Source organism: Rhodovulum marinum, assembly GCF_004343075.1.
GTDB lineage: Bacteria > Pseudomonadota > Alphaproteobacteria > Rhodobacterales > Rhodobacteraceae > Rhodovulum > Rhodovulum marinum.
Window position 1 is genome coordinate 109,058 of the sequence record NZ_SLXP01000007.1, and the last position, 53,976, is coordinate 163,033.

Genomic DNA, 53,976 nt, shown 5'->3' on the forward strand with positions numbered 1-53,976 from the left:
ACGCTGCGGCTGGAAATGCGCGACACGCCGATCAAGGTGATCCTGATCGAACCTGGCCCCGTCACCTCGCAAATCCGGGCCAATTCCATTCCCCATTTCGAACGCTGGGTGAACTGGCAGGCCAGCCCGCGCGCACGGCAATACCGCGACAGCCTGCTGAAACGCCTGTACGAAAAACGCGGCCCCGACCGGTTCGAACTGCCGCCCGCGGCGGTCAGCCGGAAACTGGCCCACGCCCTGGAACACCCGCGCCCGAAACCGCGCTATTTCGTCACCACGCCGACCTACCTGATGAACGCGCTGCGCCGGGCGTTGCCCACGGGGGCGCTGGACTGGATCATCGAGAAAGGCTGACCTTCCGGGTTCGCTTTCGGGACCGGACCCGCTATGTCGCCACGAAACCCAACCGACAACCGCCGCAGGGGAGAAACCATGGTCGTTCTGAACAAGATCTACACCAAGACCGGGGATGACGGGGAAACCGCCCTGGGCGATGGCAGCCGGGTGGCCAAGCACGGGATGCGGGTTACCGCCTATGGCACCGTGGACGAGGCGAACGCCACCGTGGGCATGGCGCGCCTGCACGCCTCGGGCGAGATGGACGCCCGTCTTGCCGCGATCCAGAACGACCTGTTCGACCTCGGCGCCGACCTGTGCCGGCCCGACCTGCACAAGGATGCCGATGCGGAATACCCCCCGCTCAGGATGATCGAAAGCCAGATCAAGCGGCTTGAATCCGAGATCGACGCGATGAATTCCGGGCTGGAGCCGCTGCGCAGCTTCATCCTGCCCGGCGGCTCGGCCCTGTCGGCGCATCTGCACCTGTGCCGCACCGTGACCCGCCGCGCCGAACGCGAGACGGTGGAACTGGCCACGATGGAATCGGTCAATCCCTGGGCGGTGAAATATCTCAACCGGCTGTCCGACTGGTTCTTCGTCGCCGCCCGCGCCGCGAATGACAGCGGCAAGGCCGACGTGTTGTGGGTTCCCGGAGCGAACCGCTGAGCCGATGGCGAAGCGGCAAAGGCGCAGCCTTTGGCGACGGGAAGCGCCGAACGCCACCCCGCCAGCGCGCCCGCAACAATCGAAAAGATGGGCAGCGTGACGTCGAAATTTCCTGTCGCGTCGATTTTGACCTGTTTTCCCGGTTTCAGACTCGCTAACAAACGCCGGAATGACTGACCTGCCCCGGTTGCGGGGCGCGCCAAGCCAAGGAGACACACGCCGATGAAGGTACTCGTGCCTGTCAAACGCGTGATCGACTACAACGTGAAGGTCCGCGTCAAGGCGGACGGCACGGGGGTCGATCTCGCCAACGTCAAGATGTCGATGAACCCCTTCGACGAGATCGCCGTGGAAGAGGCGATCCGCCTGAAAGAGGCCGGCAAGGCCGACGAGATCGTGGCCGTGTCGATCGGCGTGAAGCAGGCGCAGGAAACCCTGCGCACCGCGCTGGCCATGGGCGCCGACCGGGCGATCCTGGTGGTCGCGGCCGACGACATCCACACCGATATCGAACCCCTGGCGGTGGCCAAGATCCTCAAGGCCGTGATCGACGAGGAACAGCCGGGCCTCGTGCTGGCCGGCAAGCAGGCGATCGACAACGACATGAACGCCACCGGCCAGATGCTGGCGGCGCTGCTGGGCTGGTCGCAGGGCACCTTCGCGTCCAAGCTGGACATCGAGGGCGACCACGCGCTGGTCACCCGCGAGGTCGACGGCGGCCTGCAGACCATCAAGGTGAAGATGCCCGCCATCGTCACCGTCGACCTGCGCCTGAACGAGCCGCGCTATGCCTCGCTGCCCAACATCATGAAGGCGAAGAAAAAGCCGCTGGATGAAAAGACGCCCGCCGATTACGGCGTCGATGTCACGCCGCGGCTGAGCGTTCTGAAGACCGCCGAGCCGCGCGAACGCCAGGCCGGCGTCAAGGTCGGCTCGGTCGACGAGCTGATCGCGAAACTGAAAGACGAAGCGGGGGTGCTCTGACATGGCCGTTCTTCTTCTTGCCGAAGTCACCGGCGGCGAGCTGCAGCTTGACGCCACCGCCAAGGCCGTGACGGCCGTCAAGGGCCTGGGCGACGTGACCGCCCTGTGCGTGGGCGCCCATGCGCGCGCCGCGGGCGAAGCCGCCGCGAAAATCGACGGCGTGGCCCGCGTGCTGGTCGCCGAGGACGCGATCTACGGCCACCGCCTGGCCGAACCCACCGCGGACCTGATCGTCTCGCTGGCGGGCGACTATGACCACATCGCCGCACCGGCGACGACGGACGCCAAGAACATCATGCCGCGGGTCGCCGCGCTGCTGGATGTCATGGTGATTTCCGACATCGTGGGCGTGGTCGATGCCGACACGTTCGACCGGCCGATCTATGCCGGCAACGCGATCCAGACCGTGAAATCGTCCGACGCGAAAAAGGTGCTGACGATCCGCACCTCGACCTTCGACGCCGCCGGCGAAGGCGGCGCGGCCCCGGTCGAGAACGTGGCCGCCGCCGCCAATCCGGGCCTGTCGGAATGGGTCGAGGACACCGCCGCCGAAAGCGACCGGCCGGAACTGACCTCGGCCGACGTGATCGTGTCGGGCGGCCGCGGCGTCGGGTCCGAGGACGATTTCAAGCTGATCGAGACGCTGGCCGACAAGCTGGGCGCCGCGGTCGGCGCTTCGCGCGCGGCGGTCGATTCGGGCTATGCGCCGAACGACTGGCAGGTGGGCCAGACCGGCAAGGTCGTCGCGCCCGACCTGTATATCGCGGTGGGCATTTCCGGCGCGATCCAGCACCTTGCGGGGATGAAGGATTCGAAGGTCATCGTCGCGATCAACAAGGACGAAGAGGCGCCGATCTTCCAGGTCGCCGATTACGGCCTGGTGGCCGACCTGTTCGACGCGGTGCCCGAGCTGATCGAAAAGCTCTAGGCGAACGCGACCGATCCAAATGGAACGGGCCCGCTTCGGCGGGCCTTTTTCATGGCGGCACGCAGCGCCGGACCGGCCCGGTCCCGTGTCAGGCGGCGGTCAACTCGCGCAGGACCAGTTCCAGTTCCGCGGCGATCTCGGCATGCACGGCCGGCCCCGGCAATTGCGCCGCCGCTGGTTCTTCCATCTCGGGCACGATCATGCCCTCGGTGCCGTTGGCCATGGCTTCGGGCGCGACCGACACCTCGACCACGCGCGAGAAATAGGGGCGCACCGTGTCCAGCATGTGCCGCGTGACGAACAGCGGGTCATCGCCCAGCCCGTCGGCATGCTGCTCGCTTTCAGGCGAGCGGGTCGACAGCCACAAAAGGACCTTGTGGCCGGGCAGCCGCGTCGCCAGCAACCGCATCCGCGCCTGCCAGGCCATCTGCAACTCGGCCACGACGATTTCGAAGGCGGCCTCGGATTTCTCCTTCAGCGCGCTCAGCATGTGGCGGGTGAAATGGAACTCGGTGAAGTCGATCCCCGGATACAGCGCCTTCAGCATCGCCGAGGCGCGCAGGAAACGGTCGTTGCGCCGCGGATGCACCACGTAGAACCGATTCGACATGTTCTGCGCGCCCAGCGCCTGGATCACCGTCACCTTGGCCCCGCTGGCCACCTCCATCACGGTGGAATCGTTGACGAAGACGTCGATCCCCGCGTTGACGCAGCCAAGGTTGACGAAGGGCATCCCCAACGCGTCCTCGACCAGTTCGGTAAACGGCCTGGGGATGAACTTGCCATAGGTCTCGGTGCCGCCGATCGCGGTGCAGTAATCCCCCCCCAGCTCTCGCTTGGGCCCCCGGAACAGCAATCGTGAACTTCCATAGCGGCACGGAAAGTAGGACATCGCCCCGGTGCCAACCTTGTCAAAACTCATGTTCTTCCCGCTCGGCTTTGCGACTCACCGTCCCGAGACTGACCGCCACCGGTTTCGAAGTCGCTAATTCTCGCATTTTAGACATATCCCGACCTTGCGCGGGGGGCCGGGCGCACCTTAAGGTCGCGCCAGAAGCGCAAGGGTACTCTCATGGACATCAGGACGGTCGGGGTGGTCGGCGCGGGCCAGATGGGCAACGGCATCGCCCATGTCTTCGCGCTCGCCGGCTTCGAGGTGACGATGCACGACATCTCGGAGGACGCGCTGGGCAGCGCGCTTTCCACCATCGGGAAAAACCTCGACCGGCAGGTGTCGCGCGGCAAGATCACCGAGGACGACAAGGCCGCCGCGCTGTCCCGGATCAAGACCACGAAGACCCTGACCGATCTCGGCGCCTCGGACCTCATCATCGAGGCCGCGACCGAACGCGAAACCGTCAAGACCGCGATCTTCGAGGATCTTCAGCCGCACCTGAAACCCGACACGATCCTGACCTCGAACACCTCGTCGATCTCGATCACCCGGCTGGCCAGCCGCACCGACCGGCCGGAAAAGTTCATGGGCTTCCATTTCATGAACCCGGTGCCGGTGATGCAGCTGGTGGAACTGATCCGCGGCATCGCCACCGACGAAGCCACCTACAAGACGCTGCTCGGCGTGGTGGAAAAACTGGGCAAGACCGCCGCCTCGGCCGAGGATTTCCCCGCTTTCATCGTCAACCGCATCCTGATGCCGATGATCAACGAGGCGGTCTATACGCTGTACGAAGGCGTCGGATCGGTCAAATCGATCGACGAATCGATGAAGCTGGGCGCGAACCACCCGATGGGGCCGCTGGAGCTGGCCGATTTCATCGGGCTCGACACCTGCCTTGCGATCATGAACGTGCTGCATGACGGACTGGCCGACACGAAATACCGCCCCTGCCCGCTGCTGACCAAGTATGTCGAGGCCGGCTGGCTGGGCCGAAAGACAAGTCGCGGCTTCTACGATTACCGCGGCGAAACGCCCGTCCCCACCCGGTAGGACGCCCCACCGCACGCAGTGCCAGAAGGCGTGCGCCGAAGGCGCTCCTTTCGGCGACCGGCTAGACCAGCGCCAGCGTCCGGTCCCGCAGCCAGCCCACAAGACCGCGCGGGTTGTCCCGCCACCGCTCGATCTCGTCGCGCCCGATCGCCGGGCCCACCACCGGGGCCTGCGGCCGGTTCAGCGCGTGACAGACCTCGTACAGCAACAGTCCCTGCCGCAGCGTCGGCGACACCTGGTTGGCCATCTGGTACCAGCGCGAATTCGCCCCGGGAAACCGGATTGGCACCAACTGCGCGCCCGATCGCAGGATCATCTTGGCGGTGAACGGGTTCCAGTCGGCCTCGATGGCCGGGCCGAACATCGTGTGCGACGCGGCCACCACCCCCGACGGAAACAGCGCGATGGCCCCGCCTTCGGCGAGATGCGCCATGGCGCGGCGGCGCATCTCCAGGTTCTGTTCCAGCGCGTCCGCCTCGTGCGGGAACGGCACCGGGATCATGAAACGCTCGATCTCGCCCACCCCGGTCAAAAGCGACCGGGTCAGGATCTTGTAATCCGTGCGCACCCGCCCGATCAGCTCGGCCAGGACCATCCCGTCGACCAACCCGTGCGGGTGGTTCGCCACGACCACCAGCGGGCCGGTTTTCGGAATCCGGGCGATCTGTTCGGCCGGGGTTTCCAGCGTGATCCCCATCACGTCCAGCGCCTGGCGCCAGAACCCCTGGCCGTCGGGCACGCCCATCGCCTCGAACCGGCGGATCAGCCGCAACAGCCGCAGCTTGCCGGTCGCGTATTCCATCGCCTGGATGGTGCGCCGCTGAACCGGGTCGGAAAAGGTACCGGCATAGGACAGCCGGCGCGATTCATAGGGCTGCTCGGCCAACCGGCTGCCGTCGCCCTGGCCCGCGGCACGTGGCGCGGCCACGCGCAGGCGGGCGGATTTCATTCCGGTCGTGTCAACCACCTGTGGGCTGTCCCCGCACTGGTTCGGCTACATGTCCTCGCCAAAGCGCGCGGCCACCAGGCGCTCCAGCGCATCGGCCAGCGCGTCGGCCTCGGGGCCGCTGGTGCGAACCTCGATCGTGGTTCCCTTGGACGCTGCCAACATCAAAAGCCCCATGATCGAATCGCCCGAGGCGCTCATCCCGTCGCGACTGACCTCGGCCTGCGCGTCGTGTTCCTCGACGCATTCCACGAACTTCGCCGAGGCACGCGCATGCAGCCCCTTCTCGTTCACGATCTCCAACCGCCGGCTGACGCCGGTTCCGCCCATCCGCACGCCCTAGAATCCCCCTGCATCGAAACTGTCGATATACTTGCGCCCCGCCGCCAGCGCCGAAGCCGTCGCCTCGCCCACGCTCAACCGCCGCGACTTGGCCAGCTTGATCAGCATCGGCAGGTTGGCCCCGTACAGGATGCGCCGGTCCGACGGCACGCAGGCCCGGATCGACAGGTTCGAGGGCGAGCCGCCGAACATGTCGGTCACCACCACCACCCCGTCGCCGGTATCGACCTCGTCGGCGGCGCGGCAGATCTCGTCCTGCTTGGCGGCACGGTCGTCATCGGGCGCGATCGCGATCGCGCGAATGCCGGGCTGGTGACCGACCACGTGCTCGACGGCGGCCAGGTATTCCCGGGCCAGCCCGCCATGCGCGACGATGACGATTCCGATCACGCACCCTTTCCCGTCGCCTGCGCGGGCGCACCCTGCGTCCGCCTCTCCATCTCTCTATGTCTTATAGACACTTGCCATTCCGTTGCCGCAAGCCTCTTTGCCACGGCTTCCGCCACGGCGACCGACCGGTGCTGGCCCCCGGTGCAGCCGAACCCGATCGAGATATGGCTTCGGCCCTCGTCACGATGGGCCGGCAACACGAACCCGGCCAGCCCGCTCACGCGCTCGATGAACTCGGCGAAACGCGGGTCGGCGGCGATATAGTCCAGAACCGCCCGGTCGCGCCCATCCAGCGCGCGCAACGCGCTTTCCCAGTATGGGTTCCTCAGGAACCGGCAGTCGAACGCCATGTCCAGCCCGTGCGGCATGCCCCGCTTGTAGGAAAAGGAATGCAGCGACACCGCCAGCGGTGCGGCGCCGCCCGCGGCGAAACACGCGGCCATCTCGGCGCGGAACTCGTGAATGGTCAGGTCGGATGTGTCGACCAGGATCGTCGCCAGGTCCCGGATCGGCACCAGCAGGTCCAGTTCGCGCGCCACCCCGTCGGCGGGGCTTTCGGCCGGCGCCATCGGGTGGCGCCGCCGGGTTTCCGAGAACCGGCGCAGCAGGACCTCGGGCCGGCACTCCAGGTACAGGACATCCGCCTCGATATCGGGCGCGGCGGCCAGCTGGCCGATCAGGTCGGCCAGCGCCCGGGCGGAAAAGTCACGCGTGCGCGTATCGACGCCCAGCGCCAGCGACGGGCGCAGCGGCGGGCCGTCCAGAAGCCGCGGGATCAGCGACAGGGGCAGGTTGTCGATCGCCTCGAACCCCAGATCCTCCAGCACGTTCAGCGCCGTCGACCGCCCCGCGCCCGAGGCGCCCGTCACCAGCACGACACGCTGGACGGGGGGGGCTTGGTCGGTCTGGGGGGCATCGGGCATCAGTCGGTGCGGCCATGGGTCAGGTGCAGCAGGATCGCTGCGGGGAAATATGGCTGATCGACCCGGTGAAGCAAGGGCACGGCGCGTTCAAGAAATCGCGCCTCGCGGCGCGGCGGCAGGCGCTCGGTCTCGGGGCGGTCCAGGTCGACGGCCAGCGCGACCGGCGCCTCGGCCTGCACCGGGGCGGCCAGCAGCCCGACGAAGCGCGCCTCGATCCGGCCGCGGATCGCGTCGGGGGCCCGCGCCATCAACCCGCCCGCGCCCGCGCTCAGGATCGTTCGGTCATCCGCCACCAACCGGGCGCCCAGCGCGATCAACTGCAGCGCCAAGGCCGACTTGCCCGCGCCCGACCCGCCCAGGATCAGAACGGCCCGGCCATCGGCGGCGACACAGCTGGCATGAACCGTAACGGGGTCGCCGGGCCCGGCCACGCGCCCGCCGCTCAGAGCGGCAGGCCCACGACAAAGCGCGCGCCCAGCGGTTCAGAGGTGATGTCGGCCGTGGTCGGGCGAATGTTCTCGGCCCAGATCACGCCGCCATGGGCCTCGACGATCTGTTTCGAGATCGCCAGGCCAAGGCCCGAGTGGTTGCCGAACTGCCCGGCGGGGCGTTCGGAATAGAACCGGTTGAAGATCTTGGCCAACGCCTGGTCCGGGATGCCCGGCCCGGTATCCTCGACCACGACCAGAACCCGGTTGTCGCGGGTCCGCGCCCAGATGCGCACCGCGTCGCCCGCCTCGCAGAACGACACCGCATTGGTGATCAGGTTCACGAAGACCTGCGCCAGCCGCGGCTCCAGCCCGTTCAGGTTGATCGGGTCGGGCGGCAGGTCGGCGATGAAGTCGACGCCCTTTTCCCGGGCCTCCTTGCCCAGGTGGTCGGTCAGGCTTGTCAACAGCTTGACCAGGTCGAACGTTTCCTCCTCCTCGCGGACCAGTTCGCTGTCCAGGCGCGAGGCGTTCGAGATGTCGCTGACCAGCCGGTCCAGCCGGCGCACGTCATGTTCGATCACGTCCAGCAACTTGGCGCGCTGGTCGTCGCGCTTGGCCACGCGCAGCGTGCCGGTGGCCGACCGCAGGCTGGCCAGCGGGTTCTTGATCTCGTGCGCGACATCGGCGGCGAACTGTTCGTTCGCGTCGATCCGGTCGTACAGCGCCGCGACCATGCCGCGCAGCGCGCCCGACAGCCGGCCGATCTCGTCGGGGCGGGCGCCCAGGTCGGGGATGCGCACGCGCACCGGGTTCATCTTGCGCGCGTTGCGGTCGCGGCCCATCTCGGCCGCGGCGGCCAGGTCTGCCAGGGGGTTGGCGATGGTCGAGGCCAGCACCAGCGAAAGCCCGATCGACACCAGGATCGCGATCACGAAGACCTGCAGCACCTGTTCGCGCTCGATCCGGACCAGCCAGTCGATCTCGCCGCTGGCCGAGGTCAGCGCGACCACGCCCACGGTCTGGCCGTCCTGCACGATCGGCGTGGTGACGGTAAAGGCGGTGCGGCCGCGGTCGTCAACGCCGGTCTCGACCTGGGCACCGATCTCGAGGGTGCGCTCGACCTGCTTGCGCAGCCGCTCCTGCGGGTCGGCACCACCGGGGCCCGACCGGTCCGACCCGGTGACCCGCGCCAGCCCCTCCCAGACCATGTTCAGGAAATCGGTGATGATGGTGATCCGGCGCTCATCCTCGTAAGGGGTCACCGGCCAGTCGGGGCTGGCGATGCCACGGGCGCGGCCCACCAGCCCGATCGCATCGTCGAACACGAAGACATCGGCGCCCGGCGCCAGGTCCAGCGCCGAAAGCGTGCCGCCCACGTCCAGCCCGTCGCCCGAGGCGAAATCGACCGGCACGCCGGGCGCCATCTGCGCCTCGAACACGTCGGCGACCAGTTCGGCCTCGGCGACCATGCCGCTTTCGCGCTGGCTCAGCAGGCTGTCGCGCGCGGGGTTGAGGTACAGCACCCCCGAGATCAGGACGATCTGGGCGATCAGGTTGAAGGTGATGATCTTGCGCGCCAGCGGCGACCGGTTCAGCGAGACGAAGCTGCGGCCCTCGCGCTGCATGCGGATCTCGCCGTCGAGCCCCGAATTCGGTGCGACCCAGTCCTCGCCGAGGACGACGTCTCCGTCCGATGTCCGCTTCGTGTCCCGCACGGCCGCCCCCGGCTCCGCGTGTCGATCGTCACTCCTCGTTGTAACGATACCCGATCCCGTAAAGCGTTTCGATGGCCGAGAAATCCGGGTCCACCTGGCGCATCTTCTTGCGCAGCCGCTTGATATGGCTGTCGATCGTCCGGTCGTCGACATAGACCTGGTCGTCATAGGCCACGTCCATCAGCTGGTCGCGGCTCTTGACGAAACCGGGGCGTTGCGCCAGCGCCTGCAGCAGCAGGAACTCGGTCACGGTCAGCGACACGTTCATGCCCTTCCAGGTGACCGCGTGGCGCAACGGGTCCATCGTCAGCTGGCCCCGCACCATCACCTTGGTTTCCTCGGGCGCGGGCCCGGAATCAGAGGCGATCACCTCCTGCCGGCGCAGCAGCGCGCGGATGCGTTCGACCAGCAGGCGCTGCGAGAAGGGTTTCTTGACGTAATCGTCCGCGCCCATGCGCAGGCCCAGCACCTCGTCGATCTCGTCATCCTTCGAGGTCAGGAAGATGACCGGCATGTTGGTCTTCTGCCGCACGCGCTGCAGCAGGTCCATGCCGTCCATCCGGGGCATCTTTATGTCGAAAACGGCCATGTCGGGCAGGCGCTTGTTGAACGCGTCCAGCGCCGCCTGGCCGTCATTGTAAGTTTCCACCTCGAAGCCTTCGGCCTCCAGCGTCATGGAAACGGAGGTCAGGATGTTCCTGTCGTCGTCAACCAGCGCAATCCTGGACATGGGAAATTCCTTGTACTGCTCAGCGTCGCATGTGCCTGATTTTTGGCGCCATTCTTTCCAGATCGGCCCCGCGAATCAATCTTTAACTCCGAATCACGGCTTTCTCGTGGCAACAATCAACGCCGAAATCCCTGATACATTGCTAATCCGCACCAGTTCACCGAATTTCCGGTCGCCAAGGGGGCAACAATCGCCCGGGCGCGACCGATGATTGCGCTAACGACGCGCGCGAAGTCATATGATTGCGCTAACGCCCTTCCCCGACCTGTTGTTTCATGAAACCGACATGTTATAGCCGCGCCACCAACCAACGCGGCGTCATGGAGGGTGCGACATGGAAATCGGACGGGTTAATCCCGCGCAACGCCTTGAAGATCAAGGCATCACCGGCCTCGGCAAGGTATATTACAACCTGCTGGAACCGGCCTTGATCGAAGAGGCGCTGAAGCGCGGCGAAGGCACGCTGGGCCAGGGCGGCGCGTTCCTGGTGACCACCGGCGAACACACCGGCCGGTCGCCCAAGGACAAGCATGTCGTGCGCACCCCCGATGTCGAAGACACGATCTGGTGGGAAAACAACCGCCCGATGACGCCCGAGGCCTTCGACACGCTGCATGCCGACATGCTGGCGCACCTGAAGGGCCGCGAGGTCTTCGTCGAGGACCTGTATGCCGGGGCCGATCCGTCCAACCGGCTGGACGTGCGCGTGGTCACCGAAATGGCCTGGCACGGCCTGTTCTCGCGCCACCTGCTGCGCCGGCCCGCGCTGGACGAACTCGACAGCTTCGCGCCCGAGTTCACGGTCATCAACTGCCCCAGCTTCAAGGCCGATCCCGAACGGCACGGCTGCCGCACCCGCACCGTGGTCGCGATGAACTTCGCGAAAAAGCTGATCCTGATCGGCGACACCGAATATGCGGGCGAGATCAAGAAATCGGTCTTCACGCTGCTGAACTACATCCTGCCCGGCAAGGGCATCATGCCGATGCACTGCTCGGCCAACCACGCGCCGGGCAACCCGGTCGACACGGCCGTGTTCTTCGGCCTGTCGGGCACCGGCAAGACCACGCTGTCGGCCGACCCGGCGCGCACGCTGATCGGCGATGACGAACACGGCTGGTCGGACAAGGGCACCTTCAACTTCGAGGGCGGCTGCTACGCCAAGACCATCAACCTCAGCGCCGAGGCCGAACCCGAGATCTACGCCACCACCACCAAGTTCGCGACCGTGATCGAGAACATGGTGTTCGACCCGCATTCGCTGGATCTCGATTTCGAGGACGACTCGCTGACCGCGAACACGCGCTGCGCCTACCCGCTGCACTATATCTCGAACGCGTCCGACACGGCGCTGGGCGGGCATCCGAAAAACATCATCATGCTGACCTGCGATGCCTTCGGGGTGCTGCCCCCGATCGCGCGGCTGACCCCGGCGCAGGCGATGTATCACTTCCTGTCGGGCTTCACCTCCAAGGTGGCGGGCACCGAAAAGGGCGTGACCGAGCCCGAGCCCACCTTCTCGACCTGCTTCGGCGCGCCCTTCATGCCGCGCCGCCCCGAGGTCTACGGCCAGCTGCTGCGCGAAAAGATCGCCACCCATGGCGCGACCTGCTGGCTGGTGAACACCGGCTGGACCGGCGGCGCCTATGGCACCGGCTCGCGCATGCCGATCAAGGCCACCCGCGCCCTGCTGGCCGCCGCGCTCGACGGGTCTCTGAACGAGGCCGAGTTCCGCAAGGATCCGCATTTCGGCTTCGAGGTGCCGCTGGCGGTCGAGGGCGTGGCCGAGGTCCTGCTGGATCCGCGCCGCACTTGGGCGGACCCGGCCGCCTATGACGCGCAGGCGCAGAAACTGGTCGGGATGTTCTCCGAGAACTTCGCGCAGTACCTGCCCTTCATCGACGACGATGTGCGCGAGGCCGCCATCGGCTGAACGCCGGTTCCGCATCGCGACTGACGATCAAGGCCCGGTCCCCCGACCGGGCCTTTTTCCATGGCCCGGCACCGCCCCCCTTGCTGCCGGCCTCAGCCCATCAGCCCCTTGCGCACCAGGTTCGCCGCCGCCACCGTCAGCACCACCAGCGTCGCCTTGCGGAACCGTCCCGCGTCCAGCCGATCCTGAACCCGAAACCCCAGCCACATACCCAGCGCCGCCGGCACCACCAGCGCCGCCGAAAACGGCAACGTCGCGGCGTTCAGCACGCCCGACCCCAGATGCGCGACCAACAGCATGACCGCGCCCAGCAGGAACACCACGCCCTGCACCCGCACCATCTCGACCTTCTCGGTGTTGACGCTGAGAAGATAGGCGATCACCGGCGGCCCCCAGACCCCCGAGATGCCGCCAAAAACCCCGCTCAGCAGGCCCAGCCCCACCTCGGCCCGCAACCGGTGGCGCACCGGCAGGATCAGTTGCCGTCCCATCAGTTGCGACACGGTGAACAGCGCGATGGGCACGCCCAGGATCAGGTACATCGCCCGGTCCGGCAGGATCGTCACCAGCGGCGCGCTCAGCGCGATGGCCGCGACCACGCACAGGATCAGCACGCGGTATTTCACGATCGACCCCCAGGCCGCCGCCGCCCCCTGCCGAAAGGCCTGCGCCACGTTGGTCAGCAGCGTCGCCAGGATCAGCCCGGCCAGCGCGGTTTCGGCCGGCAGGAAACTCGACAACCCCGAGATCAGGATCATCGGCAGCGCAAAGCCGACCGCGCCCTTCACGAATCCGGCGCAAAGCGCGACCGCGACCGCGGCGGCGAAAAGATGCGGCTCGATGCCAAGGATCATGGGGCGACACCCTCCTGACTGCCGCTATATCCTTCCTTGACCGGCGCTGCAGCGGCAAAATAGACCCGACATTATCCTTCAAAAAGCCATGGATGATTGAATTTTTGTTGCGCTGCACCTGCGAAAGACCTATGTCACCCCAAGCCCGCAAGAAGGAGACGATTCATGCCCCATGACGGCCAGGACATGCCCCAAGCCCAGACCCTTCTGCTGCCCGATCTTCTGGCGCTGACAAAGGCCGCGCTCGCCCCGGTCGAAACCGTGCTGGCCGCCGCCCGGGACGCGCTTGCCGCGCAGGTGACCGAAGACGACCGCGTCTCGGGCCGCCTGATCGAGGCGCACCAGACCGCCGCCCACGGGCTGGCGTGGCTGGCGACCTATACGCAGGCCCTGCAACAGATGCAGGCCTGGGCCGAACGGTTGCAATCCGATGGCAAGTTCGGCGAGGTCGAACAGTTGCTGCACCAGATCGCCTTCGGCGAATACCTCTCGCAGATCGCCGGCGGCATCCCGATGAGCCAGACCGAGATCGTGCGCCTGCCCGATATCGGCGTGACCCAGGACCAGCAATGCGCGCTGATGACAGACGCGGTGATGACGCTGACCCGCGCGGGCAACACGCCCGCCGCCCGCGCCCGCCTCGTCCAGCTGATGCAGGAGCAATCCGCCAACGTCACCGTCGGCGCCACCGGCCTGGATGACGAACTGGAAATGATCCGCGAACAGTTCCGCCGCTTCTCCGTGGACCGCGTGGAACCCAACGCCCATGAATGGCACCTCAAGGACGAGCTGATCCCGATGGAGATCATCGAGGAGATGGCCGAACTGGGCGTGTTCGGGCTGACCATCCCCGAGGAATACGGCGGGTTCGGCCTGTCCAAGGCGTCGATGTGCGTCGTGTCCGAGGAACTGTCGCGCGGGTACATCGGCGTGGGCTCGCTGGGCACGCGCAGCGAAATCGCCGCCGAACTGATCCTCTGCGGCGGCACCGAGGACCAGAAACAGCACTGGCTGCCGAAACTCGCCAGCGCGGAAATCCTGCCCACCGCCGTCTTCACCGAGCCGAACACCGGCTCCGACCTCGGTTCCTTGCGCACCCGCGCGGTCAAGGTGGGCGACGATTACGAGGTGACCGGCAACAAGACCTGGATCACCCACGCCGCGCGTACCCACGTGATGACCCTTCTGGCCCGCACCGACCCCGAAACGTCGGATTACAAGGGCCTGTCGATGTTCCTGGCCGAAAAGACGCCGGGCACCGACGAGAACCCGTTCCCGACCCCCGGCATGACCGGCGGCGAGATCGAGGTGCTGGGCTATCGCGGCATGAAGGAATACGAACTCGGCTTCGACAAGTTCAAGGTCAAGGGCGAGAACCTGCTCGGCGGGGTCGAGGGCCAGGGCTTCAAGCAGCTGATGCAGACCTTCGAATCGGCCCGCATCCAGACCGCCGCGCGCGCGATCGGCGTGGCGCAATCCGCGCTCGACGTGGCGATGCGCTATGCCCAGGACCGCAAGCAGTTCGGCAAGCCGCTCATCGCCTTCCCGCGCGTCGCGGACAAGCTGGCGATGATGGCGGTGGAAATCATGGTGGCGCGTCAGCTGACCTATTTCTCGGCCTGGGAAAAGGACAACGATCGCCGCTGCGACCTCGAGGCCGGGATGGCGAAACTTCTGGGCGCCCGCGTCGCCTGGGCCTGCGCCGATAACGGGCTGCAAATCCACGGCGGCAACGGCTTCGCGCTGGAATACTCGATCAGCCGCATCCTGTGCGACGCGCGCATCCTGAACATCTTCGAGGGGGCCGCCGAGATCCAGGCGCAGGTCATCGCCCGCCGCCTGCTGGGCTGATCCCGTCCACAAGGAACAACAGGCCCCGGCCCGCGCGCCGGGGCCTTTTCCTTGTCAGCCCATCCGCCCCAAAAGCGTCACCAGCCGCGCCCGCGCCCCCGGCAGCGGCTTGTCGCCCAGCGCGGGCGCCAGCCATTTCTCCAGGAAATGCCCCGTCGTGCGCAGCCCCTCGGCGATTTCCTCGCCCCGCACCGGCCCCTGCCCCAGCAGGCAGGGCGGCAGCGGCAGCAGACGGTCGGCCCACTCCCCCGCCCCTTCGGCGCTGACCGCGCGGCCCGTTTTCGGCGACACGTAAACCAGATCGTCCCGGTCCCCCGTCACCGCGCAGCGGCTCAGGTCCAGCCCGAACCCCATCTCGTCCAGCAACGCCAGTTCCCAGCGCAGATAGGCCAGGGGCCAGGCCTCGGCATGGCCCAGCAGGTCCAGCAACGTCACCGACCGGGCATACAGAGCGGGATGCGGCGCGCGTTCGGGCAGGGAAAAGGACAACAGCGCCGTGATCGCGTTCAGCCCCGCCAGCGCCCGCCCGTCGCCCATCACATGCGCGCTGCGGCTGCGCACCGGCTCCACCGTATAGCTGCCGATATGATCCTCCAGCCGCGCCTTCCACACCACCGCAAGCTGCGCGCCGGGCTGCAGCACCGGGGCCATCCGCCGCCCCGCCCCGCCGCGCACCACGCCCATGTGCCGGCCATGGCCGGCGGTGAACAGCTCGACGATGGCCGCGCTTTCGCCATGCGGCCGCACGGACAGAACCGCCCCTTCGTCGCGCCACTCGATCATGGCTCCCCGCGCATCTTTTTCTTGGTGGAAATACTCAATCCCGACCCTGGCCGTCACGCAAGGCCGGGTTCGTCGAGCAGGTGGCGCCCATACCGATCCTCGACCTCGATCACCCACAGATCGGGGTCGAACCCGCGCTGGCGCGCGATGGCCGCGTCCACGCCCGCCTCGTCGCCCTCGGCCAGCACCACCCAAACCCGGTCACCGCTCATCAGGTCGAACGACCGCTGGAACGCCCGCGCCTGCCCGTCCAGCGTGTTCAGCTTGACCAGGACGGCGCCCGCCGTGTCGTCGCCATGGGCCACGACAAATCCCGGGATCCCGGCCAGCCGCAGCCGCGCCAGATAGGCCTTGACCCAGAACTCGGCGCTCAGGCGGGGGGACATGTTGCCCTCTGGCCCTTGCCGCGGGATGCGCTAGGTTGCCCGAAACCAGACCAAGGACACGACCCGCCCATGCCCGCGCTTCCGCCGTATTCGAAACCGATCATCGCCGCCGCCATCGTGCTCGACATCCTGGTGTTCGGGCTGGGGGCCCGCGCCTTCATCCTGCAATTGCTGATGATGATCGCCAACCTCGCGGTTTGCCTCGTCCTTTACTGGGCGCTTCTCGGCCATTTCACCACGCCGCCGGGCGATGCCGAGGATCAATCCCCCTCGCGGAAATCCAGCCCCATCTCGGAATAACGCTCGGCCTCGTCCAGCCAGCCGGGCCGCACCTTGACCGTCAGGAACAGGTGAACGGGCCGGTCCAGGAACTCGGCGATCTCGGCGCGGGCGGCCTGGTTCACCGCCTTGATCGTCTCGCCCTTGTGGCCCAGCACGATGCCCTTGTGGCCGTCGCGCGCGACATAGACCACCTGGTCGATCCGCGTCGACCCGTCCTTGCGGTCCTCCCAGTTCTCGGTCTCGACCGTCAGCTGGTAGGGCAGTTCCTGGTGCAGCCGCAGCGTCAGCTTTTCGCGGGTCATCTCGGCGGCGATCATCCGCATCGGCAGATCGGCGATCTGGTCCTCGGGATACAGCCACGGCCCCTCGGGCAGGGTCTCGGCCAGCCAGCGGCGCAGATCGTCCACGCCATGGCCCCGTTCGGCCGAGATCATGAAGGTTTTCGCGAACGGATAGGCCTCGTTCAGGTCCGCCGACAGCGCCAACAGCGCCTCGGCCTTGACCCGGTCGATCTTGTTGATCGCCAGCGCGACGGTCTGGCCCTCGGGCACCCGCTCGCGCAGCGCCTCCAGGATCGCGTTGACCCCGGCCGTGCGGCCGCGATGCGCCTCGACCAGCAGCACCACGATATCGGCATCCGCGGCCCCGCCCCAGGCCGCCGCCACCATCGCCCGGTCCAGCCGCCGGCGCGGCCGGAACAGCCCCGGCGTATCGACGAAGACGATCTGCGCGTCGCCCTCCATCGCCACGCCGCGGATGCGGGCGCGGGTGGTCTGTACCTTGTGGGTGACGATCGACACCTTGGCGCCCACCATGCGGTTCAGCAGGGTGGACTTGCCCGCATTGGGCTCTCCGATCAGGGCAACGAACCCGCAGCGTGTATTCATGCGCTTTTTTCTCCGGCTCAGGGCCGGGGTTTACGCCATCTTGGCCGCGTGCGCCAGCGGGTTACGCCACCCCTCGCCTGGCTCAGGCGTCTGCGTCGCCGGTCGCGCCCGCAAACGAAACATGCTTGGCGCTGTAGGCCTGTTCGCCAAGACGCTTGATCAGGCTGATCTGCAGCTCCAGCCAGCTCTTGTGGCCCTCTTCATCCAGCACGATCTTTTCGAACAGGGTGCGGCTGCCGATATCGCCCAGTTCGGCGGCCTGTTGCGCTGCCTTGGAATAGACCTCGATGGCCTCTTCCTCGTCGGCCAGGTCCATCTCGAACATCTCGACAAGGCTGTCCGCCTTCTTCGGCTGCTTCTGAAAGCGCAGCTCGGGCACGCCGCCCAGGAAGATGATCCGCTCCATGAACAGGTCGGAATGGCCGATCTCTTCTTCCATTTCCTCGCGCATCTTGGCGGCCAGGATATCCAGCCCCCAATCCTCCAGCACATGGGCATGCAGCTGGTACTGGTGACCGGCGGTCATTTCCATTTCCAGCGCTTTCTGAAGGTTCTCGATCGTTTGCACGTTGGACATCTGGCGTTCCTTTCCTCTGTCACGAGCCGCTCGGACAATAACCCAAGAATTTCTGTCAGGTCTAACCTGCATCCGCAACACATCTTTGACGGATCACAGGTCGATGGGAACGCCGCGCCCGTTCAGCCCTGCAACCGGTCCAGAAGCATGGTCGCCGCCGCCTGCTCGGCCTGCCGCTTGGCCCCGGCGGTGGCCTGCGCCTCGGCGCCGTTCTCCAGCCGCGCGGCGATGGTAAAGCGGGGGGCGTGGTCGGGGCCTTCGCGGGCGATCTCGACATATTGCGGCGGTTTCAGCCCGCGCGCCTGCGCCCATTCCTGCAGCGCGGTCTTGGCGTCGCGCGCATCCGTTTCCACCGCGCCGATCCGCGCCCCCCACAGCCGCAGCACCAGGTCGCGCGCCGCCTCGAACCCCGCATCGCGATAGACCGCGGCGATCACCGCCTCCATCGCGTCGGCCAGCAGCGCCTCCTTGCGCCGGCCGCCCGACATCATCTCGGACCGGCCCAGCTTCAGCACATCGCCCAGCCCGATCTCGCGCGCGACATCGGCGCAGGTCTCGCGGCGCACCAGCGCGTTGAACCGCGGCGCCAGCTGGCCCTCGGTGGCCTTGCCATCCGCGCCCAGCAAGGCCTCGGCCATCACCAGCCCCAGCACCCGGTCGCCCAGGAATTCCAGCCGCTGGTTGTCGGGCCGGGTCGGGCTGGACAGCGAGGAATGGGTCAGCGCCCGCAGCAGCAATTCGGGCCGGCGGAACCGGTGCCCAAGCCGCGCGGCAAATGCCTCAAGTTCGGCCGAAAGCTTCACGCCGCCTCACTCGATCGCCTTGAAGAACCGGTCGGCCCGCCAGGTCCAGACAAAGAACAGCGACCGCCCCGCGGACGAGAACATGATGCGGTCGGCCCGCCCGATCAGGTTTTCCGCCGGCACGAAACCGACGCCCCCGTTGGCGCGCGCATAGCGGCTGTCCTGGCTGTTGTCGCGGTTGTCGCCCATGAAGAAATACTGCCCCTCGGGCACGGTAAACAGCGGCGTGTTGTCGGAAAAGAACCCGTCGCGGATGTTCAGGATGTCATGGCTGGCCCCGCCCGGCAGGGTTTCGCGGCTGCGCGACTTGGTGCAGGTGCCGCCCTCGCCCACCGGCGCGTTCTCGCATTGCGGGTAATAGCCCATCGGCCCCTGGCGTGCGTAAACCTCTTCGAACTGCCCGGCCGGTTCCACCTGGACCGGCGCGCCGTTGATATGCAGCACCCCCTGCTTCATCTGCACCGTATCGCCCGGCAGGCCGACCAGCCGCTTGATGAAATCCGACCCGTTCACCGGGTGGCGGAACACCACCACGTCGCCGCGTTCGGGGTCCGAGGCCAGGATGCGGCCCTCGAACGGGCACATCGAGAACGGGCAGGAATGGCGCGAATAGCCATAGGCCATCTTGTTGACGAACAGGAAATCGCCGATCAGCAGCGTGTCCTTCATCGACCCCGAGGGGATCCAGAACGGCTGAAAGAACAGCGTGCGAAAGATGCCCGCGATCAGCAGCGCCCAGAAGATGGTCTTGATCGTCTCGACGATGCCGCCCGACTGCTTCTCGCCCGCTTTCGCCATCTGCCCGGTCCTGCCTGCCTGTTGTGCCGTCGTCGCTTCATGCGGGGGCGGGCGCGGCCTGTCAAGGCGACCGCCCGGCACGGGCCCGTTACCCGATGGGCCGCGCCTCGATCAGCACGAAGGCCTGCGCCCAGGGGTGGTCGTCGGTCAGCGACACGTGCACGACCGCCTCGTGGCCCGGCGGGGTCATCTCGGCCAGCCGCTCGGCCGCCCAGCCGGTCAGGTGCATCACCGGCTGCCCGGTCTCCAGGTTGGCCACCGCCATGTCCTTCCAGGCGATGCCCATGCGCAGCCCGGTGCCCAGCGCCTTGGAACAGGCCTCTTTCGCGGCCCAGCGCTTGGCATAGGTGCCCGCCACGTCGGCGCGGCGCTCGGCCTTGCGCTGTTCGACATCGGTGAAAACACGGTTGCGGAACCGGTCGCCGAATTTCTCCAGCGTGGCGGCGATGCGCTCGATATTGGCCAGGTCGGTGCCGACGCCCAGGATCATCGCCCGGCCCTCCTGCGCCGCCGTTCCCCCTCGCCCGCCGCGCCAACGTCCTTGAACCTGACCGCCTGCATCGGACCCTTTCCTTCCCGCCGTCGGCCTGCCCTTACGCCACAATCCGGCCCAGGGCAAACCCCGCGCCGCCGCAACCCGTTGGACCCCCCGCATGTTTCCTGCTTTGCTGGGGCAAACGCAGACAAGGGACGGGCACATGGCATTCGAAGACATGGCCGAGGCCGCGCTGGACATGCTGGCCAACGCGCCCGGCGCGCGCAGCGACCCCGACGGCACCGCCCGCGCGGTCAAGGCCGCGCTGGCCACCGCGCCGCATGACCTCGACGTGCGGCTGGGCGCCTATCGCTTCTATTTCTACACCCACCGCTTCGCCCAGGCCGTCCCCCAGGCCGAGGCGATCCTGGCGCTGGCCGCGCAACGGCTGAACGTGCCCGCCGACTGGCGCGACGTGCGCCCCGCCGACGCCGCGTTCAGCGCCGCGGACCTCGCCCCGGGGCTCTATCTTCAGGCGCTGATCGCGCTGGCCTATTGCCACATGCGGCTGGGCGATTTCGAAACCGGCCAGCCCTACCTGGACAAGGCGTTCGAACTCGACCCGACCGACCGCTTCGCCGCGATCCGCCTGGTCCGCGCCGCCGCCGCGCGGGACGACGACGAGGCGTAGCCCGCCACGGGGGCGGCGGCCCCGTGCGCCCCAACCCTTGGTTCGGGCTCAATCCCGGGGCGCGTCCATGACCGGCGGCGCGTCGTCCAAGAACCAGCGCCGCACCCATCCCGACCAGTCGATGTCAGACAGGGCAATCCCCGCGTTCCGGGCCTGCTCATACGCCTGTCCGGGGGCCGCGCGTGCCTTCTCCCACAGGTCTTCCCGTGTCGGAATATCCTCGTATCCCGGCAGTTCCTCGCGGATCATCGCCGTGCAGTCGAAGGCGTCCTCGGCCGCGCGCCGCGCCGCTTCGGGATCGTCCCCCGCCCCCAGCGCGGCCTCCAGACCGGCCATGTCACGTGCGGTCGCGCAGGCGTCGTTGACCTCCAGCACCAGCGCACCGGCAACGACGCCCGCGCCGACAAAGGGTATCGCTTCACCGGCCGCGGACGCGATGCTGCGTGCCGCACCGCGCTGGACCCGACGCGTCACATTCCGCGACGTGGTCCGCACGATTCGCCGCTGCGCCTTTTGCCGGGCCGCTTTCCGCGTGGCCTCGCGCACCGCCGGTGTGGCAATCCCCGCGGCCGAAAGCGCGCTCGACGCCGCGGCGTAGAACCCGTTCACCGTGAACAAGGCGACGTTGAAGACCAGCAAGGCCGCCAGAAACAGCGGCACGATCACCCGCCAGGCGGCACGGGCGATCCAAATCGGGAAATGCAGGACCGCGCCGGCGGCGCGCAGGGCAACGCGACCAAGGCCGCTCAAGGCCGCGCCGCGTCCATCAGCCGGCGCATTTCCCGGATCGACCCGTCCAGCCCGCGAAAGATCGCCTCGCCGATCAGGAAATGCCCGATGTTCAGCTCGCGCACCTCGGGGAACGCCGCGATGGGCGCCACCGTGTCGTAGGTCAGCCCGTGGCCCGCATGCACCTCCAGGCCAAGCGCATGGGCATGGGCCGCCATCGCCCGCAACCGCTCCAGTTCCGCGTCGCGTTCCTCGGGCCGCCCCTCGGCATGCAGGTCGCAATAGGCCCCGGTATGCAGTTCGACCACCGCCGCGCCGATCCGGGCCGAGGCCTCGACCTGCGCGGGATCGGCCCCGATGAACAGCGACACCCGGCAACCCGCCTCGCGCAAGGGCGCGATGAACCGGGCCAGCCGGTCCTCGTCGCCGGCCACGTCCAGGCCGCCCTCGGTCGTGCGCTCCTCGCGCTTTTCGGGCACGATGCAGACCGCGTGGGGTTTGTGGCGCAGGGCGATCGCCTGCATCTCGTCGGTGGCCGCCATCTCCAGGTTCAGCGGCACCGACAGCGCCGCCATCAACCCGTCGATGTCGGCATCCGAAATATGCCGCCGGTCCTCGCGCAGATGGGCGGTGATGCCGTCCGCGCCCGCCGCCTCGGCCAGTTTCGCCGCGCGCACCGGATCGGGATAGGCCGAGCCCCGCGCGTTGCGCACGGTCGCCACGTGGTCGATGTTCACGCCCAGCCGCAGATGCGTTTCGTCCGCCATGTCTTCCCCCTTGCCGGTCTCAGGTCCGGTCCTCGGCCTTGGCCGCCTTGCGCCGCAACTCGGCCAGTTTCTGTTTCAGCCGCCCGCGGCGGCGGTTCTGGTAGGCGGTGATCACGGGCACCGTCAGGTAATAGGCCACCAGCCCCGCGACGATGCCGGGCACCAGCCCGCCGACCAGATAGGGCAGGAACACCTCGTGGTAAAACTGCGCCAGCTTGGCCCAGTTCGCGTCGGCCGCGCTGAACACCGCGAACAGGTTGTCCTTCAGGTCGGCCGCCGCGCCCCCGAACTTGGCCATCAGGGTGGTTTCGGTCGCCCCGTCGAAACGGCTGCCCAGCAGGAAATGCCCGGTCTGCAGCGACACCACCGCGATCGGCAGATAGGTCAGCGGGTTGCCGAACAGCGTGGACAGAAGCGCGGCGATAAGGTTGCCGCGCATCGCCCAGGCCAGCAGCGCGGCCAGCACGAAATGCAGCCCGAAAAACGGCGTGAAGGACACGAAGACCCCGGCAAAGACACCCCGCGCGATCCGGTGCGGCGGGTCCGGCAGCCGGCGCAGCCGGTGGGTGATGTAATAGACCGCCCGCCCCCACCCGCCGCGCGGATAGACGCTGTCCAGCATCACCTGCCCGAACTTTCGCTTGTCGCGGCGCTTGAACACCAAGCCGGTCGTCCTTGTCTGTCGGCCGCACCCTACTCGGCGCGTTCGGGGTCTCGGTACCGTTCGATCTCGGCCACGTCGCTCTCTGCTTCAAGCGCGGTCATCACGGTATGCAGATGTTCGACGTCGCGCAGGTCCACCTGAATCAGCAAACGGTAAAAATCCGGCTTCTTGTCGACGAATTCCATGTCGGAAATATTGGCCTTCTGCTCGCCGATCAGCGTGCAGATGCGCCCCAGAACGCCCGCGTCGTTGCGGATGGTGATATACAGGCCGACACTGTGTACCGCCGGGTGCTTGCCCGAATGCCAGTGCAGGTCGACCCAGCGGTCGGGCTGGTCCTCGAACTTTTCCAGCCGCGGGCAGTCGATGGCATGCACCACAACGCCGCGCCCGCGCCAGGTGATGCCCACGATCCGCTCGCCCGGGACCGGCTGGCAGCAGGGCGCGCGGGCAAAGGTTTCATCGGGCGACAGGCCCACCACCGCGCGGGACGCGTCGATCTCGTCCCCGCCCGAGATCGCCAGGTCGGGATACAGCGCCTCGACCACGTCCTGCGCGCGCAGCTCGGCCGAGCCCAGCCGCGCCAGCAACTCGGCCGCGCTGTGCAGCCCGAAACTGCGCGCCGCGGTCCGCAACGCCTTGTCCGTCGATTTCTTGCCGACATGCTCGAACGCGACGCGCGCCAGTTCCCGGCCCAGCTTGATATAGCGTTCCCGGTCTTCCTCGCGCAGCGACTTGCGGATCGCGGCCTTGGCCCGGCCGGTCACCACGATATCGATCCAGGTGGCCTGCGGGCGCTGGCCTTCGGCGGTGATGATCTCGACCGACTGCCCGTTCTTCAGCCGGGTCCACAGCGGCACACGGATGCCGTCGACCTTGGCCCCCACGCAGCTGTCGCCGATCCGGGTGTGGATCGCATAGGCGTAATCAAGGGGCGTCGCGCCGCGGGGCAACTTGACCACGTCGCCCTTGGGCGAAAAGCAGAACACCTGGTCGGTGTACATCTCCAGCTTGACGTGTTCGAGGAACTCGTCGTGGTCCTCGGCATTCTCGAACCGTTCCGTCAGCGAGGCCAGCCACTTCGCCGGGTCAACGGCGAACGGGTTCTCGGCCCGCACCCCGTCGCGATAGGACCAGTGCGCGGCCACGCCGCTTTCGGCCACCTCGTGCATCTCGCGGGTGCGGATCTGCACCTCGACCCGCTTGCCGTCGCGCCCCGACACCGTGGTCTGGATCGACCGGTAGCCGTTCGATTTCGGCTGGCTGATGTAATCCTTGAACCGCCCCGGCACCGCCCGCCAGCGCTGGTGGATCGCCCCCAGCACCCGGTAGCAATCGCCCTCGGACCCGGTGATGACCCGGAACCCGTAGATGTCCGACAGCCGGGAAAAGCCCTGGTCCTTCTCCTCCATCTTGCGCCAGATCGAATAGGGTTTCTTGGCGCGGCCGAACACCTCGGCCTCGATCCCCTCGCGGTCCAGTTCCTTGCGGATGTCCTGGGTGATCTGCTGGATCACGTCGCCGGTTTCGCGCTGCAACGTGATGAACCGGCGCATGATCGAGTTGCGCGCCTCGGGATTCAGCACCCGGAACGCCAGGTCCTCCAGCTCCTCGCGCATCCACTGCATGCCCATCCGGCCCGCCAGCGGCGCGAAGATGTCCATCGTCTCGTGGCTCTTGCGCACCTGCTTTTCATGCGGCAGCGACTTGATCGTGCGCATGTTGTGCAACCGGTCGGCCAACTTGACCAGGATCACCCGCAGGTCCTTGGACATCGCCATGAACAGCTTGCGGAAATTCTCGGCCTGCTTGGTCTCGGACGAGGACAGCTGCAGGTTGGTCAGCTTGGTCACGCCGTCCACCAGTTCCGCCACCTCGTTGCCGAACAGCCGCTCGACCTCGCGGTAGGTGGATTTCGTGTCCTCGATCGTGTCGTGCAACAGCGCCGTCACGATCGTCGCGTCGTCCAGCCGCTGTTCGGTCAGGATCGCGGCGACCGCGACGGGATGGGTGAAATATTCCTCGCCCGACCGGCGCAACTGGCCGGCATGCATCTCGCGCCCATAGGCATAGGCGCGGCGGATCAGGTCTGCATCTGTCCTGGGGTTGTAGTTGCGGACCAGCGAGATCAGGTCTTCGACGTCGATCATGCGGCCGCAAGCCTTAGGTGGGGGCGCGGGCCGGCCGATCGTGTCGCGCGCGCGCCCCGTGGGGTTATTTCTGGGACTGCGCTTCCATCAGGGCACGCAGCAGCTTTTCCTCGGACATGTCGTCCTCGCTCGGGCGGTCCGGTTCGGCAACGCCGCCGCCCATCAGCAGCGCCATGGAATCCTCTTCCGGCTCGTCGACCTCGATCTGGGTCTGGTTGGCCTCGATCATCCGCTCGCGCAGGTCGTCGGCCGACTGGGTTTCCTCGGCGATCTCACGCAGCGCGACCACCGGGTTCTTGTCGTTGTCGCGGTCGATGGTCAGCGACCCGCCCGCGGCGATCTCGCGTGCCCGGTGAGAGGCAAGCAGCACCAGCTCGAACCGGTTCGGAACCTTGTCAACGCAATCTTCTACCGTCACGCGGGCCATGGCGCTCTCCGATCCTAGGGAGGTTGAACCGCCTTTCTATTGGGTCTCAAAGGCCTTGACAAGGGCGGAAAGCCCCGACCAAGGCCCCGAAACCGGGGAAATCGCGGCCTTTTCGGCCTCGGGCAGCGCCGCCAGCATCTCGGCCACGCTCTGCCAGAGAATCGGGTGGCGCCAGTCCGGCGCGATCTCGGCCAGCGGCACCAGCACGAAGGCCCGGTCCTGCAACCGGGGGTGCGGCAGGATCAACTCGCCCGGCGCGTCCCTGGCCTGTGCCTCGGGCGGCAGGTCGCGCCAGCGGGTCTGGGTCGCCGCATCGGGCAGCACCAGGTTCCCCATCGCCACCAGGTCCAGGTCCAGCGTGCGCGCCGCCCAGCGCGCCCCGCGCTCGCGCCCAAAGGCCGCCTCGACCGCGTGCAGCCGTTCCAGCACCGCCTCGGGCGGCAGCGCGGTTTCGATCTCGGCCGCCGCGTTGACGAAGTCGGGACCGGCGCCCGGCGGCCAGCAGGGGGTGCGGAAGAACCGGCTGATTCGCGTCACGCGAAGTGATTCGCAATCCAGCGATTCCAGCGCCGCGGCCAGCGTCCCGGACAGCGACCGGCCCCGGGCCGCGACATTCGACCCCAAGGCAACTTGTCCTTTTGGACTGGTTTTTGCATAATTTAACGGTTGCGGCATTCGACTCGATCCTTAGATTTCGCGGACGGCCCGCAGCGCTTTGTATTTCAGTGCGCATTGTTCCAACCACTCACGAACTTCCGTGTTGCGGGCACATTGAAAAGGAGCCCGAATGTTTTACAGAGATGAACGCCTGGCGCTTTTCATCGACGGCTCGAACCTCTACGCGGCCGCCAAGGCGCTGGAGTTCGACATCGACTACAAACTCTTGCGGCAGGAATTCATGCGTCGTGGCAAGCTGTTGCGCGCATTCTATTACACCGCGCTGCTGGACAACGACGACTACTCGCCAATCCGCCCCCTTGTCGACTGGCTGAACTACAACGGCTTCACCATGGTGACGAAGCCGGCCAAGGAATACACCGACAGCCAGGGCCGCCGTAAGGTCAAGGGCAACATGGATATCGAACTGACGGTCGATGCCATGGAACTCGCCCCGCGGGTCGATCACATCGTGTTGTTCTCGGGCGATGGCGACTTCAAGCCGCTGGTCGAAAGCCTGCAACGCCAGGGCGTGCGCGTGTCGGTCGTCTCGACGATCCGCAGTTCGCCGCCGATGATCGCCGACGAGTTGCGCCGCCAGGCCGACAATTTCATCGAGCTCGACGAGCTGAAGGAAGTGATCGGTCGCCCCCCCCGCGAACCGCGCGAGCCGCGCGAAAACCGGGCCGAGGCGCAACAGGACGGATAGGCGGGCGGGCCGCCCCTCCGGCCTGTCCTTGAAAACCGGGCCCGGCATCGCATCTGGTGAACCGCCATGCCGGGCTCGACCATCCTTCTGCAGCTTGCCACGCTTTTCGCCGCCGCCTTCGGCGCGGCCACCGTCCTGCCCTTCCAGTCCGAAGTCGTCTTCGTCGCGCTGCAACTGGCCGGCGACATCGCCCCCGTCTGGCTGGTGCTGGTGGCCAGCGTGGGCAACGTGCTGGGCGCGGTCGTGAATTACGTGCTGGGCCGCTGGGTCGAACATTTCCGCGGCCGGCGCTGGTTCCCCGTCTCGACCCGCCAGCTGGCCCGCGCCCAGCATTGGTATGCCCGCTGGGGCGTCTGGACTCTCTTGCTGTCCTGGGCGCCGCTGGGCGATGCCTTTACCGTGGTCGCGGGCATGATGCGCACGCCGGCCTGGCTGTTCCTGCTGCTGGTCACGCTCGCCAAGACCGGCCGCTATGCCGTGCTGGCCTGGGCCACCGCCGCCGCCGCGGGCTAGGCCGCGCCCCACCTGCGGCGATTTATGGTCCCGCGCGGCCCGCCCCGGGGCTGGACGCGAAACGCCCATGGGTTTACCTCTTGGGACGACAGGAGAAACGCCATGACCAAGCCCCCGCTGACCCTTTACCTGGCCGCGCCGCGCGGCTTTTGCGCCGGTGTCGACCGCGCGATCAAGATCGTCGAGATGGCCTTGGAGAAATGGGGCCCGCCGGTCTATGTCCGCCACGAGATCGTGCACAACAAGTTCGTCGTCGACGGGCTGCGCGAAAAGGGCGCCGTGTTCGTCGAGGAACTGGACGAATGCCCGGTCGACCGCCCGGTGATCTTTTCCGCCCACGGCGTGCCGAAATCCGTGCCCGAAGAGGCGAAGCGGCGCGAGATGATCTATGTCGACGCGACCTGCCCGCTGGTCTCCAAGGTGCATCTCGAGGCCGCGCGCCACCACGAGAACGGCAAGCAGATCGTGATGATCGGACATCGCGGCCACCCCGAGACGATCGGCACCATGGGCCAGCTGCCCGAGGGCGAGGTGCTGCTGATCGAGACCGCCGAAGAGGTCGCCGGGCTGACCCCGCGCGACCCCGACCAGCTGGCCTATATCACCCAGACCACCCTGTCGATCGACGACACCGCGGGCGTGGTCAAGGCGCTTGAGGCACGGTTCCCCAATATCGAGGGCCCCCACAAGGAAGACATCTGCTACGCCACCACCAACCGCCAGGGCGCGGTCAAGGCGCTGGCACCCAAGGTGCAGGCGATCCTGGTGATCGGCGCGCCGAACTCGTCGAACTCGCGCCGCCTGGTCGAGGTGGGCGCCGCGGCGGGCTGCCAGTATTCGCAACTCGTCCAGCGCGCCACCGATATCGACTGGCGCGCGCTCGAAGGTTGTTCCGCCGTGGGCCTGACCGCGGGCGCCTCGGCCCCCGACGTGCTGGTCGACGAGGTGGTGCAGGCCTTTGCCGACCGGTTCGACCTGACCGTCGAACCCGTCGTCACCGCCACCGAAAGCATCGAGTTCCGCCTGCCCCGCATCGTGCGCGAACCGGCATAAGGGGCGCAGGCCTGCCCGGGCCCGCCGCATGAAGGATTCGGAGTGACCATGAAACAGGTGCCGCTGTCCGCCCTGGTGTTGGGGCTTGCCGGGCTGATCCCGTTCCTCTGGGGCGCGGGCACGGTGCTGGCGCCCGGGCTTTACGATTTCGCGCTGGCCAACCTGGGCCCGCGCTTCATGGGCATCTACGTGCTGAACTTCTACGGCACGATCATCCTGGCCTTCATGTCCGGCGTGCTCTGGGGATTCGCCACCAAGGCCGAAGGGGCGCGGGCCGGCATCGCCTTCACGCTGTCGGTGATCCCCGCGCTCTGGGCGTTCTTCATGGTGGGCGGCGGGCCCGAGGGCTCGATCATCGCGCTGATCGCGGGTTATGCCGGGCTTTTGCTGTTGGACGCCTTCTTCTGGAAGATCAACCTGGCGCCCAAATGGTGGATGGGGCTGCGCATCCCGCTGACCGCCGTGGTCGTCCTCTGCCTCGCCGTGCCGCTGCTGTGACCGGGCCCGACGCAGAAACGCTCGCGGTCTATTCCGCCCGCGCCAGCGACTATTCCGAGATCCATCACGGCGACGTGGCGCAGTCGGTGCTGACCGCCTTCATCGGCGCACTGCCGCCGGGCGGGGCGGCGCTGGACCTCGGCTGCGGGCCGGGCTGGGGCGCGGCGGCGATGCGCGACGCGGGGCTGTCCGTCACCGCGATGGACGCCTGCCCCGAGATGGCCCGGGTCGCCCGCGACCGCTATGGGCTGACCGTGCAGGTCGGAAGTTTCGACGACCTCGATTTCCGGGCCGCCTTCGACGGGGTCTGGGCCAGCTTCTGCCTGTTGCACGCGCCCCGCGCCGCCCTGCCCCGGCACCTGTCTGCGATCCACTGCGCCCTCAGGCCCGGCGGGCGGGTCATGGTGGCGATGAAACTGGGCACGGGCGAGGCGCGCGACAGCATCGGTCGGCTTTACACCTATGTCACCCGCGACGAACTTCGTGGGCTTCTGGGCGCCGCGGGCTTCGCCCCCGAGGCCGAGGTGACCGAACCCTCGGTCGGCTTCGACGGCACCCCCTGCGACGTGATCTTCCTGACCGCCCGGCGCGATTGACGCCCCCGCCCGCGCCCCCTAAACCCGCGCGGGCCAAGAGACGGAGCGACCATGGCCGAGCTTTTCGCCTATACAGACGGCGCCTGCAGCGGAAACCCCGGCCCGGGCGGCTGGGGCGTGCTGTTGCAGGCGAAAGAGGGCGAAACGGTCGTCAAGGAGCGCACCCTCTCGGGCGGCGAGGCCACGACCACCAACAACCGGATGGAACTCCTGGCCGCGATCAACGCGCTGGAAAGCCTGACGCGCCCCACCGCCATCACCATCGTCACCGACAGCGCCTATGTGAAGAACGGCGTCACCGGCTGGATCCATGGCTGGAAGCGGAACGGCTGGAAGACGGCGGCGAAAAAGCCGGTGAAGAACGTGGAACTGTGGCAGCGGCTGGACGACGCGCAGGCCCGCCACCAGGTGCGCTGGGAATGGGTCAAGGGCCATGCCGGCCACCCCGAGAACGAACGCGCGGACGAGCTGGCGCGGGCGGGCATGGCGCCCTACAAGCCCTGAGCGGCGCGCGGGCGGCCCCTGCGGGATTTGAGTATTTGCGCCAAGAAAAAGATCAGGCGTGGATCGCCTCGGCCGACATGCAAAGCCGGTTGCCGGGGCCCTCGATCCAGTAGCTTTCGCCCTTGCGGCAAAGCCAGGCCGGTTCGGTGTCCATCAGGGGCGCATGGGCGCGGAAGGCAAAGGCGCGCAGCGGCGCGCGCGCCTCGGCGGTCAGCATCATGACTTGCGCCAGAAGCGGCCCGTGGACCACCAGCCCGCCATAGCCCTCGACCCGCTGGGCATAGTCGCGGTCGTAGTGGATGCGGTGCCCGTTGAAGGTCAGCGCCGAGTAGCGAAAGAGCAGCGTGGTCGGGAACGCCAGCGCGTCGCGGTCCTCGGCGTCGTCCGGGGCCTCGGGCGGGGCGGGGCGGGGCGCGGCGGGGTGGGGATCCTCGCGATAGACCAGGTCCTGGTGTTCGCTGACCCTCAGCACCCCGCTTTGCACGATGTCGTGGCGCAGCGTGACGAAGGCCAGCGGCCCGCTGCGCCCGGATTTTTCCTCGACCTTTACGAGGGTGGTCGTCTTTTCGGCGGGGATTCCCAGCCGGAGCGACCCGTAGAAGGTCAACCGCCCCCCCGCCCACATCCGGCGCGGCAGGCCGAGATCGGGGATGAAATCGCCGACCCGGGGGTGTCCGTCGCGGCCCAGCGCGCCGGGCGGGCGCGCGTCCCAGAAATAGACCTGGTGAAAGAAGGGCGGCAGCACCGCATGCCCCCGCAGCGGCGGGCCGCCCAGGTCCAGCGCCGCCTGCAGCGCGGCGGCGCGCGGCGGATCCATCGCGTCGCGAAGGATTTGCGTCGGGGCGGCGGGCTCGTCCATGGTCGGCACGCTAGCCGCAGCCGCAGGGGGGCGCAACACGCATGGCACCGCAAGTTTCCGCACTCGACCACCTGGTCCTGACCGTCTCCGATCCCGAGGCGAGCGTGGCGTTCTATACCCGTGTGCTGGGGATGCGCGCGGAACGGTTCCTGCCCGCCGATGGCACCACCCGGACCGCCCTGCTGTTCGGCGCGCAGAAGATCAACCTGCATGTCGCGGGCAGCGAGTTCGCGCCGCACGCCCGCGCGCCGCGCCCCGGCAGCGCGGACCTCTGTTTCCTCAGCCCCGCGCCGCTCTCGGACTGGCGGGCGCATCTGGGGGCGCTGGGCGTCGCGGTCGAGGAAGGCCCCGTGCCCCGCACCGGCGCCACCGGGCCGATCCTGTCGATCTACGTCCGCGACCCGGACGGCAACCTGATCGAGATCGCCAATCCTGCCCCCTAGCGTCCGATCTCGGCCTTCAGCGCCGCCATCAACTCCTCCAGCAGCTTCTGCCCGACCTCGTTGGTCAGCCGCCCCTCCGCGTCGAATTGCTGGCTGGCGTTGCCCACCATCACCTCGGGCCCCTGCAACAGGCGCGGGCGGAACGCCACCAGGCAATGGCGCAGCGCGAATTGCGTGCGCGGCCCGCCCGCGGCCCCCGCCGCCGCCGACAGGATCGCCACCGGCTTGTCCGCCCAGGGGGTGCCCTTGGTTCGGCTGACCCAGTCCAGCGCGTTCTTCAGCACGCCCGAGATCGACTTGTTGTATTCCGGCCCCGCGATCACCACCGCATCCGCCGCCGCGATCTGGTCGGCCAGCCGCTGCACCTCGGGCGGGATGCCCTGCGTGGCCTCGATGTCGCCGTCATAGAGCGGCAGCCGCAGATCCGCCTCGGTGAACGCCTCGGGGTCGAAGATCCGCGCCGCCTCGCGCATCAGCTTGGTGTTGAAGGACTCCCGCCGCAGCGACCCCGAAATCCCCAAAAGCCTGTGTTTGGCCATGCCGTCCCTCCGTTCCCATGTCACCCCAAAGCTAACCCGCCCGCGCGGCAGAGCAACCGGCTTGCCCCTGCCGCGGGCTTGACGCAGGGTGCGCGGCAAACGGAACGGAGGGTGGAACATGGCGCGGCATGGCGGGCGCATCCTGGCGGATCAGCTGGCGATTCAGGGGGTGAAACGGGTCTTTTCGGTCCCGGGCGAAAGCTTTCTCGCCGCGCTGGACGGGCTGTATGACGCCGGTATTCCCAACATCGTCTGCCGGCACGAGGGCGGCGCCGCGATGATGGCCGAGGCCCATGGCAAGATGACCGGCCAGCCCGGCGTGCTGTTCGTCACCCGCGGGCCGGGGGCGTCGAACGCGGCCAGCGGGCTGCATGTCGCGCGGCAGGATTCGACGCCGATGGTGGTCTTCGTGGGCCAGATCGCGCGCGCCGACCGCGACCGCGAGGCGTTTCAAGAGGTCGATTACCGCCGCTTCTTCGGCCCGCTGGTGAAATGGGCCGCCGAGGTCGATCAGACAGAACGCCTGCCCGAATACATCTCGCACGCCTTCCACGTGGCGACGTCCGGCCGGCCCGGCCCGGTGGTCCTCGCCCTGCCCGAGGACATGCTGAGCGCGGCCGCCGACGTGCCCGACATCGCGCCCCCCGCCCGCATCGCCGCCGAGGCAAGCCCGGCCCAGGTCGCGGCCATCACCGAGGCACTGGCCAAGGCCCGGCGCCCGCTGGTCGTGGCCGGCGGGCCGCACTGGTCGCCCGAGGCCGCCGCCCAGCTGGCCGGGTTCGCCGAGGGCTTCGATGTGCCGGTGGCGGTGACCTTCCGCCGCCAGGGTCACATGGACAACCGCCATTCCCATTACGTGGGCGACCTGGGCGTGGGGATGAACCCGAAACTGGGCGCCCGGCTGACCCAGGCCGACCTGGTCCTGGCCCTCGGCACCCGGCTGGGCGATACCGCGACCAACGGCTACACGCTGCTCGATCCCACCCGCCCCGGCCCGCGCATCGTCCATGTCCATCCCGACCCGGATGAGCTGGGCCGGGTCTGGCGCCCCGATCCGGGCATCGCCCTGCCCGCCCCCGCCATGGTGGCGGCGCTGGCCGCCCTGCCCGCCCGCCCCGGCCCCTGGGCCGCGTGGACCGCCGCCGCCCGCGCCGAGTACGACGCCTGGACCACGCCCCGGGAAACCCCCGGCGCGGTCAAGATGGAACAGGTCATCGCCTGGTTGTCCCGCCACCTGCCCGAGGACGCCATCGTGACCAACGGCGCGGGCAATTACGCGGCCTTCCTGCACCGCTATTTCGCGTTCAAGGGGTTTGGCACCCAGCTTGCCCCCACCTCGGGCTCGATGGGCTACGGCTTTCCCGCGGCGATCTCGGCCAGCCTCGAACACCCGGACCGCCCGGTGATCTGCCTTGCGGGCGACGGCTGTTTCCAGATGACCCTGAACGAGATGTCGACCGCCGTGCAGCACGGCGCCAAGGTGGTGGTGATCGTCGCCAACAATGGCCGCTACGGCACGATCCGCATGCACCAGGAACGCACCTATCCGGGGCGCGTCAGCGGCACGGACCTCGCCAATCCCGACTATCCGGCGCTGGCGCGGGCCTATGGCGGCGACGGCGTCACGGTCGCCGAGCAGGCGGATTTCCCCGCCGCGATGGAGCGTGCGCTGGCGGCGGAAACGCCCTTCGTGGTGGAACTGAGGCTCGACCCCGAGGCGCTGGCCACCGGCTTTACCCTGTCCGAGGCGCGGGCGATGGGCGAGGGCCGCTAGGCATCGGGCGGCACGGGATCATCTGATCCTTCGGGTTTCGCCTCGCTGCGCGAGGCGACCGGCGCCGGGGGCTGCGCCCCCGGCGGTCTGGCGTTGCACGGATGCGATCGGGGCCGCACCTGTCCGGGGCTCTGCCGGTTCACCCGCGAAACACGCCCCCGGCGCGTTTCCGCAAAGACGGTTCACCCCTCCCCGCGGGGTAGGGCGCGGCCCTGTCCGACCTACCCCGCCAGCGCCCGATCCAGCGCCGCGGCGCAATGCACTTGCGTGGTGTCGAACACCGGCACCGGCACGTTGCCCGCGTTCAACAGCAGCCCCACCTCGGTGCAGCCCAGGATCAGGCAATCCGCCCCGCGTTTCGCCAACCGCATCGCGATGCCCTCATAGGCCGCGCGGCTTTCGTCGCGGATCTCGTCCAGGCACAGCTCGTCATAGATGATCCGGTGCGTCTCGGCGCGGTCCTCGGGGCCGGGCAGCATCGGCGCCAGACCCGCCGCCCGCAGCCGGTCGGTGTAAAACGTCTGCTCCATCGTATAGGCCGTGGCCATCAGGCCCGGCCTGGCCAGACCCGCCGCCCGGATCGCCGCCGCCGTGGCATCCGCGATATGCAGAAACGGGATCGAAACGCCGTCCATCATCGGCTCGGCCAGCTTGTGCATCGTGTTGGTGGCCAGGATCAGCAGGTCGGCCCCCCCGGCCTCCAGCGCGCGCGCCTCGCGGTTCAACAGGGCGCCCGCCGCCTCCCAGTCGCCCCTGGCCTGCATGTCCTCGATCACCGCGAAATCCAGCGACCGGATCAACAGCTCGGCCGAATGCAGCCCGCCCAGCCGGTCCCGCGCGCCGCGGTTCAGCGCGTCATAGTAAAGCGCCGTGGACGAGGCGGACATGCCGCCCAGGATGCCGATGGTTTTCATGTGCCCTGCTCCTTTTGCGCCGGTCATCGGCCAGACCGCGCCCGGACACAAGGCGGCACGGCGAACGGGGCGACCCATCGGCCGCCCCTTGCCGGTTCACTCGGCGGGCACCGCCGCCGCGCCGCGCGACCGGCCGAAATGCCGCCGGTTCAGGTGGAAGGTGAACCACACCATCACGACCTGGATCGTCACGGACAGCGCCGACACCGCCCAGTACCCGGCCGAGAACTTGGCCACCAGGCCCGAGGCCACCAGCCCCTGGTTCAGCCAGAAATGCAGCATCACCGACAGCGCCACGCCCGGGCAGATCAGCGCATAGGCCCCCGCCGAATCGCCCTGACCAAAGACGAAGGCCCGCCAGTATCCCTGCCGGTTCAGCACCACGAAACCCAGCAGCAGAAAGATCACCTGCACCGCCATCAGCCGCGACAGGAACACCAGCGTTTCCACCGCCGCGCCCTCGGCGCCGAAGGTGTGCATCATCCCGTGTTCCTGCCGCAGGAACATGATGCCCAGCACCGTCATGATCGGGATCACCACCAACAGCGTCGGCCCCGATTCCCGCGCGGTACCGTAATGCAGCATCGAGTTGAACCCGGTGATCGCGGCCACCACCGCGTACAGAATCGCCGCCACCCCGAAAAAGGTCGACCCGATCAGGCTGATCCCCGCGGTCAGCGGCACGGTGCTCATCGCCGCGGGGGCGGCGAACCCTACCGCCACCATCGACAGCGCGAAGGCCGGCAGAAGCTGGGCGAACGAGTTATGCGCGGTCACGTCGAACACGCCGCCCTTGGTCAGCACCCGGCCGAAGAAATGGCCCAACTGCCGGAACGCCAGCACCCCGATCGCGCCGAAGGCGATCAACGCCATGGGAAACAGGTATTCCACCACGCCCCACAGCCCCGGCACGAAGGCCAGCCCCAGCACGAAGCCCACGTTCACGCTCATCGCCAGCGCCAGCGGCATCGCCAGCAACTGGGTTTCGGCATTGGTGGTGGTCAGTTCCTCCCATTCGGGCGTGCCCTTCAGGCGGCGGTATTGCGCGATGTTCCAGATCAGCAGCCGGATGTTGTGGAACGCCAGCACCGCGATGCCGACATAGGCAACCGCGATCATCCCCTGGGTCAGGAGACCGCCGCCAAGAAAGGCGCGGGCGATATCCTCGAACACCGGGACGGGCTGGCCCGGGTGCGGCACCCAGAAGAACAGGTACATGAAGAACGTCACCGCCAGGCCCCCGGCCCCCAGCGAGGCCAGGAAGTACAGCGGCGAATACCGGTCGGCGGGGCGCAAGGCCGTCGATGTCATGGGGAACTCCGATTCATATTCAATGTTTCGAATGTGACTTAAACCGATATTGAAGATATTGCAAATACCTTCCGCGCATCGCCGTCGTTAACCGCCCGTTAACCGCGATCTGGCCCGATGGCGCCATGCTGCGCGCCGCCCCGATCCTGCTGGTCCTTGCCCTTGCCGCCTGCGATTCGCCCGGCCCCGGTTTCGCCGCGCTGCCCGGCACGCGGGTCACGGTGGACGGGTCCACCTTTGCCGTCCGGCGCAACGGCAACACCGCCCAGGCGATCCGGCTGAACATGGAACGGCGCGCGGGCGTCATGGCGCGCGGCTTCGTCGCGATCGAACAGGCGACCGGCTGCCAGGTGCGGCCCGGCACGTTGTCGGGCGATCCGGCGGTGATCTACGCCGAACTGACCTGCGCCGCGCGCTGAGGCCCCCGCAGCACCAGCCCGATCCGCTTTTCCATGAACATGTTCGACGCGATGTCCGGATAGCCGCCGAACGGCCCGCATTCCTCGAACCCCAGCCGCCGGTACAGCGCCACCGCCGCCGCCAGCGCCGCGCCCGTCTCCAGCCGCAGACAGCCCAGCCCCAGGTCGCGCGCGGCCTGTTCCAGCACCTCCATCAGCGCGCGCCCGATGCCGCGCCCGCGCAGGCCCGCATCGACATACAGCCGCTTGACCTCGCCATAGGTGAACGCGTCCACCAGCGCGACACAGCCCACCGGCGCCCCGTCCGCCCGCGCGACCAGGAATTGCGTGTTCCGCGTCGCCAATTCCTCGGCCGAAAAGCTGAAACATTCCTCGGGCGGGTAGACGGCGCGCAGGGCCGCCTCGCTGGCCTCGATCAACGCCCGGCCATCGGCCGACAGGGGCGTTTCGGTCGCGATCGTGATGGGCATGGGCAGCTCCCTCTCGCAATGGTTGACGATATCGGCCAGCCGCGCGCAGCGGTCAAGCGGGCGCGCCGCCGCGCCGCGGCGAACAATATCTTGTGGAAAACCCGCCCTCTTTGGCCAGATGATGGGGCCTGCGCTTGACTCTGCGGGGAACCGGCCAAAGGATCGGGGGACCACGCGGGAATCAGGACAGGACACCCCCCTTGCGGTTCACCCGGCTCAAGCTCAACGGCTTCAAAAGCTTCGTCGACCCCACCGACCTGGTGATCGCCGAGGGGCTGACGGGCGTTGTCGGCCCGAACGGCTGCGGCAAGTCGAACCTGCTCGAAGCCTTGCGCTGGGTGATGGGCGAAAACCGCCCCTCGGCGATGCGCGGCGGCGGGATGGAGGACGTGATCTTCGCCGGCGCGGCCACCCGGCCCGCCCGCAACTTCGCCGAGGTCAGCCTTCAGATCGACAATTCCGAACGGCTGGCCCCGGCCGAATTCAACGATTCCGACATTCTCGACGTGGTCCGCCGGATCACCCGCGACGCAGGCAGCGCCTACAAGATCGGCGGCAAGGACGTGCGCGCCCGCGACGTGCAGATGCTGTTCGCCGACGCCTCGACCGGCGCCCATTCCCCCGCACTGGTCCGCCAGGGCCAGATCTCGGAACTGATCAACGCCAAGCCGCGCAACCGCCGCCGCATCCTCGAAGAGGCCGCCGGCATCTCGGGCCTGTATCAGCGCCGCCACGAGGCCGAACTGAAACTGAACGGCGCCGAACAGAACCTCTCGCGCGTCGACGACGTGATCGAACAACTGGCCCAGCAACTGGCGCAACTGGCCCGACAGGCCCGCCAGGCCGCCCGCTACCGCGCCATCGCCGAGGACTTGCGCCGCGCCGAGGGCATGCTGTTGTTCCGCCGCTGGCAAGAGGCCGACGCCGCCCGCGCCGCCACCGAAACCCAGCTGACCGACCGCACCCGCGCCGCCGCCGCCGCCGAGGCCGCCGCCCGCGAGGCCGCCCGCGCGCGCGACACCGCCGAAGAGGCCCTGCCCCCCCTGCGCGAGGAAGAGGCCATCGCCTCGGCGATCCTGCAACGCCTCACCGTCCAGCGCGACACCCTGGCCGAGGAAGACGCCCGCGCCCGCGCCGCCATCGAAACCCTGACCGGCCGGATCGCGCAACTGGGCCGCGATATCGACCGCGAAACCGGCCTGAACCGCGACGCAGGCGACACCATCGCCCGGCTGGACGCCGAAAAGGCCGCGCTGGAAACCGCCCATGACGGCCATGACGCCGCGCTGGAAGCGGCCGCCGCCGCCGCGCAAGAGGCCGCCGCCGTGCTGCGCGACCGCGAGGACGTGCTGGGCCAGAAGACCGAGGACATGGCCCGCCTGTCCGCCCGCCACCAATCCGCCCAGCGCCTGCGCGAGGACGCGGCCAAGACCCTGTCGCGCAACGAATCCGAGGCCGCCCGTGCCCGCGCCACCGTGGACGAGGCGCGCGCCGCGCTGGACGAGGCCCGCGCCGCCGTCGACGCCGCCACCGAACGCCAGGCCCAGGCCACCCAGGCCGCCGAAGCCGCCGAAGAGGCGCTGATCGCCGCCGACGAGGCGCGCGACACCGCCCAGGCCCGCGAGGCCGAGGCCCGCGCCGAACAATCCGCAGCCGAAGGCGAGGCCGGCGCGCTGCGCGCCGAGGTGGCCGCCCTGTCCCGGCTGGTCGAGCGTGACACCGCCGAGGGCGGCCAGGTGCTCGACCTTCTGGGCGTCGACAAGGGCTATGAAAAGGCGCTGGGCGCCGCACTGGCCGACGATCTGCGCGCCCCCGCGGTCCAAGCCGACGCCGCCTCGGGCTGGGTCGCGCTGCCGCCCTATGACCGGGCGCAGCCCTTGCCCGACGGCGCCGCGCCGCTGGCCGATCACGTGTCGGTGCCCGACGTCCTGGTGCGCCGCATCGGCCAGATCGGGCTGGTGCCCGACCGCGAAACCGGCGCGCGCCTGCAACCCGCGCTGAAACCCGGCCAGCGCCTTGTCAGCCCGGAGGGCGACCTGTGGCGCTGGGACGGGTTCCGCGCCGGGGCCGAGGACGCGCCCAGCGCCGCCGCCCTGCGCCTGCAACAGCTCAACCGCCTGGTCGAACTGAAACGCGACCTCGAAGAGGCGACCGCCCGCGCCGAGGGCGCCGCGCAGGCCCATGCCGTTCTGGCCGCCCAGCTGGCCGACACCACCGAGGCCGACCGCGCCGCGCGCGAGGCCCGCCGCGCCGCCGACCGCGACCTGGCCGAGGCCGGCCGCGCGCTCTCGCGGGCCGAGGGCGAACGCGACATCGCCGCCAGCAAGCTGGAATCGGCCAAGATGGCCGTTTCCCGCCACGAGGACGAGGCCACCGCCGCCCGCGCCCGCCTGAAAGAGGCCGAAACCGCGCTGGCCGATCTGGGCGATCTCGATGCCGCCCGCGCCGAGGTCGATGACATCAAGACCACGGTCGAGGCCGCGCGGATGACGATGATCGCGCGCCGCGCCGCCCATGACGAGCTGAAGCGCGATGCCGAGGCGCGCGCCCGGCGGCTCTCCGAGATCGCGAAAGAGGCCGCAAGCTGGCGCAGCCGGCTGGAAAACGCCGAAACCCGCATCGCCGAACTGACCGAACGCAAGGCCACGTCCGAGGCCGAGCTGGCCAAGGCCACCGCCGCCCCCGAGGAAATCGCCGCCCGCCGCGCCGAACTGGACGCCGCGATCGACACCGCCGAGACCCGCCGCCAAACCGCCGCCGACGCGCTCGCCGAGGCCGAAGCCGCCCTGCGCGAGACCGACCGCGCCGCCCGCGACGCCGAGCGCGCCGCCGGCGAGGCCCGCGAGGCCCGCGCCGCCGCCCAGGCCCGCGCCGAGGCCGCCCGCGCCACCGTCGCCCAGGCCGCCGCCCGCATCGCCGAAGAGATGGAGACGACGCCCCAGGCGCTGCTCGACACGCTCGACGCCGATCCCGACGCCATGCCCAGCGCCGAGCAGATCGAACACGACGTCACCCGCCTGAAACGCCAGCGCGAGTCGCTGGGCGCGGTGAACCTGCGCGCCGAAGAGGACGCCAAGGCCGTGCAAGAGGAACACGATACCCTCACCGCCGAAAAGCACGACCTCGAAGAGGCGATCAAGGCGCTGCGCGCGGGCATCGCCAGCCTGAACCGCGAGGGGCGCGAACGCCTGCTGACCGCCTTCGAACAGGTCAATTCCAATTTCGGCATGTTGTTCACGCACCTCTTCAACGGCGGCGAGGCCAAGCTGGTGCTGGTCGAATCCGACGACCCGCTCGAGGCGGGCCTGGAAATCATGTGCCAGCCGCCGGGCAAGAAGCTGTCCACGTTGTCGCTTCTGTCGGGGGGCGAACAGACCCTGACGGCGCTGGCGCTGATCTTCGGGGTGTTCCTGTCGAACCCCGCCCCGATCTGCGTTCTCGACGAGGTCGACGCGCCGCTCGACGACGCCAACGTGACCCGCTTCTGCGACCTGCTGGACGAGATGGTGCGCCGCGCCGACACGCGGTTCCTGATCATCACCCACCACGCCATCACCATGAGCCGGATGGACCGGCTGTTCGGCGTGACCATGGGCGAACAGGGCGTCAGCCAGCTGGTCTCGGTCGACCTGAAAAAGGCCGAGGCTCTGGTCGCCTGACCGGCCGCGCCTCGCCCACTCTCCCCCCTTGATTGATCAATGTTTCCTTGTGTGCACTTTGTGCAACAGGTCACCGGGGGCGCACCCCGGCACCGGCAGCACGGTGCGATCAAGGTATTTCTCTTTCTTTGCAAGGGCCTTGGCAGGCTTTCAGCCCCCCGGCGACGCGCTGCCACAGCATCGGCCAAACCTTGCCGATTGCACATGCGTCACCAAAGCGTTAACACTTCGGGACGCCTATTAGGCGTATGGTGCCGTAACGGAACTCGCACATAGGGCGATTTCCGCGTGTTCAGTGACCGCCTCGCAAGAGGGCTTTTCGATGCGTGAATTCCTCGCTCTGGCGATTTTCTTCGCGGCGCTTGCCGTCGCGCCCATCGTTGCCGCGGACGATCCCGCCCCGTCCATGACGGGCGTGCAGACCGGCCCCTAGGCCCTACAACGCGTTCAGCAACGCCCGCGTCGGCCAGGAATCCGCCGGCAGACCCAGGCGTTGCTGTTCCTTTTGCACCGCCGCGCGGGTCATCTCGCCCAGGATGCCGTCGATACCGCCCACGTCATGGCCGCGCGCGGCCAGCTTTTGCTGCAACAGCTTCATCTCGGCCCCCGACAGCCCCGGTTCGGGAGTGCGCGGGTCATAGGGCGGCGCGCCTTCCAGCCGCGTCGCCAGGTAGGCCGCCGTGGTCACATAGACCAGGCTCCGATTCCATTCGAAGAACACCCGGAAATTCGGATAGGCCAGGAACGCGGGCCCGCCCCGCCCCATCGGCAACAGCACCGAGGCCGACAGGTCCGCGGGCCCCAGCCCACCATCGCGCCCCCTGACCCCCAGCGCCGCCCAGTCCGCCACGCTCTTTTCGTGGTCCAGCCCCGTATCGGCCCAGGGCAGCGTGTCGGGAATCACCACCTCCTGTAGCCAGGGCTCGTTCGGCCGCCAGCCCAGGTCGCGCAGCATGTTCGCCCCCGACATAAGCGCATCCGGCGCCGAGGTTTTCAGCCGCACATGCCCGTCGCCATCGCCGTCGATCCCGTTCTTCAGGATATCGGCGGGCAGCATCTGCACCTGCCCGATCTCGCCCGCCCAGGCCCCCGTCGTGCCCGCCGGGTCGAAATCGCCCCGTTCGAAAAGGGTCAGCGCGGCGAAAACCTGCGGGCGGAACAGCTCGGGCCGGCGGCAATCATGCGCCAGCGTCACCAGCGCGTTCAGCGTGTTGAAATCGCCCTGCACCGCGCCGTAATCGGTTTCCAGCGCCCAGAACGCCAGCAGCACGCCGCGCGACACGCCATAGCGCTTTTCGATCACGGTAAAGACGGACCCGTAGCGGTCGGCGTTGCGCCGGCCGTTGTCCAACCGGTTCTGGCTGATCAGCCGGCGCGAGAAATCTATGAAATCGCGCTGGAAGAACCCCTGCGCCCGGTCGCGGCGGATCACCTCGGGGTCGGGGCGCACGGCGGCGAAAAAGCGGTCAACCGACCTGCGGTCATGGCCCAGCGCCGCCGCCTCGTCCTTCAGCCCGGCGACGAACCCGGAAAAGCTGCCCCCGCAGGGCGTGTCGCCCCGCGCGGCGACGGGCAGCGCCAGGGCCAGGCAGGCGGCAAGCGCGGGCACGAAATGCATGGGCGGGCTCCGAAAAGGCTTGTCGCCCAGCACCCTAGCAGCCTTCGGCCCGCTGGCAACCGCTCAGGCGGCGGCCAACCTCTCGCGCCCATGCGGCGCCCACCAGTCGATCACCGGGTTGATCGGGATGATCCGGTTGGGGTTAATCATGTCGTGGCTGTAATGGTAATGGCGCACGATATGGTCGAAATCGACCGTGCCCGCCACGCCCGGCCATTGATACAGCTCGCGCGCATAGGCCCACAGGTTCGGAAAGTCGATCAGCCGGTTGCGGTTGCACTTGAAATGCAGGTGATAGACCGCGTCGAAGCGCGCCAGCGTGGTGAACAGCCGCCAATCGGCCTCGGTCACCCGCTCGCCCACCAGGTAACGCCGCGTGGCCAGCCGGTCCTCCAGCCAGTCGAGGCTGTCGAACAGCGCGCTCACCGCCGCGTCATAGGCCGATTGCGAACTGGCGAACCCCGCCTTGTAGACCCCGTTGTTCACCGTGTCATAGACCCGCGCGTTGACCTCTTCGATCTCGTCGCGCAGCCCCTTGGGCCAGTAATCGTCACGGTTGCCGGTCAGCCCGTCAAAGGCCGAATTGAACATGCGGATGATCTCGGCCGATTCGTTCGACACGATGGTCTGCTGCCGCTTGTCCCACAGAACCGGCACCGTCACCTTGCCCGACACCTTCGGCGCGGCCTTGGTATAGACGTCGCGCAGATAGGGCAGGCCATACAACGTGTCACCCGTCGCACCGGGGAAATCGGTCGAGAAGGTCCAGCCATCGTCCAGCATGTCGGGATGCACGACCGAGACGTCGATATGATCCTCCAGCCCCTTCAGCTGGCGAAAGATCAGCGTGCGGTGCGCCCAGGGGCAGGCCAGCGAGACATACAGGTGATAACGCCCGCTTTCGGCCGCGAACCCGCCCTCGCCGCTGGGCCCCGGGCGGCCATCCGCCGTGATCCAGTTGCGGAACGCCGAGTCCCAGCGCACGAACGCGCCGCCGTGTTTTTCGGTGTCGTACCAGCCGGTTTGCCATTCGCCGTCGATCAGTTGGCCCATGATGCCCTCCTTTTCAGGACATCAGATAGGGCCGGTGTGACCTGTGCATATTCGCAGGGCGCGCGCACGCCCCCTGCATCAGCGCACTATTGCAGGTCGGCGAACGCCTGTTGCAGCCGCTCCACCGCCTCGGCCACCCGGGCGCGCGGCGTGGCCAGGTTGAACCGCAGGAAGCTTTCGCCCCCGGTCCCGAAGGTCGGCCCGTGGTTCACCGCGATCCGCGCGTCGCGTTCCACGCGGGCGGTGAATTCCTCCGCCGCCATGCCGGTGCCCGCGAAATCCACCCAGGCCAGGTAGGTCGATTCCAGCGCCATCGAGGCCAGCCCGGGAATGCCGTTCACCCCCGCGTCGAACAGCCGCCGGTTGCCCTCCAGATAGGCCATCAGCGCGTCGATCCATTCGGCCCCCTCGGGGGAATAGGCCGCCGTCGCCATTTCCATGCCAAAGGAATTGGGCGAAATCCCCAGCGCCCCCATGCGGCCCGCGAACCGCGCGCGCAGCGCCTCGTCGGGGATGATGACATTGCCGATATGGCTGCCCGCGATGTTGAAGCTTTTGGTCGTGGCGCTCATCATCACCAGCCGGTCGCGCACCGCTGGGTCCACCAGGTCCATCACAATGTGCCTTTGCCCCGGATAGACCAGGTCATGGTGAATCTCGTCCGACACCAGCACCAGGTCGTGCCGGCGCGCGAAATCGGCGACGCCCTGCAATTCCGCGCGCGTCCACACCCGCCCGCCGGGATTGTGCGGCGAACACAGGATGACCATCTTCGCGCCCTCGACCATCCCGTCATAGGCGTCGAAATCCATCTCATAGCGGCCACCCGTGTTGACCAGCGGGCATTCCACCACCTTGCGCCCCGCCGCGCGGATCACCCGGGCAAAGGCGTGATAGACCGGCGTGAACAGAACCACCCCGTCGCCGGGCGCGGTGAACGCGTCCACGCACAGACCCGTCCCGTTCACCAGCCCGTGCGTGGTGAAAATCCACGCCGGATCGACGGTCCAGCCGTGGCGCGCCTTCATCCACCAGCCGATCGCCGCCTTGTAGGCGCTGTCATCGCCGAAATAGCCGTAAACCCCGTGCTCGGCCATCTTGCGCACCGCATCGCCCACGCAGGCGGGCGGGCGGAAATCCATGTCGGCCACCCACATCGGAATGCCGTCGGCGGCGGGCACGCCATAGATCGGCTCCATCATGTCCCATTTCATCGAATGGGTGCCGCGGCGCTCGATGATTTCGTCGAAATTCATGGGGGCCTCCTGTCCGTGCGGCGCGACCCTAGCGCCTGAACCCGCGGGCGCAAGCCTTGGTCGCATTGCGCGCGCGCATCGATTCGCCTAAATCCCCTTTCCATGAGCATTCGACCGATCCTGATCCACCCCGACCCGCGCCTGAAAAAGGTGGCCGACCCCGTGTCGGACATCTCGGATGAATTGCAGCGCCTGGCCGAGGACATGCTGGAAACCATGTATGACGCGCCCGGCATCGGGCTGGCCGCGCCGCAGTTGGGCCTGTCGCACCGGCTGATCGTGATGGACTGCGCCAAGGACGAGGGCGCCCGCCCCAACCCCTATGCCATGTTCAACCCCGAGGTCGTCTGGGAATCCGACGATCGCAACATCCACGAGGAAGGCTGCCTGTCGATCCCCGAAACCTATGCCGAGGTCACCCGCCCCGCCGAGGTGATCGTGCGCTGGATCGACCCCTCGGGCGATGCGAAAGAGGACAGGTTCACCGGCCTCTGGGCCACCTGCGTCCAGCACGAGATCGACCATCTCGAGGGCAAGCTGTTCATCGACTACCTCAAGCCGCTGAAACGCCAGCTTATCACCCGCAAGATGCAAAAGCTGAAACGCGAGCGGACCCGGATCGCCTGATGGGCACCCTGCCGATCCTGCGCTGGCCCGACGACAGGCTGCGCACGCCCTGCGCGCCCGTGGGCGAGATCACAGACGATCTGCGCAGCCTCGCCGACGACATGCTGGACACGATGTATGCCGCGCCCGGCCGCGGGCTGGCCGCGCCCCAGGTGGGCGTTCTGAAACGGCTCTTCGTGATGGACCCGAACGGCCGGGCGGGTCCGCGCGCGCCGCGCGTCTTCCTCGACCCGGTGATCGAGGCCCGTTCCGACGACACCGCCACCGGCCCCGAGGGCTGCCTGTCGATCCCGGGCGTCGTCGCCGACGTGGAACGGTCGGTGGAAATCACCGTCCGCTGGCGCGACCTCGACGGCACCGAACTGCGCGAGACGCTGTCCGGCTTCCCCGCGATCTGCGCCCAGCACGAGATCGACCACCTCGACGGCATCGTCACCTTCGACCGCGTCGCGCCCGACCTGCGCGCCGCGCTGGAACAGGCCTATTCCGCATGATCCGCGACATCCTGCAATGGCCCGACAAGCGGCTGTCCACCCCCGCCGAACCCGTGGCCCAGATCACCGACGAGATCCGCGCGATCTGGACCGACATGATCGACACGATGGAGGCGATGCCCGGCCAGGGCGTGGGCCTTGCCGCCAACCAGATCGGCGTGTTGCTGCGGCTGGCCGTTGTCGATTGCTCCGAGGAACGCGGCCAAGCCATCCGCATGGCCAATCCCGAGATCCTGCACGAATCGGTCAAGCTGAACGCCCATGACGAGGCAAGCCCCTGCCTGCCCGGCGTCTGGGCCACGATCAAGCGGCCCCGTGCGGTCACGGTGCGGTTCCTCAACGCCGATGGCGAAACCGAGGACCGGGATTTCGTGAACCTCTGGGCCACCTCGGTCCAGCACCAGATCGACCACCTGAACGGGCGGATGTATTTCGACAACCTCTCGAAACTCAAACGCGACCGCCTGCTGAAGAAGGCCGAAAAGCAAAGGGGCCGCTGATGCGCGTCGTGTTCATGGGCACGCCCGATTTCTCGGTCCCGGTGCTGGATGCGCTGGTGGACGCGGGCCACGAGATCGCCGCCGTCTACTGCCAGCCGCCCCGCCCCGCCGGCCGCGGCAAGAAGGATCGCCCCACCCCCGTCCATGCCCGCGCCACGGCGCTGGGCCTGCCCGTCCGCCACCCCACATCGCTGAAAACCCCCGAGGCGCAGGCCGAGTTCGCCGCGCTGGCCGCCGATATCGCCGTGGTCGTGGCCTATGGCCTGATCCTGCCGCAACCCATCCTCGACGCGCCGCGCAACGGCTGCCTGAACATCCACGCGTCCCTTTTGCCGCGCTGGCGGGGGGCTGCGCCCATTCACCGCGCGATCATGGCGGGCGACGCGGAAACCGGCATCTGCATCATGCGGATGGAGGCCGGGCTGGACACCGGCCCCGTCCTGCTGCGCGAGGCCACCCCGATCGGCGCGCAGGAAACCACCGGCGACCTGCACGACCGGCTGTCGGCCATGGGCGCCCGGCTGATCGTTCAGGCGCTGGACCGCCTGCCCGACCTGACCCCCGCGCCCCAGCCCGATACCGGCGTCACCTATGCCGAAAAGATCGACAAGGCCGAGGCCCGCATCGACTGGACCCGCCCCGCCGCCGATATCGCGCGCCAGGTCAACGGCCTGTCGCCCTTCCCCGGCGCCTGGTGCGAGGCGGGCGGCGAACGGCTGAAACTGCTGCGCGCCCGCACCGTGCCGGGCCAGGGCGCGCCCGGCACCGTGCTCGACGGGCTGCGAATCGCCTGCGGCACCGGCGCGGTCGAGATCACCCAGGCCCAGCGCCAGGGCAAACGCCCCATGCAGGCGGCCGAGATCCTGAGCGGCCTGACCCTGCCCGACCGGCTGGACTGACACCCCCGCGCCACGCCGCGAACACGACTCCGCGATGACGGATTGCCGCAAAGCCGCACAGGTGACATGCTGCCCCGATAAAAAGAGGCAGAGCAGATGAAATCGATCAAGTACGAACTCCTGGGTTTTTCCGGGCTGGTGGGGGCATTGATGCTGGTGCTGCTGCTGCCGGGCGGCGAACAGGAACGCGAAACCATCAAGGCCTTGGCCGACGGCATGGTCTCGATGCAGGCCTTCGACCCGGAATAGGCCACCGCCCGCCCCGCGCCTGACAGGCGGGCGGCTGCGCCTCCGGCGCGCCCCTAGGCGAATCCGGCCGCACCCCCCATATTGGCCCCATGTCCATCCTGTTCCTCATCATCATCGGCGCGGCGGCGGGGTTTCTCGCCACCCGGCTCATGCGGGTCGAGGCCGATATCCCGACCACGATGGCCATCGGCATCTTCGGCGCGCTGATCGGCGGGCTGGTGCTGCGTTTCCTGCTGGTGCTGTCGGGCTTTGCCGCCGGGTTCGTCGGCGCCGTTCTGGGCGCGATGCTGCTGGTCTGGCTTTACCAAACCTACATCCAGAACCGCTGACCCCTTACAGGTTCGCCTCGACGCGGAACCCCTCGGGGATACCGTCCTCGCGCCCGTCCAGCACCAGGTCGGCCATCACCTCGCTCACCTTCGGCGCCAGCCCGATGCCGATCTTGAACCCCCCGTTGGCGATGAAATGCCCCGCCCGCCCGGGCCACGGCCCCAGCATCGGCGCGATGGATTGCGCCCGCGGCCGCACCCCGGCCCAGCGTTCGATCACCTGCGCCCCCTCCAGCGCCGGACAGATCGCGCGCGCCCGCGCGATCACCTCGTCCAGCCGCGCATCGGTCGACCAGGGGTCGGCGAACTCGCGCTCGGTGGTGGACCCCACCGCCACCGTCCCGTCCGCATGCGGCACGATCAGCACGCCGTTGGCATGAACCTGCGGCGCGTCCGGCGCGTCATGGGCCAGGATCGCCGCCTGCCCCTTGACCCCGCTGCCCACCGCGCGGCCCAGTTCCGCCGACAGCGCGGCCAGCCCCGGATAGCCCGTGGCCCAGATCACCCGCCCCTCGACCGGCCCCTCGGCCCCGCAGGCGACCTCGCCCCCCAGCGCGCGCACCGCACCGGCCAGCGCATCGCAGGCCGCGCGCGGCGCGATCCGCGCCGACAGCGTGTCGTGGATCACGTAACCGCTGGCCGAAACCGGCGCCCAGCCCCCCGCGGGCGCCGCGATCACCCGCCATTCCGCCTTGCCCTGCCACAGCGTGTCGGCCTCGGCCGCCCGCGCCCGCGCCCGCTCCAGCGCCGCCTCGTCCTTGATCGGCTGATACCGCCCCAGCCGCGCATATCCCGTGGCCCGCCCCGACACCGCCTCGACCCGCGCCCAGTAATCGCCGGCCATCGCCAGTGCCTCGAACTGGAACGCCTTCTTGTCGTTCCACTGCTCGGGCACATGCGGGGCCAGGGCGCCCACCGGCGTACCGCTTGCGCCTGCGCCGGGATGCGACCATTCCACCACGCGCACCCGGGCGCCCCGGCTGGCACAGGCGTGGGCACAGGCCAGCCCGAACACCCCCGCCCCCATCACCGTCACGTCGACCGTTGCCATTGCCCGCGCCCTTCCCCATGCTCGCGCCCGACCTCACCGACCGTCTAGGACAAGTCATGGACCAAGGCCAGCGCGCCCCGATTTCATGGACCTCCGAGGGCGTGCCCGTCTCGGCGCGCTTCGACGACCCGTATTTCTCGCTGGGCGACGGTCTGGCCGAAACCCGCCACGTGTTCCTGGCGGGCAATGGCCTGCCGGGCCGGTTCCGCCCGGGCTTTCACATCGCCGAACTGGGCTTCGGCACCGGGCTGAACCTGCTCGCCGCCCTCATCGCCTGGCGCGCCGCGGCCACGCCCGGCCCGCTTCGCTTCACCAGTTTCGAGGCCTTCCCGATGGCCCCCGCCGACATGGAACAGGCCCTCGCCGCCTTCCCCGAGGCGCACGCCGTTGCCGCCCCCCTGCTGGATGCCTGGGCGCAGGGCGCGCGCCGCATCGAAACCCCCGATCTGGTCGCCGAGATCGTCATCGGCGACGCGCGCGACACCCTGCCCGCCTGGCCGGGCCGCGCCGATGCGTGGTTCCTCGACGGCTTCGCCCCCGCCAAGAACCCCGAGCTTTGGGCCCCCGGCCTGATGGCGCAGGTCGCCGCCCATACCGCGCCGGGCGGCACGGCGGCGACCTATACCGCCGCCGGCCACGTCCGCCGCGCGCTGGCCGAGGCGGGCTTTACCGTCGAACGCCGCCCCGGCTTCGGCCGCAAGCGCCACATGACCGTGGCCCGGCGCGCCCCGCATGACTGAACAGAACACCCGCCTCGGCATCCTGCTGATGGTGGCCACCACCTTCGTCTTCGCCCTGCAGGACGGGCTCTCGCGCCACCTCGCGGGGGAATACAACGTGCTGATGGTGGTGATGATCCGCTACTGGTTCTTCGCCGCCTTCGTGATCGCCCTGGCCACCCGCAAGGCGGGCGGCCTGCGCGCCGCCGCCGCCACGCGCCAGCCGCTGGTGCAGATGTTCCGCGGCCTCCTGCTCGCGGCCGAGATCTGCGTGATGGTCGTGGGCTTCGTCCTGTTGGGCCTGGTGGAAAGCCACGCGGTCTTCACCTGCTATCCCCTTCTCGTCGCCGCGCTCTCCGGCCCGGTGCTGGGCGAACGCGTCGGCTGGCGGCGCTGGGCCGCGATCGGGGTGGGGTTCCTCGGCGTGCTGGTGATCCTGCAACCCGGGCTGCGGGTGTTTTCGCCTGCCGCGCTGATCCCGCTCGCCGCCGCCTTCATGTTCGCGCTGTACGGGCTGCTCACCCGCCATGTCGCCCGCCAGGACAGCGCGGCCACCAGCTTCTTCTGGACCGGCACCACCGGCGCCGTGGCGATGACCGCCATCGGCCTCTGGGCGTGGGAGCCGATGACGGCGCCGGACTGGGGCTGGATGGCCTGCCTCTGCGTCACCGGGGCGACCGGGCATTTCCTGCTGATCAAGGCCTATGAACTGGCCGAGGCCAGCGCCGTGCAACCCTTCGCCTACCTGCAACTGGTCTTCGCATCGGCCCTCGGGATCACCGTCTTCGGCGAAACGCTCGCCCCCAACGTCGGCCTCGGCGCGGGCCTCGTGGTCGCCGCCGGCCTCTTCACCCTCTGGCGCGAACGCCGGCAGGGCTAGGGCCGGCCTCGCCCCTTTTTCTTGGCGAAAATACTCCGGGGGTCTGGGGGCAGCGCCCCCAGCCGGTCGCCCCGGCGCCAGCCGGGGCGAAACCCTTCCCCGCCGCTCAATCCGCCTTCAACTCCTCCGACAGCCGTAAAACCCCCGTCCGCCCCGACAGCCGCGCGCGATAGACGGGCAGCGATTCGGCCACCCGCATCACGTAGTTCCGCGTCTCGCGGAACGGGATCATCTCGATCCAGTCCACCACGTCCACCCCGGCGGACCGCGGATCGCCCCGCTCGGCCACCCAGCGATGCGCCCGGCTCGGCCCCGCGTTATAGGCCGCCGAGACCAGCACCGGGTTCGGCCCGAATTCCTCGATCAGCTGCGCCAGGTAGGCCGCCCCCAACCGCGCGTTATAGGCCGGGTCGCGGGTCAGCGCCTTGGTGGAATAGCTCACCTCCAGCTTCTCGGCCATCGCCTCGGCCGTGCGCGGCATCAGCTGCATCAACCCCAGCGCCCCCGCCCCGCTGGCCACGCCCGGGTCGAACTCGCTTTCCCGCCGCGCGATCGCCAGGACCAGTTCGGCCGGAACCGGATGGTCGGCCTCGGCCAGGTCGGTCACCGGGAAATAGGCCGCCATCATCACGTTGCCCTGCCCGGCGGCCACCTTGGCGATGCGCAGCGCGACATGCGGCTCGCCCAGCCGCAGCGCCAGCCCCGCCAGCTGGCGCTGCCCCTCGGGCCCGGCGGTCTCGGCCAGGTGCGTCAGGAACCACTCCATCAGGTTGCGCTCGCCCGCCTCGTGGAACATCAGCGCCGCCCGCAGAACCGAGCCCTCGGCCCAGGGCGCATCGCGCCATTCGGGATAGGTCTCGTCGCCGACCAGCGCCGGGTCCATCGCCATCCCGGCCTTCTCGGCGGCCAAGAGCCCGTAGAAACTCGTCTGGTGCGCGCCGCCCATCCGGTACGCCGCCTGCGCCTCCTCGGCCCGGCCCAGCGCCTCCAGCGCGCGGCCCTCCCAATACCCCGCCCGGCCCAGGCTGATCGGCGTTTCCACCGCCGCCTCGAACCTGCGGAAATGCGCCAACGCGGTGTCCGCGTCCCCCAGGAACCGCAGCGCGATGAACCCCGCCAACCATTCCAGGTCGGCGTAATCCTCGCCCCCCGTCAGGAAATGCCGCGCCGCCAGACCATAGGCCCGCTTCGCATCCCCCTCGCGCAGCACCTGCCGGGCAAAGACCCGCCGCCAGCCCGCCCATTGCCCCGGCCGTCCCAGCGCCGCGGCCGAACTGCTGCGCTCTTCCATAAGGTCGATCGCATCGGCGTTGCGCCCCTTGCGCGCGCGCCACAGGAACCGCTCATAGGCCAGCCCCGCGTCACCCCGCAGCGCCTCGGGCACCCGCTCGATCAGCACGTCCACGCCCGGCGCCTGCTCGCGCAGCGCGATCCGCGCCGCGGCCAGCGCCTCCCAGCCGTCGGGCGCCAGCGGCAGCACCCGCCGGGCCGACACAAAATGACCCTGCCACAACATCTCGTCCACCCGGGCGGCATGGTGCTCGGCCAGCTGTGCGCGGAACCGCGCCAGCAACGCCACCTGCGCCCCCTCCGACAGCGCCAGCGTCCGCCAGGCCAGCACCGCCATCGCCTGCGCATCGGCCGTCTCGCCGCGCGCCGCATGGGCCTGCACCAGCCGCAGCGCACCGGCCCCGGTCACCGGCCCGGCATCGCGGAAATAGGCCAGGACCGCGTCCGGGTCGGCATGGCCGGGGATCTTGCCCTCGCCCTCGGCCCGCACCCGGTCCAGCCCCGGCCAGTCGGGGTTACGCGCCAGGAACGCCACGTAATCGTCGAACGTGCCCTGCCCCGCCCGCAGCCAGCGCCAGGTGACGATGTCGCGCGCCACCGGCCCCGCCCGGCCCGCATGGTCCCACGCCTCGGTCCAGCGATCCGCGCGCACATCTTCCATCGCCTGCACCAGGGGCGTCACCGCCCCCGCGCGCAGCGGAACGGCCAGGGCAAGGACCAGCACAAGAAACGTCAGGCGCATCGGCGAACAGGTGGCTTTCGAAAAACGGAACTCAGGCTCTCACGGCGCGGCCGAAACGTGCAATACACAAACTTGGCAACCGACCCGGCGCGCTATAGGGTCCGGCGCGCTGCGGCGGGCGCGACTCGCCCGCCGCCCCAGTGAAGCACAAGGACAAGGAGCGTGTCATGCTGCAAGGGTCTCTTCCCGCCCTGGTAACGCCGTTCAAGCACGGCGCGGTGGATCTCGACACGCTCAAACGCCTGGTCGAGTGGCAGATCGACGAGGGCAGCCACGGCCTGGTGCCCGTGGGCACCACCGGCGAAAGCCCCACCCTCACCCATGCCGAGCACGAGACCGTGATCGAGGAAGTGGTTCGCGCCGCCGATGGCCGCGTGCCGGTGGTCGCGGGCGCGGGCTCGAACAACACCCAGGAAGCGATCCGCTTCATGCAGCACGCCGAAAAGGTGGGCGCGGACGCCGCCCTGGTCGTGACCCCCTATTACAACAAGCCCACCCAGGCGGGGCTGATCGCGCATTTCACCGCGCTGCACGATTGCTGCAAGCTGCCGATCATCATCTACAACATCCCCGGCCGGTCAGCCGTCGACATGATGCCCGAAACGATGGGCGAACTGGCAAAGCTGCCCCGCATCATCGGGGTCAAGGACGCCACCGGCGACCTGTCGCGCGTGCCGAAACAGCGCATCACCTGCGGCCCCGATTTCCTTCAGCTCTCGGGCGAGGACGGCACCGCGCTGGGCTTCAACGCCCATGGCGGGCGCGGCTGCATTTCCGTCACCGCGAACGTCGCGCCCCGCCTCTGCGCCCAGTTCCAGGAGGCGACGCTCGCCGGCGACTATGCCAGGGCGCTGGAAATCCAGGACCGGCTGATGCCGCTGCATATCGCGATCTTCCTCGAACCGGGCGTGGCCGGGGCGAAATACGCGCTCTCTCGGCTGGGCAAATGCACCAACGAGGTGCGCACCCCGCTGGTCACCGTGACCGAGGGCACCGCGGCCAGGATCGACGCCGCGATGCGCCATGCCGGCCTGCTGAACTGACCATGACGGGCCGGCTGCGCCCGGGCGAGGTGGTGCTGGAGGGCGCCCCCGACCCCGACGGCCCGCGCCTGCGCCCCATCGGCCGCATCCGCTCGCCCTGGGGGCCGGGCGATTGCCCCAGGAATATCGGCCGCGCCCGCGAAACCGGCCGGCCCGCACGGATCGACCTCGACCCCGCCTTCGCGCCCGCGCTGGCGGGGCTCCAGGTCGGCCAGCCGGTGATCCTGCTCTACTGGATGGACCGCGCCCGGCGCGACCTGCTGGTGCAGGCACCCCGCCACGTCACCGAACCGCGCGGCACCTTCGCGCTGCGCTCGCCCAACCGGCCCAACACGATCTCCCAGGCCACCGTGCGCATCACCGCGATCGACCCCGACTCCGCCACCATCGGCATCGACGCCATCGACTGCTTCGACAACACCCCGCTTCTCGACATCAAGCCCTGGCTCGAAACGGTCGACCTGCCACCGCGCTGAGGCGTTCCATGACCGCCAGCCCACCCCCTCATCGTGCTTCTTCTGGCCGAAAATATCCCGGGGGGCGCGGGGGGCAGCGCCCCCCGCCCGGTCGCCTTGCGCAAGCAAGGCGAAACAGCCCCCTACTCCACCGTCACGGTGATCGGCTCGGACATCACCGGCGGCGCGTGCGGCAGGTGCATCGCATCGCCCAACAACAGCCACATCCGGTGCGTGCCCGCGGGCAGGTCCAGCACCACCTCGGTCTGGCCGCCGCCGAAATGGATGTGGTTGTCATCAGCGGGCACCGCCACCGAGAAATCATAGCCCTCCTGCGGCACGTCCAGGATCAGGTGGTGATGCCCGGTATGCGGGGCCTCGGTTCCCGCGGGCGCAACGCCCATCCCCTCCAGCCCGAAGCGCACCGTCACCGGCCCCGAAACCGTGGCGCCGT

62 protein-coding genes (2 of these 62 only partly in view) are annotated in these 53,976 nt (G+C 68.7%); 29 read left to right on the forward strand and 33 right to left on the reverse strand.

What is annotated here, in order from left to right:
* The 4 genes from EV662_RS12015 to EV662_RS12030 form a co-directional block, all read left to right on the forward strand.
* On the forward strand, positions 1-354 hold the 3' portion of the coding sequence (locus tag EV662_RS12015) for an SDR family NAD(P)-dependent oxidoreductase (RefSeq protein ID WP_132462558.1). The gene continues 477 nt to the left of window position 1, outside the view; 354 of the gene's 831 nt are visible here — the last part of the coding sequence; its start codon lies off the left edge, out of view; the stop codon is at positions 352-354.
* Between the two features lie 78 nt (positions 355-432).
* On the forward strand, positions 433-1,005 hold the full coding sequence (locus EV662_RS12020; RefSeq protein WP_132462560.1) for a cob(I)yrinic acid a,c-diamide adenosyltransferase: 573 nt from the start codon (positions 433-435) through the stop codon (positions 1,003-1,005).
* Positions 1,006-1,227: 222 nt separating this feature from the next.
* Positions 1,228-1,989: an electron transfer flavoprotein subunit beta/FixA family protein gene (locus EV662_RS12025; RefSeq protein ID WP_132462562.1), complete on the forward strand. Its 762-nt coding sequence runs from the start codon at positions 1,228-1,230 to the stop codon at positions 1,987-1,989.
* Position 1,990: 1 nt separating this feature from the next.
* Positions 1,991-2,917, forward strand: a complete 927-nt coding sequence (locus tag EV662_RS12030; RefSeq protein WP_132462564.1) for an electron transfer flavoprotein subunit alpha/FixB family protein — start codon at positions 1,991-1,993, stop codon at positions 2,915-2,917.
* Between the two features lie 88 nt (positions 2,918-3,005).
* Here EV662_RS12030 and EV662_RS12035 read toward each other — a convergent pair whose 3' ends face one another.
* Positions 3,006-3,839 carry a DUF6473 family protein gene (locus EV662_RS12035; RefSeq protein WP_132462566.1) on the reverse strand — a complete coding sequence of 278 codons (834 nt, stop codon included), beginning with the start codon at positions 3,837-3,839 and terminating at the stop codon, positions 3,006-3,008.
* A gap of 150 nt (positions 3,840-3,989) precedes the next feature.
* On the opposite strand from EV662_RS12035, the gene EV662_RS12040 reads away from it, so the two are divergent.
* Positions 3,990-4,865, forward strand: a complete 876-nt coding sequence (locus tag EV662_RS12040; RefSeq protein WP_132462568.1) for a 3-hydroxybutyryl-CoA dehydrogenase — start codon at positions 3,990-3,992, stop codon at positions 4,863-4,865.
* Positions 4,866-4,926: 61 nt separating this feature from the next.
* On the opposite strand, the gene EV662_RS12045 is transcribed toward EV662_RS12040, so the two are convergent.
* From EV662_RS12045 to EV662_RS12075, 7 genes are all read right to left on the reverse strand, one after another.
* Positions 4,927-5,814 (reverse strand): lysophospholipid acyltransferase family protein, encoded by an 888-nt coding sequence (locus EV662_RS12045; protein ID WP_132462873.1) that lies wholly within the window; start codon positions 5,812-5,814, stop codon positions 4,927-4,929.
* Positions 5,815-5,859: 45 nt separating this feature from the next.
* Positions 5,860-6,141 (reverse strand): HPr family phosphocarrier protein, encoded by a 282-nt coding sequence (locus EV662_RS12050; protein ID WP_132462571.1) that lies wholly within the window; start codon positions 6,139-6,141, stop codon positions 5,860-5,862.
* Between the two features lie 9 nt (positions 6,142-6,150).
* On the reverse strand, positions 6,151-6,543 hold the full coding sequence (locus EV662_RS12055; RefSeq protein ID WP_132462574.1) for a PTS sugar transporter subunit IIA: 393 nt from the start codon (positions 6,541-6,543) through the stop codon (positions 6,151-6,153).
* Complete coding sequence (rapZ, locus tag EV662_RS12060; protein WP_132462577.1) at positions 6,540-7,466, reverse strand: RNase adapter RapZ; 927 nt, start codon at positions 7,464-7,466, stop codon at positions 6,540-6,542. The genes EV662_RS12055 and rapZ overlap by 4 nt, the downstream gene beginning before the upstream one ends.
* Complete coding sequence (locus EV662_RS12065) at positions 7,466-7,897, reverse strand: HPr kinase/phosphorylase (protein ID WP_132462580.1); 432 nt, start codon at positions 7,895-7,897, stop codon at positions 7,466-7,468. The genes rapZ and EV662_RS12065 overlap by 1 nt, the downstream gene beginning before the upstream one ends.
* Before the next feature lie 11 nt (positions 7,898-7,908).
* A complete protein-coding gene (locus EV662_RS12070) occupies positions 7,909-9,522 on the reverse strand; it encodes a sensor histidine kinase (protein WP_132462876.1) in 1,614 nt (537 codons plus the stop codon).
* A gap of 118 nt (positions 9,523-9,640) precedes the next feature.
* Complete coding sequence (locus tag EV662_RS12075) at positions 9,641-10,342, reverse strand: response regulator transcription factor (protein WP_132462583.1); 702 nt, start codon at positions 10,340-10,342, stop codon at positions 9,641-9,643.
* 334 nt (positions 10,343-10,676) lie between these two features.
* Here EV662_RS12075 and EV662_RS12080 point away from each other — a divergent pair, with 334 nt between their 5' ends.
* Complete coding sequence (locus tag EV662_RS12080) at positions 10,677-12,275, forward strand: phosphoenolpyruvate carboxykinase (protein WP_132462586.1); 1,599 nt, start codon at positions 10,677-10,679, stop codon at positions 12,273-12,275.
* A gap of 92 nt (positions 12,276-12,367) precedes the next feature.
* On the opposite strand, the gene EV662_RS12085 is transcribed toward EV662_RS12080, so the two are convergent.
* Positions 12,368-13,129, reverse strand: coding sequence for a sulfite exporter TauE/SafE family protein (locus tag EV662_RS12085; protein WP_132462589.1), 762 nt, complete (start codon positions 13,127-13,129; stop codon positions 12,368-12,370).
* Positions 13,130-13,294: 165 nt separating this feature from the next.
* On the opposite strand from EV662_RS12085, the gene EV662_RS12090 reads away from it, so the two are divergent.
* A complete protein-coding gene (locus tag EV662_RS12090; RefSeq protein ID WP_132462592.1) occupies positions 13,295-14,980 on the forward strand; it encodes an acyl-CoA dehydrogenase family protein in 1,686 nt (561 codons plus the stop codon).
* A 54-nt stretch (positions 14,981-15,034) separates the two neighbouring features.
* On the opposite strand, the gene recO is transcribed toward EV662_RS12090, so the two are convergent.
* A complete protein-coding gene (gene recO, locus EV662_RS12095; protein WP_132462879.1) occupies positions 15,035-15,760 on the reverse strand; it encodes a DNA repair protein RecO in 726 nt (241 codons plus the stop codon).
* A gap of 56 nt (positions 15,761-15,816) precedes the next feature.
* On the reverse strand, positions 15,817-16,149 hold the full coding sequence (locus tag EV662_RS12100) for a DUF1491 family protein (protein WP_132462595.1): 333 nt from the start codon (positions 16,147-16,149) through the stop codon (positions 15,817-15,819).
* 69 nt (positions 16,150-16,218) lie between these two features.
* On the opposite strand from EV662_RS12100, the gene EV662_RS12105 reads away from it, so the two are divergent.
* Positions 16,219-16,449, forward strand: a complete 231-nt coding sequence (locus tag EV662_RS12105; RefSeq protein ID WP_132462598.1) for a hypothetical protein — start codon at positions 16,219-16,221, stop codon at positions 16,447-16,449.
* Here EV662_RS12105 and era read toward each other — a convergent pair.
* The 5 genes from era to acpS form a co-directional block, all read right to left on the reverse strand.
* On the reverse strand, positions 16,410-17,318 hold the full coding sequence (gene era / locus EV662_RS12110) for a GTPase Era (RefSeq protein ID WP_132462601.1): 909 nt from the start codon (positions 17,316-17,318) through the stop codon (positions 16,410-16,412). The genes EV662_RS12105 and era overlap by 40 nt on opposite strands.
* Positions 17,319-17,400: 82 nt before the next feature.
* Positions 17,401-17,895, reverse strand: a complete 495-nt coding sequence (locus EV662_RS12115) for a bacterioferritin (protein ID WP_132462604.1) — start codon at positions 17,893-17,895, stop codon at positions 17,401-17,403.
* A 122-nt stretch (positions 17,896-18,017) separates the two neighbouring features.
* Positions 18,018-18,698 carry a ribonuclease III gene (gene rnc, locus EV662_RS12120; RefSeq protein ID WP_132462607.1) on the reverse strand — a complete coding sequence of 227 codons (681 nt, stop codon included), beginning with the start codon at positions 18,696-18,698 and terminating at the stop codon, positions 18,018-18,020.
* 6 nt (positions 18,699-18,704) lie between these two features.
* A complete protein-coding gene (lepB, locus tag EV662_RS12125) occupies positions 18,705-19,496 on the reverse strand; it encodes a signal peptidase I (RefSeq protein ID WP_132462610.1) in 792 nt (263 codons plus the stop codon).
* Between the two features lie 88 nt (positions 19,497-19,584).
* Positions 19,585-19,986, reverse strand: coding sequence for a holo-ACP synthase (acpS, locus tag EV662_RS12130; RefSeq protein ID WP_132462616.1), 402 nt, complete (start codon positions 19,984-19,986; stop codon positions 19,585-19,587).
* Between the two features lie 208 nt (positions 19,987-20,194).
* Between acpS and EV662_RS19560 the strand changes: the two genes are divergently transcribed.
* The gene (locus tag EV662_RS19560; RefSeq protein ID WP_165915585.1) at positions 20,195-20,662 is read left to right on the forward strand and encodes a tetratricopeptide repeat protein; all 468 of its coding nucleotides are present in this window, start codon (positions 20,195-20,197) and stop codon (positions 20,660-20,662) included.
* Positions 20,663-20,710: 48 nt separating this feature from the next.
* On the opposite strand, the gene EV662_RS12140 is transcribed toward EV662_RS19560, so the two are convergent.
* The 6 genes from EV662_RS12140 to folK form a co-directional block, all read right to left on the reverse strand.
* A complete protein-coding gene (locus tag EV662_RS12140) occupies positions 20,711-21,412 on the reverse strand; it encodes a hypothetical protein (RefSeq protein ID WP_132462618.1) in 702 nt (233 codons plus the stop codon).
* Positions 21,409-22,158, reverse strand: coding sequence for a pyridoxine 5'-phosphate synthase (locus EV662_RS12145; protein ID WP_132462621.1), 750 nt, complete (start codon positions 22,156-22,158; stop codon positions 21,409-21,411). Before EV662_RS12145 ends, EV662_RS12140 begins: the two co-directional genes overlap by 4 nt.
* Positions 22,159-22,177: 19 nt before the next feature.
* The gene (locus EV662_RS12150; RefSeq protein ID WP_341799083.1) at positions 22,178-22,819 is read right to left on the reverse strand and encodes a DUF2062 domain-containing protein; all 642 of its coding nucleotides are present in this window, start codon (positions 22,817-22,819) and stop codon (positions 22,178-22,180) included.
* A gap of 32 nt (positions 22,820-22,851) precedes the next feature.
* On the reverse strand, positions 22,852-24,972 hold the full coding sequence (locus EV662_RS12155) for a RelA/SpoT family protein (protein ID WP_132462627.1): 2,121 nt from the start codon (positions 24,970-24,972) through the stop codon (positions 22,852-22,854).
* A gap of 64 nt (positions 24,973-25,036) precedes the next feature.
* Positions 25,037-25,399 (reverse strand): DNA-directed RNA polymerase subunit omega, encoded by a 363-nt coding sequence (rpoZ, locus tag EV662_RS12160; RefSeq protein WP_132462630.1) that lies wholly within the window; start codon positions 25,397-25,399, stop codon positions 25,037-25,039.
* Between the two features lie 36 nt (positions 25,400-25,435).
* Positions 25,436-26,023 carry a 2-amino-4-hydroxy-6-hydroxymethyldihydropteridine diphosphokinase gene (gene folK / locus EV662_RS12165; RefSeq protein ID WP_243695836.1) on the reverse strand — a complete coding sequence of 196 codons (588 nt, stop codon included), beginning with the start codon at positions 26,021-26,023 and terminating at the stop codon, positions 25,436-25,438.
* 163 nt (positions 26,024-26,186) lie between these two features.
* Between folK and EV662_RS12170 the strand changes: the two genes are divergently transcribed.
* From EV662_RS12170 to rnhA, 6 genes are all read left to right on the forward strand, one after another.
* Positions 26,187-26,765 (forward strand): LabA-like NYN domain-containing protein, encoded by a 579-nt coding sequence (locus EV662_RS12170; protein ID WP_132462636.1) that lies wholly within the window; start codon positions 26,187-26,189, stop codon positions 26,763-26,765.
* A 66-nt stretch (positions 26,766-26,831) separates the two neighbouring features.
* Complete coding sequence (locus EV662_RS12175) at positions 26,832-27,278, forward strand: YqaA family protein (protein ID WP_132462638.1); 447 nt, start codon at positions 26,832-26,834, stop codon at positions 27,276-27,278.
* Between the two features lie 102 nt (positions 27,279-27,380).
* Positions 27,381-28,331, forward strand: coding sequence for a 4-hydroxy-3-methylbut-2-enyl diphosphate reductase (gene ispH / locus EV662_RS12180; RefSeq protein WP_132462641.1), 951 nt, complete (start codon positions 27,381-27,383; stop codon positions 28,329-28,331).
* A 48-nt stretch (positions 28,332-28,379) separates the two neighbouring features.
* Complete coding sequence (locus tag EV662_RS12185) at positions 28,380-28,829, forward strand: DUF3429 domain-containing protein (protein WP_132462885.1); 450 nt, start codon at positions 28,380-28,382, stop codon at positions 28,827-28,829.
* Positions 28,826-29,425, forward strand: a complete 600-nt coding sequence (locus EV662_RS12190) for a class I SAM-dependent methyltransferase (RefSeq protein WP_132462644.1) — start codon at positions 28,826-28,828, stop codon at positions 29,423-29,425. The genes EV662_RS12185 and EV662_RS12190 overlap by 4 nt, the downstream gene beginning before the upstream one ends.
* 51 nt (positions 29,426-29,476) lie before the next feature.
* A complete protein-coding gene (gene rnhA / locus EV662_RS12195; RefSeq protein WP_132462648.1) occupies positions 29,477-29,929 on the forward strand; it encodes a ribonuclease HI in 453 nt (150 codons plus the stop codon).
* A gap of 52 nt (positions 29,930-29,981) precedes the next feature.
* Here rnhA and EV662_RS12200 read toward each other — a convergent pair whose 3' ends face one another.
* Positions 29,982-30,788 (reverse strand): HTD2 family dehydratase, encoded by an 807-nt coding sequence (locus tag EV662_RS12200; RefSeq protein ID WP_132462651.1) that lies wholly within the window; start codon positions 30,786-30,788, stop codon positions 29,982-29,984.
* A gap of 41 nt (positions 30,789-30,829) precedes the next feature.
* On the opposite strand from EV662_RS12200, the gene EV662_RS12205 reads away from it, so the two are divergent.
* Positions 30,830-31,231, forward strand: a complete 402-nt coding sequence (locus EV662_RS12205; protein WP_132462654.1) for a VOC family protein — start codon at positions 30,830-30,832, stop codon at positions 31,229-31,231.
* On the opposite strand, the gene EV662_RS12210 is transcribed toward EV662_RS12205, so the two are convergent.
* Positions 31,228-31,770 (reverse strand): NADPH-dependent FMN reductase, encoded by a 543-nt coding sequence (locus tag EV662_RS12210; RefSeq protein ID WP_132462657.1) that lies wholly within the window; start codon positions 31,768-31,770, stop codon positions 31,228-31,230. The genes EV662_RS12205 and EV662_RS12210 overlap by 4 nt on opposite strands.
* Before the next feature lie 118 nt (positions 31,771-31,888).
* Here EV662_RS12210 and EV662_RS12215 point away from each other — a divergent pair, with 118 nt between their 5' ends.
* The gene (locus EV662_RS12215; protein ID WP_132462660.1) at positions 31,889-33,544 is read left to right on the forward strand and encodes a thiamine pyrophosphate-binding protein; all 1,656 of its coding nucleotides are present in this window, start codon (positions 31,889-31,891) and stop codon (positions 33,542-33,544) included.
* 221 nt (positions 33,545-33,765) lie between these two features.
* Here EV662_RS12215 and EV662_RS12220 read toward each other — a convergent pair whose 3' ends face one another.
* Together EV662_RS12220 and EV662_RS12225 are read right to left on the reverse strand one after the other, a co-directional pair.
* A complete protein-coding gene (locus EV662_RS12220; RefSeq protein WP_132462663.1) occupies positions 33,766-34,458 on the reverse strand; it encodes an aspartate/glutamate racemase family protein in 693 nt (230 codons plus the stop codon).
* 96 nt (positions 34,459-34,554) lie between these two features.
* Complete coding sequence (locus EV662_RS12225; RefSeq protein ID WP_132462666.1) at positions 34,555-35,769, reverse strand: TsoY family (seleno)protein; 1,215 nt, start codon at positions 35,767-35,769, stop codon at positions 34,555-34,557.
* A 125-nt stretch (positions 35,770-35,894) separates the two neighbouring features.
* On the opposite strand from EV662_RS12225, the gene EV662_RS12230 reads away from it, so the two are divergent.
* Positions 35,895-36,188, forward strand: a complete 294-nt coding sequence (locus EV662_RS12230) for a hypothetical protein (RefSeq protein WP_132462669.1) — start codon at positions 35,895-35,897, stop codon at positions 36,186-36,188.
* Here the strand turns inward: EV662_RS12230 and EV662_RS12235 are convergent.
* Positions 36,158-36,658 carry a GNAT family N-acetyltransferase gene (locus EV662_RS12235; protein ID WP_132462671.1) on the reverse strand — a complete coding sequence of 167 codons (501 nt, stop codon included), beginning with the start codon at positions 36,656-36,658 and terminating at the stop codon, positions 36,158-36,160. The genes EV662_RS12230 and EV662_RS12235 overlap by 31 nt on opposite strands.
* Before the next feature lie 200 nt (positions 36,659-36,858).
* On the opposite strand from EV662_RS12235, the gene smc reads away from it, so the two are divergent.
* On the forward strand, positions 36,859-40,317 hold the full coding sequence (gene smc, locus EV662_RS12240; protein ID WP_132462674.1) for a chromosome segregation protein SMC: 3,459 nt from the start codon (positions 36,859-36,861) through the stop codon (positions 40,315-40,317).
* A gap of 436 nt (positions 40,318-40,753) precedes the next feature.
* Here smc and EV662_RS12245 read toward each other — a convergent pair whose 3' ends face one another.
* From EV662_RS12245 to EV662_RS12255, 3 genes are all read right to left on the reverse strand, one after another.
* Entirely contained in the window at positions 40,754-41,935 is a 1,182-nt protein-coding gene (locus EV662_RS12245) for a lytic murein transglycosylase (protein ID WP_132462677.1), read from the reverse strand.
* A 63-nt stretch (positions 41,936-41,998) separates the two neighbouring features.
* Positions 41,999-42,988, reverse strand: coding sequence for a glutathione S-transferase family protein (locus tag EV662_RS12250; protein WP_132462680.1), 990 nt, complete (start codon positions 42,986-42,988; stop codon positions 41,999-42,001).
* 86 nt (positions 42,989-43,074) lie between these two features.
* Positions 43,075-44,244: a MalY/PatB family protein gene (locus EV662_RS12255; RefSeq protein ID WP_132462682.1), complete on the reverse strand. Its 1,170-nt coding sequence runs from the start codon at positions 44,242-44,244 to the stop codon at positions 43,075-43,077.
* A gap of 102 nt (positions 44,245-44,346) precedes the next feature.
* Between EV662_RS12255 and def (EV662_RS12260) the strand changes: the two genes are divergently transcribed.
* From def (EV662_RS12260) to EV662_RS12280, 6 genes are all read left to right on the forward strand, one after another.
* Positions 44,347-44,871 (forward strand): peptide deformylase, encoded by a 525-nt coding sequence (gene def / locus EV662_RS12260; RefSeq protein WP_132462685.1) that lies wholly within the window; start codon positions 44,347-44,349, stop codon positions 44,869-44,871.
* Positions 44,871-45,365 carry a peptide deformylase gene (gene def, locus EV662_RS12265; protein WP_132462688.1) on the forward strand — a complete coding sequence of 165 codons (495 nt, stop codon included), beginning with the start codon at positions 44,871-44,873 and terminating at the stop codon, positions 45,363-45,365. Before def (EV662_RS12260) ends, def (EV662_RS12265) begins: the two co-directional genes overlap by 1 nt.
* Positions 45,362-45,865 carry a peptide deformylase gene (gene def, locus EV662_RS12270; RefSeq protein WP_132462691.1) on the forward strand — a complete coding sequence of 168 codons (504 nt, stop codon included), beginning with the start codon at positions 45,362-45,364 and terminating at the stop codon, positions 45,863-45,865. The genes def (EV662_RS12265) and def (EV662_RS12270) overlap by 4 nt, the downstream gene beginning before the upstream one ends.
* On the forward strand, positions 45,865-46,764 hold the full coding sequence (gene fmt, locus EV662_RS12275; protein WP_132462694.1) for a methionyl-tRNA formyltransferase: 900 nt from the start codon (positions 45,865-45,867) through the stop codon (positions 46,762-46,764). Before def (EV662_RS12270) ends, fmt begins: the two co-directional genes overlap by 1 nt.
* A 96-nt stretch (positions 46,765-46,860) precedes the next feature.
* Complete coding sequence (locus EV662_RS19565) at positions 46,861-47,013, forward strand: hypothetical protein (RefSeq protein ID WP_165915586.1); 153 nt, start codon at positions 46,861-46,863, stop codon at positions 47,011-47,013.
* Between the two features lie 89 nt (positions 47,014-47,102).
* Positions 47,103-47,342 (forward strand): GlsB/YeaQ/YmgE family stress response membrane protein, encoded by a 240-nt coding sequence (locus EV662_RS12280; RefSeq protein WP_132462696.1) that lies wholly within the window; start codon positions 47,103-47,105, stop codon positions 47,340-47,342.
* Between the two features lie 4 nt (positions 47,343-47,346).
* Here EV662_RS12280 and EV662_RS12285 read toward each other — a convergent pair whose 3' ends face one another.
* Complete coding sequence (locus EV662_RS12285) at positions 47,347-48,393, reverse strand: NAD(P)/FAD-dependent oxidoreductase (protein WP_132462699.1); 1,047 nt, start codon at positions 48,391-48,393, stop codon at positions 47,347-47,349.
* Between the two features lie 56 nt (positions 48,394-48,449).
* Between EV662_RS12285 and mnmC2 the strand changes: the two genes are divergently transcribed.
* Together mnmC2 and EV662_RS12295 are read left to right on the forward strand one after the other, a co-directional pair.
* Positions 48,450-49,133, forward strand: coding sequence for a tRNA (5-methylaminomethyl-2-thiouridine)(34)-methyltransferase MnmC2 (gene mnmC2 / locus EV662_RS12290; RefSeq protein WP_243695837.1), 684 nt, complete (start codon positions 48,450-48,452; stop codon positions 49,131-49,133).
* Positions 49,126-49,992, forward strand: a complete 867-nt coding sequence (locus EV662_RS12295) for a DMT family transporter (RefSeq protein ID WP_132462705.1) — start codon at positions 49,126-49,128, stop codon at positions 49,990-49,992. Before mnmC2 ends, EV662_RS12295 begins: the two co-directional genes overlap by 8 nt.
* 106 nt (positions 49,993-50,098) lie before the next feature.
* Here EV662_RS12295 and EV662_RS12300 read toward each other — a convergent pair whose 3' ends face one another.
* Complete coding sequence (locus EV662_RS12300; RefSeq protein ID WP_132462708.1) at positions 50,099-52,024, reverse strand: lytic transglycosylase domain-containing protein; 1,926 nt, start codon at positions 52,022-52,024, stop codon at positions 50,099-50,101.
* A gap of 167 nt (positions 52,025-52,191) precedes the next feature.
* On the opposite strand from EV662_RS12300, the gene dapA reads away from it, so the two are divergent.
* Both dapA and EV662_RS12310 read left to right on the forward strand, forming a co-directional pair.
* Positions 52,192-53,067, forward strand: a complete 876-nt coding sequence (gene dapA, locus EV662_RS12305; RefSeq protein WP_132462711.1) for a 4-hydroxy-tetrahydrodipicolinate synthase — start codon at positions 52,192-52,194, stop codon at positions 53,065-53,067.
* Between the two features lie 2 nt (positions 53,068-53,069).
* Complete coding sequence (locus EV662_RS12310; protein ID WP_132462714.1) at positions 53,070-53,543, forward strand: TrmO family methyltransferase domain-containing protein; 474 nt, start codon at positions 53,070-53,072, stop codon at positions 53,541-53,543.
* Positions 53,544-53,665: 122 nt separating this feature from the next.
* Here the strand turns inward: EV662_RS12310 and EV662_RS12315 are convergent, their stop codons facing one another.
* Positions 53,666-53,976: the 3' portion of a DUF4399 domain-containing protein gene (locus EV662_RS12315; RefSeq protein ID WP_132462717.1), read on the reverse strand. Its footprint extends 130 nt past the window's final position; 311 of the gene's 441 nt are visible here — the last part of the coding sequence; its start codon lies beyond the right edge, outside the window — the gene reads right to left on this strand; the stop codon is at positions 53,666-53,668.

Bases quoted from the DNA above. Each gene is read 5' to 3' on its own strand.
- acpS (WP_132462616.1), bottom strand. From the start codon at position 19,986: ATGATCCTGGGCGTCGGCACCGACCTGGCCAATATCGAGCGCATCGCC.
- EV662_RS12040 (WP_132462568.1), top strand. From the start codon at position 3,990: ATGGACATCAGGACGGTCGGGGTGGTCGGCGCGGGCCAGATGGGCAAC.
- ispH (WP_132462641.1), top strand. From the start codon at position 27,381: ATGACCAAGCCCCCGCTGACCCTTTACCTGGCCGCGCCGCGCGGCTTT.
- era (WP_132462601.1), bottom strand. From the start codon at position 17,318: ATGAATACACGCTGCGGGTTCGTTGCCCTGATCGGAGAGCCCAATGCG.
- dapA (WP_132462711.1), top strand. From the start codon at position 52,192: ATGCTGCAAGGGTCTCTTCCCGCCCTGGTAACGCCGTTCAAGCACGGC.
- EV662_RS12175 (WP_132462638.1), top strand. From the start codon at position 26,832: ATGCCGGGCTCGACCATCCTTCTGCAGCTTGCCACGCTTTTCGCCGCC.
- EV662_RS12070 (WP_132462876.1), bottom strand. From the start codon at position 9,522: ATGCAGCGCGAGGGCCGCAGCTTCGTCTCGCTGAACCGGTCGCCGCTG.
- EV662_RS12310 (WP_132462714.1), top strand. From the start codon at position 53,070: ATGACGGGCCGGCTGCGCCCGGGCGAGGTGGTGCTGGAGGGCGCCCCC.
- EV662_RS12030 (WP_132462564.1), top strand. From the start codon at position 1,991: ATGGCCGTTCTTCTTCTTGCCGAAGTCACCGGCGGCGAGCTGCAGCTT.
- EV662_RS12075 (WP_132462583.1), bottom strand. From the start codon at position 10,342: ATGTCCAGGATTGCGCTGGTTGACGACGACAGGAACATCCTGACCTCC.
- def (WP_132462688.1), top strand. From the start codon at position 44,871: ATGGGCACCCTGCCGATCCTGCGCTGGCCCGACGACAGGCTGCGCACG.
- EV662_RS12020 (WP_132462560.1), top strand. From the start codon at position 433: ATGGTCGTTCTGAACAAGATCTACACCAAGACCGGGGATGACGGGGAA.
- rapZ (WP_132462577.1), bottom strand. From the start codon at position 7,466: ATGCCCGATGCCCCCCAGACCGACCAAGCCCCCCCCGTCCAGCGTGTC.
- EV662_RS12045 (WP_132462873.1), bottom strand. From the start codon at position 5,814: ATGAAATCCGCCCGCCTGCGCGTGGCCGCGCCACGTGCCGCGGGCCAG.
- EV662_RS12255 (WP_132462682.1), bottom strand. From the start codon at position 44,244: ATGAATTTCGACGAAATCATCGAGCGCCGCGGCACCCATTCGATGAAA.
- EV662_RS12225 (WP_132462666.1), bottom strand. From the start codon at position 35,769: ATGACATCGACGGCCTTGCGCCCCGCCGACCGGTATTCGCCGCTGTAC.
- EV662_RS12115 (WP_132462604.1), bottom strand. From the start codon at position 17,895: ATGTCCAACGTGCAAACGATCGAGAACCTTCAGAAAGCGCTGGAAATG.
- EV662_RS12210 (WP_132462657.1), bottom strand. From the start codon at position 31,770: ATGGCCAAACACAGGCTTTTGGGGATTTCGGGGTCGCTGCGGCGGGAG.
- EV662_RS12280 (WP_132462696.1), top strand. From the start codon at position 47,103: ATGTCCATCCTGTTCCTCATCATCATCGGCGCGGCGGCGGGGTTTCTC.
- rpoZ (WP_132462630.1), bottom strand. From the start codon at position 25,399: ATGGCCCGCGTGACGGTAGAAGATTGCGTTGACAAGGTTCCGAACCGG.
- EV662_RS12220 (WP_132462663.1), bottom strand. From the start codon at position 34,458: ATGAAAACCATCGGCATCCTGGGCGGCATGTCCGCCTCGTCCACGGCG.
- EV662_RS12105 (WP_132462598.1), top strand. From the start codon at position 16,219: ATGCCCGCGCTTCCGCCGTATTCGAAACCGATCATCGCCGCCGCCATC.
- EV662_RS12100 (WP_132462595.1), bottom strand. From the start codon at position 16,149: ATGTCCCCCCGCCTGAGCGCCGAGTTCTGGGTCAAGGCCTATCTGGCG.
- EV662_RS12185 (WP_132462885.1), top strand. From the start codon at position 28,380: ATGAAACAGGTGCCGCTGTCCGCCCTGGTGTTGGGGCTTGCCGGGCTG.
- EV662_RS12155 (WP_132462627.1), bottom strand. From the start codon at position 24,972: ATGATCGACGTCGAAGACCTGATCTCGCTGGTCCGCAACTACAACCCC.
- EV662_RS19565 (WP_165915586.1), top strand. From the start codon at position 46,861: ATGAAATCGATCAAGTACGAACTCCTGGGTTTTTCCGGGCTGGTGGGG.
- EV662_RS12205 (WP_132462654.1), top strand. From the start codon at position 30,830: ATGGCACCGCAAGTTTCCGCACTCGACCACCTGGTCCTGACCGTCTCC.
- rnhA (WP_132462648.1), top strand. From the start codon at position 29,477: ATGGCCGAGCTTTTCGCCTATACAGACGGCGCCTGCAGCGGAAACCCC.
- EV662_RS12230 (WP_132462669.1), top strand. From the start codon at position 35,895: ATGCTGCGCGCCGCCCCGATCCTGCTGGTCCTTGCCCTTGCCGCCTGC.
- EV662_RS12080 (WP_132462586.1), top strand. From the start codon at position 10,677: ATGGAAATCGGACGGGTTAATCCCGCGCAACGCCTTGAAGATCAAGGC.
- EV662_RS12025 (WP_132462562.1), top strand. From the start codon at position 1,228: ATGAAGGTACTCGTGCCTGTCAAACGCGTGATCGACTACAACGTGAAG.
- EV662_RS12145 (WP_132462621.1), bottom strand. From the start codon at position 22,158: ATGGCGGACGAAACGCATCTGCGGCTGGGCGTGAACATCGACCACGTG.
- EV662_RS12250 (WP_132462680.1), bottom strand. From the start codon at position 42,988: ATGGGCCAACTGATCGACGGCGAATGGCAAACCGGCTGGTACGACACC.
- EV662_RS12235 (WP_132462671.1), bottom strand. From the start codon at position 36,658: ATGCCCATCACGATCGCGACCGAAACGCCCCTGTCGGCCGATGGCCGG.
- EV662_RS12050 (WP_132462571.1), bottom strand. From the start codon at position 6,141: ATGGGCGGAACCGGCGTCAGCCGGCGGTTGGAGATCGTGAACGAGAAG.
- EV662_RS12285 (WP_132462699.1), bottom strand. From the start codon at position 48,393: ATGGCAACGGTCGACGTGACGGTGATGGGGGCGGGGGTGTTCGGGCTG.
- def (WP_132462685.1), top strand. From the start codon at position 44,347: ATGAGCATTCGACCGATCCTGATCCACCCCGACCCGCGCCTGAAAAAG.
- EV662_RS12245 (WP_132462677.1), bottom strand. From the start codon at position 41,935: ATGCATTTCGTGCCCGCGCTTGCCGCCTGCCTGGCCCTGGCGCTGCCC.
- lepB (WP_132462610.1), bottom strand. From the start codon at position 19,496: ATGGCGAAAGCGGGCGAGAAGCAGTCGGGCGGCATCGTCGAGACGATC.
- EV662_RS12090 (WP_132462592.1), top strand. From the start codon at position 13,295: ATGCCCCATGACGGCCAGGACATGCCCCAAGCCCAGACCCTTCTGCTG.
- EV662_RS12300 (WP_132462708.1), bottom strand. From the start codon at position 52,024: ATGCGCCTGACGTTTCTTGTGCTGGTCCTTGCCCTGGCCGTTCCGCTG.
- EV662_RS12200 (WP_132462651.1), bottom strand. From the start codon at position 30,788: ATGGACGAGCCCGCCGCCCCGACGCAAATCCTTCGCGACGCGATGGAT.
- EV662_RS19560 (WP_165915585.1), top strand. From the start codon at position 20,195: ATGGCATTCGAAGACATGGCCGAGGCCGCGCTGGACATGCTGGCCAAC.
- fmt (WP_132462694.1), top strand. From the start codon at position 45,865: ATGCGCGTCGTGTTCATGGGCACGCCCGATTTCTCGGTCCCGGTGCTG.
- mnmC2 (WP_243695837.1), top strand. From the start codon at position 48,450: ATGGACCAAGGCCAGCGCGCCCCGATTTCATGGACCTCCGAGGGCGTG.
- EV662_RS12170 (WP_132462636.1), top strand. From the start codon at position 26,187: ATGTTTTACAGAGATGAACGCCTGGCGCTTTTCATCGACGGCTCGAAC.
- def (WP_132462691.1), top strand. From the start codon at position 45,362: ATGATCCGCGACATCCTGCAATGGCCCGACAAGCGGCTGTCCACCCCC.
- EV662_RS12035 (WP_132462566.1), bottom strand. From the start codon at position 3,839: ATGAGTTTTGACAAGGTTGGCACCGGGGCGATGTCCTACTTTCCGTGC.
- EV662_RS12085 (WP_132462589.1), bottom strand. From the start codon at position 13,129: ATGATCCTTGGCATCGAGCCGCATCTTTTCGCCGCCGCGGTCGCGGTC.
- EV662_RS12295 (WP_132462705.1), top strand. From the start codon at position 49,126: ATGACTGAACAGAACACCCGCCTCGGCATCCTGCTGATGGTGGCCACC.
- EV662_RS12215 (WP_132462660.1), top strand. From the start codon at position 31,889: ATGGCGCGGCATGGCGGGCGCATCCTGGCGGATCAGCTGGCGATTCAG.